The sequence below is a fragment of the Streptomyces griseus genome (genome assembly GCF_001715295.1).
Classification (GTDB): Bacteria; Actinomycetota; Actinomycetes; order Streptomycetales; family Streptomycetaceae; genus Streptomyces; species Streptomyces griseus_G.
The window spans coordinates 1183787-1240851 of sequence record NZ_MDKB01000001.1; the positions used below are offsets into that span (position 1 = coordinate 1183787).

Annotated in this window: 47 protein-coding genes and 1 pseudogene (1 of these 48 cut by a window edge); 30 read left to right on the forward strand and 18 right to left on the reverse strand. The window is 74.0% G+C overall.

The genetic code is table 11. The features are described from left to right. Positions 1-1600, reverse strand: a 1600-nt coding sequence (locus tag BA175_RS31600) for a condensation domain-containing protein (protein ID WP_254667805.1), incomplete at its 3' end; no start/stop codon positions are given. 221 nt (positions 1601-1821) lie between these two features. Then, a complete protein-coding gene (locus BA175_RS04655; protein ID WP_069169913.1) occupies positions 1822-3153 on the reverse strand; it encodes a helix-turn-helix domain-containing protein in 1332 nt (443 codons plus the stop codon). Between the two features lie 507 nt (positions 3154-3660). Here BA175_RS04655 and BA175_RS04660 point away from each other — a divergent pair. Further along, positions 3661-3852, forward strand: coding sequence for a hypothetical protein (locus tag BA175_RS04660; RefSeq protein WP_069169914.1), 192 nt, complete (start codon positions 3661-3663; stop codon positions 3850-3852). A 326-nt stretch (positions 3853-4178) separates the two neighbouring features. Here BA175_RS04660 and BA175_RS04665 read toward each other — a convergent pair whose 3' ends face one another. Further along, a complete protein-coding gene (locus BA175_RS04665; RefSeq protein WP_069169915.1) occupies positions 4179-7262 on the reverse strand; it encodes an AfsR/SARP family transcriptional regulator in 3084 nt (1027 codons plus the stop codon). A gap of 247 nt (positions 7263-7509) precedes the next feature. Here BA175_RS04665 and BA175_RS04670 point away from each other — a divergent pair, with 247 nt between their 5' ends. From BA175_RS04670 to BA175_RS04685, 3 genes are all read left to right on the forward strand, one after another. Continuing rightward, complete coding sequence (locus tag BA175_RS04670; RefSeq protein WP_069169916.1) at positions 7510-7962, forward strand: nuclear transport factor 2 family protein; 453 nt, start codon at positions 7510-7512, stop codon at positions 7960-7962. A gap of 435 nt (positions 7963-8397) precedes the next feature. After that, positions 8398-9384 carry a LysR family transcriptional regulator gene (locus BA175_RS04680; RefSeq protein ID WP_069169918.1) on the forward strand — a complete coding sequence of 329 codons (987 nt, stop codon included), beginning with the start codon at positions 8398-8400 and terminating at the stop codon, positions 9382-9384. Between the two features lie 100 nt (positions 9385-9484). Further along, positions 9485-10027 (forward strand): DapH/DapD/GlmU-related protein, encoded by a 543-nt coding sequence (locus BA175_RS04685; RefSeq protein ID WP_069169919.1) that lies wholly within the window; start codon positions 9485-9487, stop codon positions 10025-10027. Positions 10028-10275: 248 nt separating this feature from the next. Here the strand turns inward: BA175_RS04685 and BA175_RS04690 are convergent, their stop codons facing one another. The 5 genes and pseudogenes from BA175_RS04690 to BA175_RS04710 form a co-directional block, all read right to left on the reverse strand. Further along, positions 10276-10770 (reverse strand): FBP domain-containing protein, encoded by a 495-nt coding sequence (locus BA175_RS04690; protein ID WP_069169920.1) that lies wholly within the window; start codon positions 10768-10770, stop codon positions 10276-10278. 120 nt (positions 10771-10890) lie between these two features. Then, positions 10891-11064: pseudogene (locus BA175_RS04695) on the reverse strand (NUDIX domain-containing protein); the annotation flags it as partial. 54 nt (positions 11065-11118) lie between these two features. Continuing rightward, positions 11119-12021 (reverse strand): hypothetical protein, encoded by a 903-nt coding sequence (locus tag BA175_RS04700; protein ID WP_069169921.1) that lies wholly within the window; start codon positions 12019-12021, stop codon positions 11119-11121. Continuing rightward, positions 12018-13031 carry an SPFH domain-containing protein gene (locus BA175_RS04705; RefSeq protein WP_069169922.1) on the reverse strand — a complete coding sequence of 338 codons (1014 nt, stop codon included), beginning with the start codon at positions 13029-13031 and terminating at the stop codon, positions 12018-12020. The genes BA175_RS04700 and BA175_RS04705 overlap by 4 nt, the downstream gene beginning before the upstream one ends. A gap of 204 nt (positions 13032-13235) precedes the next feature. After that, positions 13236-13865, reverse strand: coding sequence for a TetR/AcrR family transcriptional regulator (locus BA175_RS04710; RefSeq protein WP_069169923.1), 630 nt, complete (start codon positions 13863-13865; stop codon positions 13236-13238). Between the two features lie 165 nt (positions 13866-14030). Here BA175_RS04710 and BA175_RS04715 point away from each other — a divergent pair, with 165 nt between their 5' ends. Both BA175_RS04715 and BA175_RS04720 read left to right on the forward strand, forming a co-directional pair. Beyond that, positions 14031-14867, forward strand: coding sequence for a phosphatase PAP2 family protein (locus BA175_RS04715; RefSeq protein WP_069169924.1), 837 nt, complete (start codon positions 14031-14033; stop codon positions 14865-14867). Further along, the gene (locus BA175_RS04720; protein ID WP_254667806.1) at positions 14864-15853 is read left to right on the forward strand and encodes a hypothetical protein; all 990 of its coding nucleotides are present in this window, start codon (positions 14864-14866) and stop codon (positions 15851-15853) included. The genes BA175_RS04715 and BA175_RS04720 overlap by 4 nt, the downstream gene beginning before the upstream one ends. An 80-nt stretch (positions 15854-15933) precedes the next feature. On the opposite strand, the gene BA175_RS04725 is transcribed toward BA175_RS04720, so the two are convergent. Continuing rightward, positions 15934-16512 carry a PadR family transcriptional regulator gene (locus BA175_RS04725; protein WP_069169925.1) on the reverse strand — a complete coding sequence of 193 codons (579 nt, stop codon included), beginning with the start codon at positions 16510-16512 and terminating at the stop codon, positions 15934-15936. A 45-nt stretch (positions 16513-16557) separates the two neighbouring features. Beyond that, a complete protein-coding gene (locus BA175_RS04730) occupies positions 16558-18573 on the reverse strand; it encodes an NADPH-dependent 2,4-dienoyl-CoA reductase (protein WP_069169926.1) in 2016 nt (671 codons plus the stop codon). 214 nt (positions 18574-18787) lie between these two features. On the opposite strand from BA175_RS04730, the gene BA175_RS04735 reads away from it, so the two are divergent. Together BA175_RS04735 and BA175_RS04740 are read left to right on the forward strand one after the other, a co-directional pair. After that, positions 18788-19321, forward strand: a complete 534-nt coding sequence (locus BA175_RS04735) for a DoxX family protein (RefSeq protein WP_069169927.1) — start codon at positions 18788-18790, stop codon at positions 19319-19321. 73 nt (positions 19322-19394) lie between these two features. Beyond that, positions 19395-20237, forward strand: a complete 843-nt coding sequence (locus BA175_RS04740) for a DUF1206 domain-containing protein (RefSeq protein WP_079159373.1) — start codon at positions 19395-19397, stop codon at positions 20235-20237. Positions 20238-20418: 181 nt separating this feature from the next. Here the strand turns inward: BA175_RS04740 and BA175_RS04745 are convergent, their stop codons facing one another. Both BA175_RS04745 and BA175_RS04750 read right to left on the reverse strand, forming a co-directional pair. Then, positions 20419-21795: a cryptochrome/photolyase family protein gene (locus BA175_RS04745; protein WP_069169929.1), complete on the reverse strand. Its 1377-nt coding sequence runs from the start codon at positions 21793-21795 to the stop codon at positions 20419-20421. Further along, positions 21792-23303: an SDR family oxidoreductase gene (locus tag BA175_RS04750; protein ID WP_069169930.1), complete on the reverse strand. Its 1512-nt coding sequence runs from the start codon at positions 23301-23303 to the stop codon at positions 21792-21794. The genes BA175_RS04745 and BA175_RS04750 overlap by 4 nt, the downstream gene beginning before the upstream one ends. 206 nt (positions 23304-23509) lie before the next feature. On the opposite strand from BA175_RS04750, the gene BA175_RS04755 reads away from it, so the two are divergent. The 4 genes from BA175_RS04755 to BA175_RS04770 are packed head-to-tail and all read left to right on the forward strand — an operon-like array spanning position 23510 to position 28414. After that, the gene (locus BA175_RS04755) at positions 23510-24898 is read left to right on the forward strand and encodes a polyprenyl synthetase family protein (protein WP_069169931.1); all 1389 of its coding nucleotides are present in this window, start codon (positions 23510-23512) and stop codon (positions 24896-24898) included. Next, positions 24892-26415, forward strand: a complete 1524-nt coding sequence (locus BA175_RS04760) for a phytoene desaturase (RefSeq protein WP_069169932.1) — start codon at positions 24892-24894, stop codon at positions 26413-26415. The genes BA175_RS04755 and BA175_RS04760 overlap by 7 nt, the downstream gene beginning before the upstream one ends. Beyond that, a complete protein-coding gene (locus BA175_RS04765; RefSeq protein WP_069169933.1) occupies positions 26412-27407 on the forward strand; it encodes a phytoene/squalene synthase family protein in 996 nt (331 codons plus the stop codon). The genes BA175_RS04760 and BA175_RS04765 overlap by 4 nt, the downstream gene beginning before the upstream one ends. Next, positions 27407-28414, forward strand: a complete 1008-nt coding sequence (locus tag BA175_RS04770) for a DUF5914 domain-containing protein (protein ID WP_069169934.1) — start codon at positions 27407-27409, stop codon at positions 28412-28414. The genes BA175_RS04765 and BA175_RS04770 overlap by 1 nt, the downstream gene beginning before the upstream one ends. A 99-nt stretch (positions 28415-28513) precedes the next feature. Here the strand turns inward: BA175_RS04770 and BA175_RS04775 are convergent, their stop codons facing one another. From BA175_RS04775 to BA175_RS04785, 3 genes are read right to left on the reverse strand one after another with little or no spacing between them, the layout of a single operon-like run. Then, a complete protein-coding gene (locus BA175_RS04775) occupies positions 28514-30058 on the reverse strand; it encodes an NAD(P)/FAD-dependent oxidoreductase (protein WP_069169935.1) in 1545 nt (514 codons plus the stop codon). Continuing rightward, a complete protein-coding gene (locus BA175_RS04780) occupies positions 30058-30783 on the reverse strand; it encodes a class I SAM-dependent methyltransferase (RefSeq protein WP_069169936.1) in 726 nt (241 codons plus the stop codon). Before BA175_RS04780 ends, BA175_RS04775 begins: the two co-directional genes overlap by 1 nt. Next, positions 30780-32018 carry a lycopene cyclase family protein gene (locus BA175_RS04785; RefSeq protein WP_069169937.1) on the reverse strand — a complete coding sequence of 413 codons (1239 nt, stop codon included), beginning with the start codon at positions 32016-32018 and terminating at the stop codon, positions 30780-30782. The genes BA175_RS04780 and BA175_RS04785 overlap by 4 nt, the downstream gene beginning before the upstream one ends. A gap of 195 nt (positions 32019-32213) precedes the next feature. Here BA175_RS04785 and BA175_RS04790 point away from each other — a divergent pair, with 195 nt between their 5' ends. From BA175_RS04790 to BA175_RS04865, 16 genes are all read left to right on the forward strand, one after another. Beyond that, positions 32214-32714, forward strand: coding sequence for a MarR family winged helix-turn-helix transcriptional regulator (locus BA175_RS04790; RefSeq protein ID WP_069169938.1), 501 nt, complete (start codon positions 32214-32216; stop codon positions 32712-32714). A 143-nt stretch (positions 32715-32857) separates the two neighbouring features. Continuing rightward, positions 32858-34990 (forward strand): MMPL family transporter, encoded by a 2133-nt coding sequence (locus BA175_RS04795; RefSeq protein ID WP_069169939.1) that lies wholly within the window; start codon positions 32858-32860, stop codon positions 34988-34990. Positions 34991-35308: 318 nt separating this feature from the next. Then, positions 35309-36124 (forward strand): SigB/SigF/SigG family RNA polymerase sigma factor, encoded by an 816-nt coding sequence (locus BA175_RS04800; protein WP_069169940.1) that lies wholly within the window; start codon positions 35309-35311, stop codon positions 36122-36124. A gap of 299 nt (positions 36125-36423) precedes the next feature. After that, on the forward strand, positions 36424-37419 hold the full coding sequence (locus tag BA175_RS04805; protein WP_069169941.1) for a UDP-glucuronic acid decarboxylase family protein: 996 nt from the start codon (positions 36424-36426) through the stop codon (positions 37417-37419). Between the two features lie 11 nt (positions 37420-37430). Then, on the forward strand, positions 37431-39065 hold the full coding sequence (locus BA175_RS04810; RefSeq protein ID WP_069169942.1) for a carbamoyltransferase family protein: 1635 nt from the start codon (positions 37431-37433) through the stop codon (positions 39063-39065). Continuing rightward, complete coding sequence (locus BA175_RS04815; RefSeq protein ID WP_069169943.1) at positions 39062-40054, forward strand: glycosyltransferase family 2 protein; 993 nt, start codon at positions 39062-39064, stop codon at positions 40052-40054. Before BA175_RS04810 ends, BA175_RS04815 begins: the two co-directional genes overlap by 4 nt. Next, on the forward strand, positions 40051-40605 hold the full coding sequence (locus BA175_RS04820; RefSeq protein ID WP_069169944.1) for a D-glycero-alpha-D-manno-heptose-1,7-bisphosphate 7-phosphatase: 555 nt from the start codon (positions 40051-40053) through the stop codon (positions 40603-40605). Before BA175_RS04815 ends, BA175_RS04820 begins: the two co-directional genes overlap by 4 nt. Continuing rightward, entirely contained in the window at positions 40602-41609 is a 1008-nt protein-coding gene (locus BA175_RS04825) for a glycosyltransferase family 9 protein (protein WP_069169945.1), read from the forward strand. Before BA175_RS04820 ends, BA175_RS04825 begins: the two co-directional genes overlap by 4 nt. Beyond that, entirely contained in the window at positions 41606-42568 is a 963-nt protein-coding gene (locus BA175_RS04830) for a glycosyltransferase (RefSeq protein WP_069169946.1), read from the forward strand. Before BA175_RS04825 ends, BA175_RS04830 begins: the two co-directional genes overlap by 4 nt. After that, positions 42565-43803: a glycosyltransferase gene (locus BA175_RS04835; protein ID WP_069169947.1), complete on the forward strand. Its 1239-nt coding sequence runs from the start codon at positions 42565-42567 to the stop codon at positions 43801-43803. Before BA175_RS04830 ends, BA175_RS04835 begins: the two co-directional genes overlap by 4 nt. Further along, entirely contained in the window at positions 43800-44432 is a 633-nt protein-coding gene (locus tag BA175_RS04840) for a D-sedoheptulose-7-phosphate isomerase (protein WP_069169948.1), read from the forward strand. Before BA175_RS04835 ends, BA175_RS04840 begins: the two co-directional genes overlap by 4 nt. Further along, complete coding sequence (gene rfaE2, locus BA175_RS04845; protein WP_069169949.1) at positions 44429-45916, forward strand: D-glycero-beta-D-manno-heptose 1-phosphate adenylyltransferase; 1488 nt, start codon at positions 44429-44431, stop codon at positions 45914-45916. The genes BA175_RS04840 and rfaE2 overlap by 4 nt, the downstream gene beginning before the upstream one ends. A 5-nt stretch (positions 45917-45921) precedes the next feature. Continuing rightward, on the forward strand, positions 45922-46950 hold the full coding sequence (locus tag BA175_RS04850; RefSeq protein ID WP_069169950.1) for a glycosyltransferase family 9 protein: 1029 nt from the start codon (positions 45922-45924) through the stop codon (positions 46948-46950). Between the two features lie 49 nt (positions 46951-46999). Further along, on the forward strand, positions 47000-47872 hold the full coding sequence (locus BA175_RS04855; RefSeq protein WP_069170326.1) for a glycosyltransferase family 2 protein: 873 nt from the start codon (positions 47000-47002) through the stop codon (positions 47870-47872). After that, on the forward strand, positions 47869-48765 hold the full coding sequence (locus BA175_RS04860; protein WP_069169951.1) for a glycosyltransferase family 2 protein: 897 nt from the start codon (positions 47869-47871) through the stop codon (positions 48763-48765). Before BA175_RS04855 ends, BA175_RS04860 begins: the two co-directional genes overlap by 4 nt. A 159-nt stretch (positions 48766-48924) precedes the next feature. Further along, positions 48925-51201 carry a catalase gene (locus BA175_RS04865; protein ID WP_069169952.1) on the forward strand — a complete coding sequence of 759 codons (2277 nt, stop codon included), beginning with the start codon at positions 48925-48927 and terminating at the stop codon, positions 51199-51201. A 266-nt stretch (positions 51202-51467) separates the two neighbouring features. On the opposite strand, the gene BA175_RS04870 is transcribed toward BA175_RS04865, so the two are convergent. Then, entirely contained in the window at positions 51468-52346 is an 879-nt protein-coding gene (locus BA175_RS04870; protein ID WP_069169953.1) for an SDR family oxidoreductase, read from the reverse strand. Positions 52347-52623: 277 nt separating this feature from the next. On the opposite strand from BA175_RS04870, the gene BA175_RS04875 reads away from it, so the two are divergent. Further along, positions 52624-53808, forward strand: a complete 1185-nt coding sequence (locus BA175_RS04875; RefSeq protein ID WP_069169954.1) for an alcohol dehydrogenase catalytic domain-containing protein — start codon at positions 52624-52626, stop codon at positions 53806-53808. A gap of 566 nt (positions 53809-54374) precedes the next feature. Here BA175_RS04875 and BA175_RS04880 read toward each other — a convergent pair. Both BA175_RS04880 and BA175_RS04885 read right to left on the reverse strand, forming a co-directional pair. Next, positions 54375-55682: an MFS transporter gene (locus BA175_RS04880; protein ID WP_069169955.1), complete on the reverse strand. Its 1308-nt coding sequence runs from the start codon at positions 55680-55682 to the stop codon at positions 54375-54377. 349 nt (positions 55683-56031) lie between these two features. Further along, a complete protein-coding gene (locus tag BA175_RS04885) occupies positions 56032-56601 on the reverse strand; it encodes a type 1 glutamine amidotransferase domain-containing protein (RefSeq protein ID WP_069169956.1) in 570 nt (189 codons plus the stop codon). 257 nt (positions 56602-56858) lie between these two features. Between BA175_RS04885 and BA175_RS04890 the strand changes: the two genes are divergently transcribed. Next, positions 56859-57065, forward strand: the 5' portion of a protein-coding gene (locus tag BA175_RS04890; protein WP_069169957.1) for an SDR family oxidoreductase. The gene runs 837 nt beyond the window's last position; only the first 207 of its 1044 coding nucleotides appear in the window; its start codon is at positions 56859-56861; its stop codon lies beyond the right edge, outside the window.

A 57065-nucleotide genomic window follows, 5' to 3' on the forward strand; every position in this document is an offset into this window, starting at 1 on the left:
CGGCCAGGTCGCCCCGGCCAAGCCCCTGTGCGCGCAGGTGGTGGGCCCAGCGGTTGGCGGACGCGTTCAGCTCCGCGTAGGTGATCCGCCGGTCACCGTCGATCAGCGCGACCGCGTCCGGGAAGCGGGCCACCTGCTTCTCGAACCGCTCCACCAGCGAGACGTCCTCCCGGTCGGTCACGGCCCCGGCCCACGGTCCGAGCAGCAGCTCCCGCTCGGCTCCCGAGAGCACCTCCAGCTCCGCGATCCTGCGGCCGGCCGGCTCTCCCCGCCCCTCGGCCGGCGCGAGGGCGGCCGTGAGGAAGGCGGCGAAGCGGTCCTGGTGGGCGGCGACGGCGTCGGAGTCGACCCCGTCCACCGGGGTGTCGAAGTCGATGCGCAGGCCGTCCGCCGTCCCCAGGTCGTACACCGCGACGCTGAGGTCGTCCACGGGGCCGTTGCTCACGTTGTGGTTGATCGTGGGGTGGCCGCACACCGTCATGTCGGCGTTGAAGCCCATGATGTTGAGGATCGGCCCGGTCAGCCTGCGGGCGCCGGTGAGGGCGCCGGCCTCCCGCCGCAGGTCCTCGTAACGGGTCAGCTGGTGGCGCAGACCGTGCTTGACCTCGGCGGACACCGTCCGCACCAGCGTGTGGAGGGTGTCCTCGGGGCCCACGCGCAGCCGCAGCGGTACGACGTTCGACGTCATGCCGGGTGTACTGCGGGAGGCCTTCGTGGTCCGGCCCGTCACCGGCAGCCGGAGCATCAGCTCGTCCTGCGCCGTGACGCGGTGCAGGTACCCCGCGAACAGGGCGACGACCAGGACGGGCCAGGAGACCCGCTCGGCGCGCGCCACGGCGCGCAGCCGGGCCGCGTCCGCCGCCGGCACCAGGACCGTGCGACGGGCGAAGGGCAGGACGCCCCGGGACGGGACCGCCCGGGCGGCGCCACGGACCAGGCTGTGCCGTGTCTCCGGCGCTCCCGCCAAGTGTTCCCGCCAGGCCGCCCGTTCGGTGACGGCCTCCTCGGAGCTCCGCCAGGCGGCGTCCTCGGCATGCAGGTCGGACAGCCGACCGAACGGCGCATCGCCCCACAGTTCGCCGGCGACCGCCTTCTCGTACAGCTCGACCAGCCGCTTCAGCAGCATCGACACGCTCACGCCGTCGACCAGCAGGTGGTGGAAGGCGTAGAAGTAGAAGTACCGGTCCTCGGCCAGCTTGATCAGCGCGCAGCGGACCGGGGACTCGCGGGTCAGGTCGAAAGGGCTCCCGACCGCAGCGTCCATCAGACCCCAGGCCGCACGCTCCGGATTCTCCTCGGCGCTCACGTCGGTGAACGGGAGGGTACGGGCGCCCGGTTCGGCGTCGATCAGCTGCCACACGGTCTCGCCGTCGTCCTCGAAGCAGCGGGTGCGCATGACGTCCGCTTCCTCCACGAGGCGGCGCCAGGCGGCCCGCATCAGCGCCGGGTCCACCGGGCCGAGGATGTCCCGGCACTCTGCGACGTTGTACCTCAGGCCGGTGGGGTCCAGGGTGTGAGCCGTCCAGATGTCGCGCTGGGCCTCCGAGAGCGGCAGCCGGAAGGCAGCCGGAGCGGGTGCGACGGTCGCGTCGGACGGCATGGGGTCTCCTGTGTGGGTCGCGGCGGGGAGGGGCGGGTCCTGCGAGCGCGGAGCGAGGGAGTACGGGCGGTGCCGGGCCGGCGGACCGGGAGGGAGGAGCCGGCCACGGCCGGCCCCGCCCTGTCGTCCGTGCCGGGCCGGCAGGGCCATACAACCGCCGGAGCCGGGTGCGGAGCGGCAGTTGTCCCGGCGGTAGCACCAGCAGTTCGCAGGGGCGGCAGTCAGACGGCAGCCGCGGCGCCGACCGACGCGCGCACCACGCACAGGACGCGGAACCCCGGTCGTCCGCTGTCCCCGCTTGACCGGACGACGCCGCTGACCAGCAGCTCACGGACCAGCCGCCCGCACTCCGGCAGCGTGTACCCGGTCAGCCGCACGACGTCCTGGAGCAGGAACTCCCCGTCGTCCACGCGGCACAGGTCGCCGACCAGCGTCCGGTACGCGACGGGCAGCGCGGCGAGGGTGCGGCCGACCCGCTCCTGAAGACGGGAGCCGTGCGGGTCTCCGGCGAGGTGGTCGAGCAGCGGGGCCGGGTCGGAGTCGACGATGTTGCGCAGGGTGGAGAGGTCGCAGACGGTGAGCCAGGAGGCGGCGGCGCCCAGGGCGGCCGGGTGGCCGTCGAGGCGGTGGCATATCCAGGCGACATCGGCGAGCGCCTGCTCGTCGGGCACGATGTCCGGGCGGACCCGGCGGAGCTGACTGAGGAAGAACCGGACGGCCGCCCCGTCCGTGCCCCCGGCAGTGGGGGCGGGCGCCTCCAACGGAGAGAGGAGGAAGAGGCGTTCACCGGGTACGTTCCACGGCCGCTCCCCGGTGATCAGCAGTCGCAGGCCTGGGAACTCACGCAGCAGCCGGCTCAGCCGTCCGAAGTCGAGGCCGCCGGTGTCGACGCCGTCGAGGACGAGCACGGTGCCGTGTCCGCCGATGGCCCCCACGACCTCCCCGAGCCCGGGCAGCAGGTCCACGGCCTCACCGTCGCCGCGCAGGAAACGCGCGCACCCGTCGGCCAGCCGGGGCAGCGGGTCGTCGTCGGCCCGGAGACAGTCGGCGGTGGCCTCGGCACCGGAGTGCCACAGTACGGGCAGCCCGGCGTCGTGCAGCCGGGCTGCCGCCTCCAGGGCGAGCCTGGTCTTGCCGACGCCACTCAGTCCGACGACGGTGATCAGCCGCTCCGTACCCGACCTCAGCTCCTCGACGACCACGCCCGTCTCCGCCTCCCGGCCCACCAGCGGGTACAGCGGGACGGGCGGCGCCGCCCGTTCCAGGGACGGGCGGCGGATGTCATCGCCCGCCCGCGGCCCGCGTCCGGCCGCCTCCAGCGCCGTACGCGAACGGGGGCCGAGTCTCAGCGCGTCGGCGATCAGGCGCAGGGTGTCCGTTCTCGGCCGCTGGGCCTTTCCCTTCTCCAGGTCCCGGATGGCACGCACGCTGATGGTGGAGAGGTCCGCCAGCTCCCGCTGGGTCAGACCGATACGGAGACGGTGGCCACGTATCAGGGAGCCGAGGGGGACGGAGGTCGCCGGGGTGTCCTGCGGGGGGAGGCTGAGCGTCATGAAAGGACTCCTGCTCGTCGGGGGGAGGCGACCCCGGAAGCGGCTGCGGGCCGGGGTGCTGTGAGGGACGGCTGTCGTGCCTTAGGGCTGTCCCGCACTTCCCGGCGGGCTTACGAGACAGCGACGGCACCTCGCCGCGCTGTCGGAACGTCCCGTACATCCGGTACGTGGACGCCCTCTGCCGTGCGATGCACCCGTCTGCCCGCCGCCCGCTGATCCACCGGGAGTGGTGGGACAGCGCCCTGCTTCTGCCGGGATCCTCCAGACGGGGGCTATCCGGGGGGCATCGCGCGACCAACGCGGTCCAGGGGCGGCCGGCCCGTTCCGCGATAGCGACGGGGCGCGCACGGGAAGCGGATACGCCGTGCCGGGGCGGACGCGCACTGCGGGTGATAGGGGTGCGGACCCGTGATAGCGGGGGGATAAGGCCGGGACCGGTGCGGTGAATCCGGTCGTTCCTAACGTGATGTCCACAAGGAAACGGAACACCGACGAGAGGCCAGTCCGATGACGAAGAACACCACCGCCCGCAACGCCCTCCGCGCCGCCTTCGCCACCGCCGCGGTCGTGATCGTGACCGGGATCGGTGTCCAGACGGGCTGGGCCGACGACGCGTCGGGGACCCCCACCCAGCCGGCCACCACCAGCACCCCCACCCCCGGTGCCACCGGCCCCACGGACAACAACCCCTGGGACTGACCGCCCGGGCACTGAGCCCCCGGCCCCCGGCCCGAGTGCAACCTGTGTCCGCTGACGTCAGGTCCTGTGGCTGCCGACCTCAGTCTCTGCTTCCACGACCTCGGCTCCTGCGTCTGCTGACTTCAGCCTCCGCGTCCGATGACCCCGGACTCCGCATCCGCCGACCTCGGCTCCTGTGTCTGCTGACCTCGGCCTCCACGTCTGCCGACCTCGGCTCCCGCGTCCGTCGATCTCAGACTCCCGCGCCCGCCGACTTCCGCCCCCGGCACCGCTCGTTTCGGCCCGCCCCGAGCCGGGTGGCCCCAGCCACTGTGCGGCCGCCGGTCTCAGCCGGCGCCGAGAAGCCGCCGCGTCTCCGCCAGCTCACGCTTCATGCCCCGGTTCCTGAACACGTCCAGCGCAGGGGCGAGCAGTTCCCTGGCACGCTCCGGTTCACCGTCCAGCAGCCGCGCCAGATCCAGGCGGGCCAGAGCACCACCGCCGAAGTCCATGATCTGCTCGCGGGCCGTGACGGCCCGGTCGAAGAAGTACCTGGCCCGGTCGGGCCGCCCCATCAGCGCGAAGGCGCTGCCCAGATCGCGCAGCAGATGCCCCTCGCCGATCACATCCCCGGAGTCCCGGCACAGTTCCAGAACCTCCGTGAACGTCAGCACCGCGAGATCGAGTTCACCCCGCTCCAACAGCAGCTGCCCCACCCTGCGCAGGGTCCGCGCCCTGCCTCCCGGATAGCCGACCCCGTCGTAGATCTCCAGAGCCTCGTCCAACTGAGTCTGCGCCGCGGCCTTGTCCCCCCGGCGCATCCGTATGTGGGCGCTCTGGGTGAGCACGATCGCCCGGCCCACCACGTCACCGGCCCGGTCGAAGTCCGCAAGGGCCCGTTCGTACAGTTCGAGGGCGGTGTCGTCCTCGCCGTTCGTCCGCGCGATGAGCGCCATGTCGCGGCGGCACAGCGCCTCGCCCTGCGGCTCGTCCAGGGCCTGGAAGACGTCGAGCGCCGAACTCAGTGCCTGACGTGCCATGTCGAACTCGTTGCGGCTCATGTACAAGGAACCGAGCGAGGCGCGGACCGCGGCGGTGCCCCGCAGATTGCCGGCCTTGCGCACGGCGGCCAGCGCCCGCACATGGGTCTGCTCCCACAGGTCGTAAAGGCCCCGCACCTCGAACAGGGTGACCAGGGTCGTCGCCAGGTCCCAGCTGACGTCGTGCAGGCCCTCGTCGGCGGCGTGCTCCACCATCCCGCACAGGGCGGCCTGCTCCCCGTCGAACCAGGCCAGCGGATCGGCGAGCAGGTCCTCGGTGCAGGAAGCGGGCGGCGCCCAGCGCGGGGCATCGCCGTGCAGGACGGTGAAGTCGCCGCCGTAGACCTTGCGATGGGCCTCCTGCGCGAGATGCATCCAGCCGCCCGCCATGCGCGAGAGCGCGGCCCGCCGGGTCTCGGGGGCGTCGTGCTCGGCCAGTTGCTCGCGGGCGTAGACCCGGATGATCTCGTGGAACTGGTACCGGTAGCCGCCGGTGCGCTCCACACCGACGACGTCCAGCATCTGCATGTCCACCAGTGGTTCCATCAGGTCCGACGGCACGGGGCGGTCGTCGTCCAGCAGGGCGCCGGCCAGCCAGCTGGGCAGCGTCGGTGTCCGGGACATGCTCAGCATGCGCAGCAGCCGGCGGTCCTCCGGCGTCAGACCGTTGTACGTGAGCGACAGGCTCGCCCGCATCGTCATCTCGCCGTGCGCCAGTTCGTCCAGACGGTGCCGCTCGTTGGCCAGCCTGTGCACCATCGAGGCCAGGGTCCAGTGCGGGCGGGCGGCGAGCCGGGCGGCCGCGATCCGCAGAGCCAGCGGCAGCCGTCCCACCGTACGGACCAGAGCCTCGGCGGACGCCGCCTCACCCTCGACCCTCTCCCGCCCGATGATGCCGGACAGCAGTCTCAGTGCCCGCTCCTCGTCCAGGACGTCCAGCTCGACGCGGTACGCGCCGGGCAGCGCGGTCAGCCGCGCCCGGCTGGTGACCAGCACGGCACAGTCACGGCTGCCGGGGAGCAGTGGTTGCACCTGGCCTTCCGTGGCGGCGTCGTCCAGGACCACCAGAAGGCGGCGCGAGGCCAGCCGGGTCCGGTACATCTCCGCCCGCTCGTCCAGCGAGTCCGGGATCAGCTGACCAGGGATGCCCAGTGCCCGCAGGAAGCGGCCCAGCACCTCCAGGGCGGTGGCCGGTGTGCCGGTGCCGCGCAGGTCGCAGTAGAGCTGACCGTCGGGGAACCCCGTCTCGGCGAGCCGGTGCGCGACGTTCACGGCGAGCGTGGACTTGCCGGTGCCCGGCTTGCCGGTGATCACGGCGAGCCCCACCACCTTGCGGCCCCGGCCACCGGCCAACGCCTGCTCCAGGGAGGCCAGCTGGGCCTCGTCCGCGACGAAGTCGGACGTCGAGGCGGGGAGTTGCTGCGGCCGGACGTCGTGCGACTGCTGCTCGGCCCGGTCGCGGGAGGCGTCCTGGAGGGTGGTGGGGGAGAGTGGTCTCCGGGAGGGCTCGCGGTCACCCCGGTCCGCGGTCCGTTCGGCACCGGCCTGCGTTCCGGACCCGCCGGACGGCCCCCGGCTTCCCGCGCGTCGGGTCGTGGGGGCCGAGGCGGCGCCGGGGTGGGCTCCCGCCTCTCCGTCCCGGGGCTGCGGCGCCCGGGACGGAGGGGGCAGTTCACCGGCGAGGATCGCCGCCTCGAGCTGCTGCAGCTCCCTGCCCGGTGCCAGCCCGAGTTCCTGGTCGAGGATCCTGCGCCCGGCGCGGAACGCCTCCAGTGCCTCCGCCTGGCGCCCCGACCAGTACAGGGCACACATCAGCTGCCCGCGCAGACGCTCACGCAACGGATTCTCATGGGTGAGTAGTTGAAGCTCTCCCACGAGCCGGTCGTGCCGTCCCAGCTCCAGTTCGATCTGCAACCGCAGCTCGACGGCGCTCAGCCGTTCCTCGTCCAGCTTGTGGGCCTTGTTGGTGAGCGGGCCGCTCACCAGCCCGGTCAGTGACGCGCCCTGTCCCAGGGCCACCGCCGACTTCAGCAGCGTCACCGCCTTCTCCGGCTCGCCCTCGTCGCGCTGCCGCCGCGCCATCGCGACCAGGCCGGTGAACAGCAGCGAGTCGACGTCCCCGGTGTCGACCTGGAGCACGTAACCCGGCGGACGGGTCGAGATCGAGACGGTACTGTCCGCGCCGGCCAGGAGCTTCCGCAGCCGGGAGACACAGATCTGCACCTGGGTGCGCGCGGTCTCCGGAGGGTTGTCCTCCCAGATCAGGTCCACCAGATAGTTCGTGCCGACGACCCGGTTCGCCTCCAGCAGCAACGCGGCCAGGATCACCTCCTGCCGTCCCGGCGGCACCCGCAGCGGCCCGTCCTTGCCCCGGACCTGGAGCGGACCCATTAACTGGAAAGGGGGTCGCGACGTGCCGGGGGCATGCTGGACCGTATGCGTCGTGCCCTCGGCCACCGGGCCTCCGACCTCGTAAGCGACTTGATACGTCGGGATCAACATTCCCAAAGGTTCCACAACCCTCACGGTCTGTCCATCCTGCCGTGGCCTGAACCCGGCTCCCGGCGGATAGCGGCGTGATAGGCGGGGGTTGGCGCACTGCGCAAGAGTGCAGGGCGAAGCAGAAAGGAGGCGTCCCATGCACGCCGACGCCTGGACGAACACGGGCCCCGACGCGGCGAGCGACCTGGTCACCGCCGCCGGCGCCGACCACGTCCGCCTCGTCTACGACTACCTCGACGCCGGTGACCTCGACGCGTGCGCCTCGCTGTTGCACGACCACGTCGAACTGGAACTGCCCGGCGTCCCCACCGTCCGCGGCCGTACCGCGGTCCTGCGCGCCCACCGCGACCACACCGGGTCCCACACCCGCCACGAGATCGACCGCGTCGTCGCCCGCGACCGGAGCATCGTCGCCGCCGGCCGCCGCATCACCTCCGGCACCGAGGTCACCACCCTGCGCTTCGTGGACTTCTTCCGCATCGCAGGCGACGGCATGGTGGAGTCCTGTACGCGCTACTACCACACGGAGCCGGAAGGGTGCGGGACGAGGCCGTGGACAGGGGCCGGGGCCCCGCCGCCCACGCGTTGAGAGGGGCTGTGCCTCCGGAGGGGCCCGGCGTCCTGGCCGCGCCCGCTTCCGCGACGCCCGCCCCGGCGACCCGGACGGAAGCGACGCCGGCCGGGCCACGCCGGATCGACGCCATACCCGGCCGCGCGGTCGACCGCGAGGAGAGCCCGCCCGACATCGATACGGTCCTCGACCGTGTGTCGCCCCCGTGATGTACCGCATCCGCTTCCGTCCGGAGGGGCTCGACACCGCGTACGCGTCATCCGGTGGCAGGGCTCGCCAGGTCGGCCGACCGCTGACCGCCGCCCCACCTGCGGACCCCCGCCCCGAGCCGGCCACCCCCACGCCGTCCCCGGGCACCGTCCGGTCGCCACCCGAGGTGCGGGCGGGCTCGGACAAGGACAACCGTCGCCCGGCGAGCCACAACGATCGGTTGGGCGTCCCTACAGTGAACCCATGGACACCGAGGCGCTGCGATCGTTCGTCCGGGCGGCCGAGCTCGGGCAGTTCCACCGCGCGGCCGATGAGCTGGGCGTGACCCAGCAGGCGGTCTCCAAGCGGATCGCCGCCCTGGAGCGCGAGCTGGACGTGCGTCTGTTCTCACGGAATGCCCGGGGGGTCGAGCTGACGCTCGACGGGCAGGCGTTCCTCCCTCACGCGCGGAGCGTCGTCGCGGGCGTCGAGCGTGCCGTCGCGGCGGTCGGACCGGGCTCACGGGCCCTTCGGATCGACGTTCTCGGCCTGCGCAGCGCCCAGGCCGTCGTGCTGCACGACTACTGGCGGTCGCATCCCGACGTCGATCTCGACGTGGTGACCCTCAAGGTCACCGACCCGCGCGTGGCGGTCGCCGCCGTCGAGGCGGGCGACGTCGACGCCTCGTTCCGTACCGTCACCGACCCGGCCGTACTACCCCCCGACGTCCGGATGATCCACGCGTTCGACTCCCCGCTGGAACTGCTCGTCGGCCCGGGACACCCGCTCGCCGCAGCAGGGGAACTGACGCCGGCACAGCTGCGGAGGCACCGGATCTGGGTGCCGGGCATCGCACCCGGGAGCGAGTGGGCGGAGTTCTACGATCAGCTCGCCACCGACTTCGACCTGCGCCTCGACGCGGCAGGCCCGCACTTCGGGGACGAGGTGCTCCTGGACACCCTCGCGGACTCCGCGGACGTGGCCACCCTCGTCGGTTCCCGCGACCGGTACATCTGGCCGGCCGGCCACGACCTGCGCCGTATCCCGGTCGTGGGTCCGGCCCTCGCCTATCCCCTCTCGCTCGTCCTCCCGAAGACGCACCCGCACCCGGGACTCCGTGGAGTCCTCGCCCACGTCCGAAGTCTGCCGCGGCTCTCCGGGCCGGTCTGGCTCCCCACCTGGGCGACGTCACCCCGGCCCGACGGCAGCGACCTTCCGCACATCCGTGTCTCCTCGCCCCGGCGAAGGTGACCACGGCGCCGGTCGCCCGGGCCGCCGCTCGTCGCCGGCGACCGGCCGGTCCTGTCCGGTCACCCGTACGCAGCCACCGGTACACAGAAAGGGGCGTGGCATGTCCGACGACCGCCTCATGCCCATCCACGGCGCCGAGTTCCGGGCGATGGCCGAGAGGGTCCTCCGCGTCACGGAACTCACCTCACGCCTGAACGTCTTGCCCTTCGAGGACGAGGCGGGAAAGGCGGAACTGTTCGAGAAGATCCTCGGCAGCCCCCTGCCGGCGAACGTCACGATCTATCCGCCCTTCTTCACGGACCACGGCCTCCACCTCGACCTCGCCGAGCGTGTGTTCATCAACCAGAACTGCACGTTCCTCGACTACGCCGGCATCCGGCTCGGCGAGCGGGTGATGGTCGGGCCCAAGGTCACGTTCCTCACCAGTGGCCACCCGGTCGATCCCGGCGAGCGGCGGCTGTACCTCACCGGCGGGCCCATCGACGTGGCGGAGAACGTGTGGATCGGTGCCGGGGCCACGATCCTGCCCGGCGTCAGCATCGGCCGCGACGCCGTGATCGCCGCAGGCGCGGTCGTGGCGGACGACGTCCCGCCCGCAAGCCTGGTGACCGGCACCAAAGCCGCCGTGCGCCGGCAGTGGTGACGACCGGGGCGGGTATGCCGGGACGAGGTGCACGGCCCACCCGCTCCTCGCGCCCCGGCAGGCGGACGGTGAGCCTCCGGCCTGCCGTGCCGGTCACCCGGACCGGCACCGGGCCACCCGGCGGCGCCCGGCCGCCCGCCGAGTTCGTGGCCGAGGCGGTACGGCACCCGGACGCTCCCGAGCCCTCGCGCAGGAGCAGCAGCCGCGAGGGCCGGTTGCGCAGACGGCACCGGAGGGCGGTGACCGCCTCAGGGCGCGAGGGTGTCCAGGAAGGCGGAGAGCTTGCTCCTCGTCCGCTCGATCTGCTGCGCGACGGTCAGTGACTCCTCCAGGCGCCGGCCGGACGCCGGGAGCTTCTTGCCCCGCACGTACAGCGAGCAGTCGAGGTCGGTGCAGAGGTAGATGCCGACCGAATTGCCGTCCCGTCCGGCCTGCCCCCGCTTACGGGCCGTCATCAGGGAGACACCGTTGCCGGGGTGCGTGGTCAGGCAGACCGAGCACATGCTGCGATGCAGGAAGCCGCGCTGCTGGGACGGGAAGCGGAGCGTCACGCCGGTCAGCTCCCCGTGGAGCTCGGTGACGAGATAACTCCGGTCGGGCGCGGAGAGATCGCGCCAGCCCAGGAAGTCCAGGTCGTCCCACGGCTGCTCGTCGAGGTCGCGGGGCAGCGGCAGACGTTTCGCCTCGCCCTTCGAGCAATTGACGAACGACGCACGGATGTCCTGCTCACTTACTGCTCTCATACCGACGAGGCTAGGCGTGCCTACGACCTATAGGCAAATGATTAACCGCTGTAGGTCGGTGCCGGTGATCACAGACCCGTGCCTCCGGGCGGCCCGATCGGCAGGTGGTGAGCCGGGGGACGACTCGTGCGTCGGGTCGATCTTGCCGCCGGGAAGCTCCCAGGTGCCGTCCCGGTGCCTGCCGAGGAGGATCCTGCCCTCCCCGTCCCGCACGATCACACCCACCCCGAAGGCGGCCTGGGCGAGCGGTGGACGGGTGTTGCGGGTCGCGGGGGAGGAGGATCCGTCGTTCATGGTCTGTTCTGCTCCCGGCTGTTCGGGGGACGGGCGTACGGAATCCCGTCATCCTCACACGACCAGGTTCAGCGAGGTGGGGGAGATTCCGAGACGGACGCTCTGGCCCCACGTCAGCTCCAGCGCGTCCGCCTCCATGCCGTCGCCGAAGACCACCATCCGGTCCGACTCGACGGTGAGCGCGAGCCCCTCCCCGCGGCCCAGCTCCCCGGCGACCAGCGAGGTGCCGGTCGCCGGAGAGGGCCACGCCTCGCGTACGAACCAGAGCAGCCGGGGATCGGCCGGGCCCGGCAGTCGCAGTGTGCTGCCCCGCTCGGCCCACAGGGAGCGCATCCAGCCCGTGGCGCCCGTACCGGTGCCGACCAGGACGCCCGAGGACGCCTGGGACTCCTCACCGGCCGCGGAGGGGCCGTCCGGGGAGATGCGGTAGCGCGCGGTCCCGTGGCCGGGCGGACCGAGACAGATCTCGTTCAGGGCGAGCAGCCGCTGCGTGTCGTCGGCGACGGCCTCGACCATGGTGAGCGCCTCCGTCCGGTCGCCGGACGCGACGGCGGCCCGGCAGAGCGCCGCCGTGTCGGCGGGCCGGTGGCGTACGAGGACACCGGGGTTGCGGCCTGGATCGGCGTTGATGCCGATCACGGGTCGGCCGTCCAGGTACTTGGCGCAATTGGCGACCAGGCCGTCCTGACCGACCGCGAGCACCACGTCCTGCGGGGCGAACAGGAAGCGGTCGAGATCCGCCCGCTCCACCCGTGTGCGGCGCCAGGTCAGCGGTATGCCGGCGGCCACCTCGTCGAGGGCACGCCGGGTGCGCGCGTGGCGCTCGGCCACCTCCTCGACGGACCGGCCACGGGTGGAGAGGAAGAACGCGGCCTGCCCATGGGTCCCGTGGCGCGCCAGGAGCTCCTCGTACTCGGTCCTGCGGTGCACCAGCACCGCCCGGGGTGCCAGGCTCACCCCTCCGCCCCGGGCTCGGTCCGTCCGAGTCTGGCCAGCAGGCCCGTCAGGACGTCGGGGGAGAGGGTGAGGCTGTCGATGCGGGGAAGGTTCTCGGCCAGCCGGGTGACCGCCAGGGCGTGCAGCGTTCCGGGGGCCGCCTCCGAGTGGGCCCGCAGCCAGGCCGCCTGGGCCTCGGCGCGGGCCGCCCCGACCTCCCGGGCCGCCTGGGCCTCGGCGCGGGCCAGGCTCACCGTGCGGCCCGCCTCGGTTTCCGTACGGACCAGGTCGGCTGCCGCCTTCTCCTCCGCCTCGCGCCGGGCGTTGGTCCCTCGCTGGTCGACCAACTGCTCCTCTCGACGGGCGAGTTCGATGCGGCTGGCGAGTTCGTTCTCGGCGATGGCCCGCTCGCGCTCGACCGCCACGGCCCGGCGCTCGTAGACGGCGCGGTCGGCGTCCTGCTGGATCTGCTCCCTTGCCGGGGTGCGCAGCGCGCGCTCGACCTCCGCCTCCGGGCGGATGGCGACCACGCGTACGGTCACCACGTCGATCCCCGTCGCCGGCAGCCGCGGCTCCGTCGCGAGCCCGGAGGCCACCCGTTCCCGTACGGTGGCGACCCCGTCGACCAGTGCGGTGGAGAGCGGCGTCCGGGCCAGTACGTCCAGGGTGTGCTGCTGTGCGGTGTCGGTGAGCAGGGTGGCGATCTGCTCCAGCGGGGCGGCCCGCCAGACGCCGGTGTCCGGATCGATCGAGAAGTCGAGCCGGGCGGCGGCCTCGGCCGGGTCGCTGATCCGGTAGGTGACCGTGGCCTGCACCGTGACGTCCTGGAAGTCGGCCGTACGGCCGTGGAAGGCCATGGCCAGCTCGCGGTCGTCGACCGGGACCTCGGAGAGCGCCGCGGTCAGTGACCGGAACCAGAAGCTGAGCCCCGGGCCGTCGTGGACAAGCCTGCCGCGCCTGTGGTGGCGGATGTGGGCGGTGGGCGCGGAGCGCAGGTGCCGCCTGCCGAGGCGCCGGGTGATGTCGGCCATATCGGACCCCCTCTTTCTCGTCATCAAGACGATAATCGGGAGGGTGGATATCGTCAAGAGGACGAGAAGGGGCCGGGTGAGGTCCGGAAAGCGGCCGGCCGGTGGCTTCGTGGAAGCCACCGGCCGGAGGTGCGCGCCGACCCCGTCCCCACGGTGCGGCGCGAGCGGGCCGCCGTCATCCGCTCGGACGACGGCCCACGTGCGTCAGGACCCGGACGGGGGTGCCGGGGCCTCGAGTGCGGGCAGGACGGCGGACTCGATGAAGTGGGTGAGGAACCCCTCCTCGCCGTACCGTCCCTCCAGGAGTGGCCGGGCGCGCATGACCCCCAGCAGCTGGGCGGCGACGAACGGCACCGCGGGGTTTCCTTCCGCGACCTCGCCGCGCTCCACGGCGCGCCGCACCATCGCGTCGATGGCGTCGATCGAGGGCGCGATCAGAGCCTCGCGGAGCGCGCACAGAAGCCCGGGATTCTGCAGCGCGGCATGGCTCAGCGCGTGCATCAGTGCGGTGTCGCGGTTCGAGGCCGCGTCGATGACCCGCGCGGCCTCGTGGAGGTCGCCGCTCAGGGTGCCGGTGTCGATGTGTGCCAGCAGGGGCGTACGGGTGCCGTGCAGGGCGGCGACGACCAGTTCGGGCTTGGAGCCCCACTGCCGGTAGAGGGTCGACTTGCCGCATCGGGTGCGCGCCGCGACCCCCTCCATGGTCAGGGACTCGTAACCGCCCTCGCGGAGAAGCTCCAGTACGGCCGTGTAGAGCTCCTGTGCCCGCTCCGGTGTGATCTTCGACCGGCGTGGCGACGGTGCTGACTCCTGTGCGGAACCGGGCGACTGCATGTGCTTCCCTCTCTGCGCCGTTGCGACGGGGACCTCCGATACGTCAGTGTACCGATACGCGCGTGTACCGATACGCCTGCGTATCGGTACACTGGCGTATCGATAGGGCGCGGCCCAGCCGCGCCGTTACCGAAACAACGCTTCGTCAGCAAAGGGGCACGGGTGATGGACATCCGCAGCGAGCCTGCGGACCGGGAGCCGGACATCTCTGCCCGACCGCCCCTGCTCCGCGAGCTCCTCCTGGTCGCAGGACTCTTCCTCGTCTACAAACTCGGCCGTCAGGCCGCGAACGGACGCGTCGAGGAAGCGTTCCGCAACGCCGGCCAGGTCTGGGACCTCGAACGCGCCCTCCGCCTCCCCGGGGAAGGGGGCGTGCAGAGCCTGCTCCTGCACAGTCACACGCTGGTGCAGGCGGCCAACACCTACTACGCGAGCGTGCACTTCCCCGCCACGCTGCTCTTCCTGGCCTGGCTCTACGTGCGGCGCCCCCGCCACTACGTGTGGTCGCGCCGCATACTCGCCGTCCTCACCGGAGCCGCGCTCGCCCTGCACCTGCTCTTCCCCCTCGCACCCCCGCGGATGCTGCACGCCACGGGCCTCGTCGACACCGGGCAGGTGTACGGCCCCACGGTCTACGCAGCCACTCCGGCCACCGACTCGACGGCCAACCAGTTCGCCGCGATGCCCTCACTGCACTTCGGGTGGGCTCTGGCCGTCGCCGTCGGGCTGATCGTCGCCACCCGCTCCCGGTGGCGCGTGCTGTGGCTGCTGCACCCGCTGCTCACCCTGCTCGTCATCGTGGGTACGGCCAACCACTACTGGCTCGACGCCCTCGTGGTCTCCGCACTGCTCTCGGTCGCCTACGCCGCGCTCCGGCTGCCCCGCCCCGCGGACGCCCCGGTCCGACTGCCCTGGCCGACCCGGCCGGCGGCACTGCCGGCCGGGTCGGCCCACAGGACCCTTGGGGCCCGCGGCTACGCACAGACCGGAGCGCGCGGATGAACGCCACAGCCGTAGCCGTCCTGCTCTCCCTCGTCTCCGCCGGCGCCTACGCCGCGGCGGCGGTGGCGCAGGCGCGGCTCGCCGGCCGGCCCGAAGCGTCCACCGGGGTCCTGCACATGCTGCGCCGGGGGGCCTGGTGGTCGGCCGTCGGCCTCAACGCGGGCGGAGCACTCCTGCACGTCGCCGCGCTGAAGTACGGGCCGCTCACCCTCGTCCAGCCCCTCGGCGCGCTCACCCTCGTCGCGGCCGTCCCTCTCGGGGCCCGCGCCGCCGGGCGCCGGGTCAGCTGCACGGAGTGGCGCGGCACCCTGCTCACCCTGGTCGGCCTCGGCGCCCTGCTGCTCGCCGCGGGCGGCTCCGCGCCGCACGACACGCTCACCCTGACCGAGGCCCTCGCGGTCGGCGCGGTGACCATGGCGCTCGTCGCCGGCCTCGGCCGCCCAGGTGCCCGCCCGGGACTCCGGCACGCCGCCGCGTCCGGCATCACCTCCGGCGTGGCCTCGGCGCTCACCCAGACACTGACGGTCGCGGCCACCGACCACGCCGGTTCCCTGCTCAGCTGGCGGCTGGTGACCGTGGCGCTGCTCGTCTCCCTCTTCGCCATGGGCGGCCTGCTGCTCTCCCAGACGGCGTACCGCGGCGGCCTCGGGGCCCCGCTCGCCGTCGTCACCCTCGCCAACCCGGTCGCCGCCGCTGTCATCGGTCTCGCCCTGCTCGGCGAACGCCTCCAGGGCGGGACCGTCGGCCTCGCTCCCGCGCTCGTCGGCGCGGCGGCCGCCGGCCGGGGCGTCCTGCTGCTCAGCCGGGCGCAGGGCCGGACCGCGCCCGCCCAGGTCCCCACGCGGGCCGTCGCGAGTGCTCCGCCCCGGGTCGTCATCGCCGCCCCGCCCCGCACCGGGGCGGGGCGCACCGGCCCGTCCACGTCCGCGCCCGGCCCTCGGCCGACGCGGTCCGAGCAGGTCGGAACACCCGTCGGCGGCCCCTGAGGCACGGCGGCGCTACAGACACACGGCGACCCGCACGGCCCCGCGAACCGGTGACGCGCGACCCGGCCCCGGGACAGCTCTCAGGGAACGGCCCCCGTGCCGTCCCGGCCGCCGCCCGTTCCCGCCCCCGTCCCGTCGAGTTCGCCGATGGCCCGGGTCAGCCACCCCGTCCAGAACGTCTCCAGGTCGATGCCCCCGCGCAGGACCAGATGCCGCAGCCGGTCCTCGTCGGCCGTGCGCTCCGGCGGGAAGTCGCGCCGCTCGATCTCCTCGTACTCCGCCAACTGCTCCCGGTGCAGCGCCAGGTGCCTGCGGAGCTCCCCCACGAGACCGGGCGCCCCGACGACCGCAGCCGCCCGCATCCTCAGCAGCAGCGGGTCGCGCACGGGACGCGGGTCCTCGGCGAGCGCCACCCAGGCGGCCAGCTCGTCGCGCCCGGCGGGCAGCACCTCGTACTCCTTCTTCCGCCCCCGGGCCGGCTGCGACGACGGCAGGGCCCTGATCCGGCCCGCCTGCTCCAGCTTGCCCAGCTCGCGGTAGATCTGCTGGTGCGTCGAGGGCCAGAAGTAACCGATCGACCGGTCGAACCTACGGGTCAGCTCCAGCCCCGACGACGGCTTCTCGAGCAGGGCGGTGAGGATCGCGTGCGGGAGTGACATGGAGTGCATCCTAGGGACGGCCGGCCCGGGACCGGCCCGCGGTCGTCAGAGCTCCGCGGCGAGCTCCGTGCCCTGGCGGATCGCGCGCTTGGCGTCCAGCTCGGCGGCCACGTCCGCCCCGCCGATCAGATGCACCGGCCGGCCCGCCGCGCGCAGCTCCTCGTACAGCTCGCGGCGCGGTTCCTGGCCCGCGCACAGGACGACGGTGTCGACCGGCAGCAGGTGCTGCTCGCCGTCGACGGTCAGGTGGAGGCCCTCGTCGTCGATCAGGTCGTAGGACGCGCCCGCGATCATGGTGACCCCGCGGTGGCGCAGTTCGGTGCGGTGGATCCAGCCGGTGGTCTTGCCGAGCCCGGCCCCGACCTTGGCCGCCTTCCGCTGGATCAGGTGCACCGAGCGCGGCGGCTTCGGGCGCTCCGGGGCGCGCAGGCCGCCCCGGTCCGCGTAGGAGGTGTCCACGCCCCAGTGGCGGAAGAACACCTCCGGGTCCAGGCTCGCCGCGTCGCCGCCGTCCGTGAGGAACTCCGCGACGTCGAAGCCGATGCCGCCCGCCCCCACGATCGCGACCCGCTCGCCGACCGGGGCGCCGTCACGCAGGACGTCCAGGTAGCTGACAACACTGGGGTGCCCGACGCCGGGTATCGCGGGGGAGCGGGGCTCGACGCCGGTGGCCAGCACGATCTCGTCGAAGCCGTCCAGTGCGGCGGCCGTGGCACGGGTGGACAGCCGGACGTCCACGCGCTCCTCGGCGAGCCGGGTGCGGAAGTAGCGCAGCGTCTCGTCGAACTCCTCCTTGCCGGGGACCCTGCGCGCCACGTTCAGCTGGCCGCCGATCTCGCCGGCCGCGTCGAAGAGCGTCACCGCGTGCCCCCGTTCGGCGGCCGTGACCGCGCACGCCAGCCCGGCGGGGCCGGCGCCCACCACGGCGACCCGCTTGCGGGTACGGGTCGGCGAGAGGACCAGCTCGGTCTCGTGGCAGGCGCGCGGATTGACCAGGCAAGAGGTGATCCGCAGGCTGAAGATGTGGTCCAGGCAGGCCTGGTTGCAGCCGATGCAGGTGTTGATCGCGTCCGCGCGGCCCGCGGCCGCCTTGGCGACGAAGTCCGGGTCGGCGAGGAAGGGCCGCGCCATCGACACCATGTCCGCGCGACCGGAGGCGAGGATCTCCTCGGCCAGCTCCGGGGTGTTGATGCGGTTGCTCGTCACCAGGGGCACGGAGACGGCGCCGCGCACCTTCTCGGTCACCCAGGTGAACGCGCCGCGCGGGACGGAGGTCGCGATGGTCGGGATGCGGGCCTCGTGCCAGCCGATTCCGGTGTTGATGATCGTCGCACCGGCCGCCTCGATCTCCCGTGCCAGCCGTACGACCTCTTCCAGGGTGGAACCGCCCGGCACGAGGTCGAGCATGGAGAGCCGGTAGATCAGGATGAAGTCGGGGCCGACCCGCTCCCGGACCCGGCGCACGATCTCGACGGGGAACCGGATGCGGTTCTCGTAGGAGCCGCCCCAGCCGTCCTCGCGGTGGTTGGTCGCGGAGACGATGAACTCGTTGATCAGGTAGCCCTCGGAGCCCATGATCTCGACGCCGTCGTAACCGGCACGGCGTGCCAGTTCCGCCGCACGGACGAAGTGCTCGATCGTCTCCTCGACCTCGTCACCGGTCAGGGCGTGCGGGGTGAACCCGCTGATCGGCGCCTTCAGCGCGCTGGGCGCCACCAGGCCCGGGTGATGGGCGTAGCGGCCGAAGTGCAGGATCTGCATCGCGATCCGGCCGCCTGCCGCGTGCACGGCGGCGGTGACCTCGGCGTGCTGCTCGGCCTCGGCCTCGGTGGTCATCTTGGCGCCGCCGGGGAAGGAGCAGCCCTGTTCGCAGGGCGCGATGCCCCCGGTGACCATGAGTCCCACCCCGCCGCGCGCACGGGCCGCGTAGAAGGCGGCCATGCGCTCGAAACCGCGCTCGACCTCCTCCAGGCCGATGTGCATCGATCCCATCAGCACCCGGTTGGGAAGGGTGGTGAAGCCGAGATCGAGCGGGCTCAGCAGCGTGGGGTACGGGCTCATGGGGGTCTCCTCGCGCGGTGTCGTCGTGCCAGTTGTAAACCACCGCCGCGTCATTGTGCAACAAGTTGCACAATGACGTCGGTCGCACGCGGGTAGTCGCTGCACGGGCGGGCCACGCATGGCCTAGCACCATGGCACGCCGCCGTCCCGGGCCGACGAGAGTGGGTGCGTACGGCTGCGCACCGCTGCCCGCCCCCGCCGACAGGAGACTCCCATGACGGCCCTCAACAGACGTGACCTCGGACTTCTCGTACTCAGGGTCGGCACGGGAGCCGTCCTCGCCGCCCACGGCACCCAGAAACTCGCCGGCTGGTTCGGGGGCGGCGGTATCCAGGGCACCACCGCCGCGATGGAGGCCATGGGCTTCCACCCGCCCCGGCACAGTGCCGTCGCGGCCGGGGTCGGCGAAACGGGCGGCGGGATCCTGCTGGCTCTCGGCCTCGCCACGCCGGCGGCGGGGGCGGCCGCCGCCGGCACGATGGCCGGTGCGGTGGCCGTGCACGCCCCGGCGGGATTCTTCGCGATGGGCGGCGGCTACGAGTACCCGGCGTTCCTCGGCTTCACCGCCGCCGCGATCGGCCTGGCGGGCGCCGGGCGCTACTCCGTCGACCACGTCACGGGCCACCTCTTCGACAAGCCGTGGACCGTGGCCCTCGCGTTCACGGGCAGTGCTCTCGCCGCCGCCGCGGTCGTGGGCCGGCGCGCCAAGGGCCGGACCGTGCAGGAGGGCGAGGACGAGGAGGCCTGAGCCCCGGGCAACGTTCCGGATCGGTCAGGACCGAAGAGCGCATTGATCGCCCGTTCAGGGGAATCCGGCGTTCATGAATACGAACGCGCTTACGGCGAACGGCCGGAACCGGGCAAGAGGGGCGGCGAACAGCAGAACCATGGAGGTGGGTGCCCGTGCGGGGTTCGTCGCACGCGGGGTGATCTACCTCCTGGTCGGCGTGCTGGCCCTGCGAATCGCCTTCTCCGACGGCGGCGGGGAGCAGGCCGACCGAGGAGGAGCCATCGCGGAGATAGCCGCCAAGCCCTTCGGGAGCGTCCTGCTGTGGGCGCTCGGTGCGGCCCTGGCCGCGATGGCACTGTGGCGCCTCTCCGAGGCGTGCTTCGGCCAGGCCGGCCCCGACGGCCGCAAGCCGAGCAAGCGGGCGGCGGCGGCCGGCCGCGCCGTCTTCTACGCCTTCGTGGCGTACTCCGTGCTCTCCTACGCCGCCGGTGACCAGGGCAGCGGCAGCGGGTCGAGCGACCGGCAGACCGACGACGTCACCGCCCGGGTCCTGGGCTGGACCGGAGGCCAGTGGCTCGTCGGTCTCGCGGGTGCCGTCGTCGTCGGCGCCGGGCTCTGGATGGCCTACCGGGCGGTCACACGCGCCTACCACAAGCACCTGAAGCTGTCGGAGATGACCAGGAAGGCCCGCCGCGCGGTCGACGTGGTCGGCGTGTTCGGCGGCACCGCCCGCGGTGTCCTCTTCGCGACGGCGGGCGGCTTCGCCGTCGCCGCGGCCGTCCGGCACGAACCGGGTAAGGCCAAGGGCATGGACGACACCCTGCGGTCGTTCACCGAGACCCCCGCCGGACCCTGGCTGCTGGCCCTCATCGCCCTCGGACTGGCCGCCTTCGGCGCCTTCTCCTGGGCCCAGGCCCGCTGGCGCAAGATCTGAACGACGACCCGCCCTCCCCACGGCCCCCGCCGGCGGGCCGCCGAAGTCTCCCTCCGCGGAGGACCGGCCGGCGGACCACCGATCAGCCGACGTCCACGGCGGACCGGTGGGGAGCCACCGACGGACCCGCCCGGCGGCGGCCCACCGGCCGGCTCACCCACCCCGCACGCCCCCGGTCCGCTCAGACGAGCCCGCGTGCGTCCCGGAACCGGGCCAGACCCTCCGCCAGCCCGACCACCGGTTCCGGGTAACCCTCCCCGAGCCCCGCCGTACGCACCTTCCACGGCTCGTGCACCGCGCCCCCCTCGATCCCCGCGAGCTCCGGGACCCAACGGCGCACGTACGCACCCTCCGGGTCGTAGCGCCTGGCCTGGAGAAGGGGATTGAGCACCCGGTTGGGCCGGCTGTCGGTGCCGGTGCCCGCCATCCACTGCCAGTTGAGCTGGTTGTTGGCCAGGTCGCCGTCCACCAGCAGATCCAGGAAGTGGCGGGCTCCCACGCGCCAGTCCACGTACAACGTCTTCACGAGGAAACTCGCCGTCAGCAACCGGCCCCGGTTGTGCATCCACCCCTCGTGACGCAGCTGGCGCAGTGCCGCGTCGACCAGCGGATAACCGGTGCGGCCCTCCTTCCACGCCTCGATGTCCTCCTGCGCCGACCGCTCGGTGCGCCAGCGGTCCCCCTGCGGGCGGTAGTCGCTGTGGGCGGCCTGCGGCCGCGCGGCCAGGACCTGGTGGTGGAAGTCCCGCCAGCACACCTGGCGTACGAAGGCCTCCGCACCCGGACCGCCCAACGCCCGGGCCCGGTGGACCACCTCCGTGGCGGAGAGCGTGCCGAAATGCAGATGCGGCGACAGCCGTGAGGTGGCGTCGCCCGCCAGGTCGTCCTGACCGGCCTCGTACGCGCCGAGGCCCTGACGGCACCAGGCGGCGAGACGCGCCCGGCCCGCCCGCTCCCCGCCCTCGGCGAGCCCCGCCGACACGCCCGCGACGTCCGCCCGGGCGGGCAGCACCGCCGAAGCGGCCCCCTCCGGGACGCGTACGGAACGGGGGGCGTCGAAAGGGGCCCGCAGCGGGACCCCGGTCCAGCGCCGGAAGTACGGGGTGAAGACCGCGAAGTGGTCCCTGCCCACCCCGGAGGGGGTCACCTCTCCCGGCGGGACGGCGGTGATCACCGCGTCGTGCACGTACAGCCGGCATCCCCGTGCACCGAGGGCCTCGCGCAGCCGTTCCTCGCGGAGCCGGGCGTATCCGCTGACACCGGCCGACAGGTGCACGGCATCCGCGCCGGCCGCGTCGACGACCCGGCAGACCTCGCCCACCACGTCCCCCTGCCTGACGACGAGCCGGCCGCCGCGGTCGCGCAGCCCGGCGTCGAGATCCCGCAGGCAGTCGGCGAGGAACGCCCGCCGGTTCGGGACGGCGAACCCGGCACCCTCGACGGCGTCGTCCAGGACGAACAGCGGGACCACCTCGTCGGCCGACGCCAGGGCCGCGTGCAGGGGCGGATGGTCGTGCAGCCGCAGGTCGGAGGTGAACAGGACGACCGCCGTGCTCACGGCTTCCGCCCGTCCGGCTCGCGGGCCGCCGCCCGGGCGATGTTGCGTGCCATCCCGCCGAAGACGATCGCGTGGAACGGCGACACGCTCCACCAGTAGGCGTGCCCGAGCAGACCGGAGGGATGGAACACCGCGCGCTGCCGGTAGTGCGACCGGCCGCCCGGCCCCTCCAGGGCGTACATCTCCAGCCAGGCGAGGCCGGGCAGCCGCATCTCGGCGCGCAGCCGGAGCAGACGGCCCGGCTCGATCTCCTCGACCCGCCAGAAGTCCAGCGAGTCCCCGACGCGGAGCCGCTCGGCGTCCCGTCGGCCCCTGCGCAGGCCGACTCCGCCGACCAGCCGGTCCAGCCACCCCCTGACCGCCCAGGCCAGGGGGAAGGAGTACCAGCCGTTGTCACCGCCGATTCCCTCGACGACCCGCCACAGCGCCTCGGGCGGGGCGTCCACGTCCAGCTCGCGGACATCCGTGTACAGGCTCCCGCCCGCCCAGTCCGGGTCGGTGGGCAGCGGATCGCTGGGAATGCCCGGTGTGGCGGCCGAGGTCCACCGCGTGGTCACCCCGGCCTCGCGGATCCGCTGCAGGGCCAGTGAGAGGGCGGTGCCGAAGGGGACGGGCTGCCCGGGGCCGTCCGGGACGTAGCGCCCGATGTCGTGCTCGTGGCACACGACCTCGTACCGCAGGGACTCCGCCAGCGGGCGGGCGATGGAGCGGGGGACGGGAGTGACCAGCCCGATCCAGTGACTGGACAGCCGTGGAGTCAGCACCGGCACCGGCAGGATCAGCCGCTGCGGCAGTCCCGAGACCCGCGCGTACGCCTGCATCATGTCCCGGTACGTCATGACGTCCGGACCGCCGATGTCGAAGGCACGGTTCACGTCCTCGGGCATGCGCGCACTGCCCACCAGGTAGCGCAGCACGTCCCGGACCGCGATCGGCTGGATCCGCGTCGACACCCAGCTCGGGGTCACCATGACCGGCAGCCGCTCGGTGAGATACCGCAGCATCTCGAACGAGGCGGAACCGGACCCGATGATGACGGCCGCACGGAGCACGGTCGTCGGCACGCCCGAATCGAGGAGGATCCGGCCGACCTCGGCGCGCGAGCGCAGATGCGGTGACAACTCCTCCTCCGGCATACCGGCGGGGGTCAGTCCGCCCAGGTACACGATCCGGCGGACCCCCGCGGCACGCGCCTGCTCGCCGAAGATCCGGGCGGCCTTACGGTCCGTCTCCTCGAACCCGCGGCCCGCGCTCATCGCGTGCACCAGGTAGTAGGCGACGTCGATGTCCCGCATCGCCTCGCCGACGGACTCCGCGTCGGTCACGTCCCCCCGGACGATCTCGGCCGCGCCCGCCCACGGGTAGTCCCGCAGTTTGCCGGGGCTGCGCGCCAGGCAGCGCACCTGGTGACCGGCCTTCAGGAGCTCGGGGACCAGGCGGCCTCCGATGTACCCCGTCGCCCCGGTCACCAGGCACCGCAGACCCGCTGTTTCGCCGTCGTTTTCCATGGCCCTCCGCTCCGCCCCCGAGGGGGAGCCCTCAGTTTTTCGTCCTCCCCGCCCTCCGCGGGGCATTCCGCCCGGCGTGTCGCGGGCGTCCGCCGGGGTACGCGAAGGCTTCACACGATTGCGGGCCCGGTAACACCGGGACGGAGCCCCCTGTTGTGGTCCCCTCGGAACACGTCCACCCACCGCTGCTACCCGAGGGACATGCGATGCGTCGTCACCCGACGGAGGACCCCCCCTTCGCCGACGCCCGGCCGGGCCCGGAGAGCCGGGCCGTCGCCGTGCCCGGAGGCGCCGAAGAGCAGGCCGGCCGCGCCGGGGACGGGCCGCGCCCGGCGCCCCCGGCCGAGCACCTGGCGGCCGTGGACGCGGACGTCGCCGCGGCGGTCCTGCGCACGGCCCGCACGGTTCTCGGGGAGCGGGTGAGCAGATCCGTCGCCGTCGACCCGGTCTTCGCCCGTGACGTCGCCGAACGGGTGGCGCAGTTCACGCTGGACGGCGGCAAGCGCCTGCGGCCCACGTTCCTCTGGTGGGGCATGCGGGCCTGCGGCGGCCGGGCGGTGACGGCCGCGCTGCGACTCGGGGTCGCCCTCGAACTCATCCAGACCTGTGCGCTGGTCCACGACGACGTCATGGACGGCTCGGCGCTGCGCCGGGGCAGGCCGGCCGTGCACGTCGGCCTCGCCGCCCAGGCCCGTACGGCGGGCGACCCGGCGCGGGCGGAGGCGTTCGGCAGATCCGCGGCGGTGCTCGTCGGTGACCTCGCCCTGGCATGGGCGGACGACACCGTCGCCGACACCCCCATGGCCCCGGAGATCCGCGGACGCGTGCGGGACGTCTGGCAGGCGATGCGCACCGAGATGGTGGCCGGCCAGTACCTGGACCTGCACGGCCAGATCACCCGCTCGCGCTCAGCGGAGCAGGCGCTGCGCGCCGCCTGTCTCAAGAGCGCGCTGTACACCGTGGAGCGCCCGCTGGCCCTGGGCGCGGCCCTGGCGGGCGCGGAACGGGACACCGTTCGCGCCCTCTGCGCGGCCGGCCGCTGCGCGGGCATCGCCTTCCAGTTGCGTGACGACCTGACCGGGGTGTTCGGCGACCCGGCCGGCAGCGGCAAACCGTCGGGCGGTGACATCCGCGAGGGCAAGGCGACCTACCTGCTGGCCGTGGCCCGGGCACGCGCCGGGGAGACCGGGGACCAGGAGGCCGTACGTCTCCTCGACGGGGTCGTGGGGGACGCCGGCCTGGCCGAGGACGCACTGGCACGGGTGCGGGAGGCCCTGACGGCGACCGGCGCCCGCGCGGCCGTCGAGGACGAGGCCCGCCGCCTCGCGGAGCAGGCCGTGCGGCACCTGGACGGGGCGGCGGTCGAACCGGACGCGGGCCGTGCACTCGCCGCCCTGTTCGAGAACGTCGCCGCGGAACACCGCGAGGGCCGGCCCGCGCCGCCCGGCCCGGTTCCGGCAGCCGCTGGACGGGTGGCCGGTGCGGTGCCGGAAGCCGCCGGACCGTCCGGCACGGCCTTCGCCCCCGCCCGCCCGTCGTCCGGGCGCCGCGGGGATCCCGTCGTCCCGGCCGAAGGAGGGGAGCGCCGGTGCTGACCGTGAAGGGGAGGACCGACCACGTGGTGGTGATCGGCGCGGGCCTCGCGGGCCTCGCCGCGACGCTCCACCTGCTCGGGGCCGGCCGCCGTGTGACGGTCGTCGAGCGGGACGACCTACCCGGCGGCCGGGCCGGGCGCCTGGACCTGGCCGGTTACCGCGTCGACACCGGGCCCACCGTCCTGACCATGCCCACCCTGGTCGAGGACGCCTTCGCCGCCGTCGGCCACCACCTCCGCGACCGGCTGGACCTGGTACCCCTCCACCCCGCCTACGGCGCACGGTTCGCCGACGGGACGCACCTGGACGTCCACACCGAGGCCGGCGCGATGGAAACAGCGGTCGAGGAGTTCGCCGGGCCCCGCGAAGCGGCCGGCTACCGCAGGCTGCGGGCCTGGCTGGAGCGCCTCTACCACGTACAGATGCGCCGGTTCATCGACACCAACTTCGACTCGCCCCTCCAGCTCCTCCACCCCGACCTCGCCCGCCTCGCCGCGCTCGGCGGCTTCGGCCGGCTGGACGCGCGGATCGGGCACTTCGTCAAGGACGAGAGACTGCGCCGGGTCTTCTCCTTCCAGGCCCTGTACGCCGGAGTACCCCCGGCCCGGGCGCTGGCCGCCTACGCCGTCATCGCGTACATGGACACCGTGGCCGGCGTGTACTTCCCCCGCGGCGGCATGCACGCCCTGCCCCGGGCCATGGCGGCGTCGGCGGCCGAAGCCGGGGCGCGCTTCCTCCACGGACAGGCCGTCACCCGGCTGGAGCGCTCCGGAGACCGGGTCACCGCGGTCGTCACCGACCACGACCGCATCCCCTGCGACGCCGTCGTCCTCACCCCCGACCTGCCCGTCGCCTACCGGCTCCTGGGCCGCACGCCCCGCCGCCCTCTCGCCCTGCGCCACTCCCCGTCCGCGGTCGTCCTGCACGCCGGCACGGACCGCACCTGGGCCGGACTCGGCCACCACACGCTCTCCTTCGGTACCGCGTGGAAGCGCACCTTCCACGAACTGACCCGCGCCGGCACGCTCATGACCGACCCCTCCCTGCTCATCACCCGCCCCACGGCCACCGACCCCGGCCTCGCACCCCCGGGCCGGCACCTCCACTACATCCTGGCGCCGTGTCCCAACACCGACATCGGGCCCGGCGCGCGGGCCTGGGGCGAAATGGCGCCCCGTTACCGGGACAGCCTGCTCACCGTCCTCGAACAGCGTGGGCTGACCGGTATCGGCTCCGCCATCGAGGAGGAGTGCCTGGTCACCCCCGTCGACTGGACGGCCCGGGGGCACGCGGCCGGAACCCCCTTCTCCGCCGCCCACACGTTCCCTCAGACCGGCCCCTTCCGCCCCCGCAACCTCGTACGCGGCGTCAGCAACGCCGTGCTCGCCGGCTGCGGCACCACCCCGGGCGTCGGCGTGCCGACCGTCCTGATCTCGGGGAAGCTGGCGGCGGCGAGGATCACCGGACTCCGTCAGCACACCACGCCCCGCGCCGCACAGAAAGGCCACTCCGCATGACCGCCCGCGAACTCGACGCGGCAGGCATCCGCGAACCGTCCCTGCGCGCCGCGTACAGCGCCTGCCGCCGGCTCAACGCCCGCCATGGCAGGACGTACTTCCTCGCCACCCGGCTGCTCCCCGCCGACCGCCGGCCGGCCGTGCACGCCCTCTACGGCTTCGCCCGGTGGGCCGACGACATCGTGGACGACCTCGGCAGCGGCGCCACCCCCCACGAGCGGGCACTCGCCCTGACCCGCCTCGAGGAGCAACTGGAGGCCGGGCTGCGCGGAGACCCCACCCGGGAGCCGGTGATCCGGTCGCTCGCCCACACGGCCGCCACCCACGGCATCGAACACCGCCATTTCACCGACTTCATGGCCTCCATGCGCAGCGACCTCACGGTGACCGGATACGCCACCTACGAGGACCTGGCGCGCTACACACACGGATCCGCCGCAGTCATCGGCCTCCAGATGCTCCCGGTGCTGGGCACGGTGGGCCCCCGCGCCGAGGCCGCGCCGTACGCGGCGGCGCTCGGCGTCGCCTTCCAGCTCACCAACTTCCTCCGGGACGTGGGCGAGGACCTGGACCGCGGCCGCCTGTACCTCCCCGAGGACCTGCTTGCCGCGCACGGGGTCGAACGGCAGCGTCTCGAACGGAGCAGGGCGACCGGGACCCGTGACCGGCGCGTCGACGACCTGCTGAGGGCCGCCGCCGCGCACAACCGCGCCGTCTACCGGCAGGCCCTGCCCGGGCTCGCCCTGCTCGCCCCCGTGTCGCGGCCCTGCATCCGCACCGCGTTCGTCCTCTACAGCGGCATCCTCGACGCGATCGAGGCAGACGGCTACGCGGTCCTCCACCGCCGGGCGGTCGTCCCACGCCGGCGCCGGGCCGCCGTCGCCCTCGACGGACTCGTACGTGCCCTGGCCACCAGGGCGGTCACCCCCGGGCCCGGCGGGCGGAGGCGCTCCGGCCCGCCGGTGCGGCGGATGCAGGGGGAGGCGGCGTGATGCCGGAGAGCCGGAGCGGGCGCCGCCGCCTCCCCCTGCGGCTGCGCCCCGCGCCCGTCCCCTGGGAGAAGCAGCGCCCCACCTGGCAGGACGCCCGGCCCGCAGTGATCGCCGGGGCCCTCGCACGCGCCCGGGCCCGGCCCTCCGGGAACTGGTACGTCATCGGCGCCTCCCGGGCGGTCACCCCGGAGCGCCCGTTCGGGCGCACCGTCGCGGGCGTCGAAGTGGTGGCCTGGCGCGACGCCGCGGGCAGGCTGCTCGCCGGCCCGGGCGTCTGCCCCCATCTCGGCGCCCCGCTGCGCGACAGCAGGGTCCACTGCGGCACCCTCGTCTGCCACTGGCACGGAATGGCGCTGAACGGTACGCCGTTCGCCGGCTGGGATCCCCTGCCCGCCCACGACGACGGCGTACTGGCCTGGGTGCGGCTGGACTCCGTCGGCGGCGAGGCACCCCTGGACCGTCCGGTGGTCCCGCCGAGGCCGGACGCGGCCGGTGCGGTCGACGCCGTGTACGGGGCGACCGGCGTCTGCGAACCCGAGGACGTCGTGGCCAACCGGCTGGACCCCTGGCACGGCGCCTGGTTCCACCCGTACTCCTTCGTCGACCTCACCGTGCTCGACCCGGACGGCGGCGACGTCACGGACGAGGGCTTCGCCGTGGACGTCTCCTTCAAGCTGGCCGGACGGGTCGTGGTCCCGGTCCGGGCCGTCTTCACCGCACCGGAGCCCCGCACGGTCGTCATGCGGATCGTCGAGGGGGAGGGACTGGGGTCGGTGGTCGAGACCCACGCCACCCCGCTGGGGAACGACGGCACCGGCCGGCCGCGGACCCTGGTCACGGAGGCCGTCGTGGCCGCGTCCGACCGCCGCGGTTTCACCGTGGCCCGTGCGGCGGCGCCTCTGCTGCGCCCGCTGATGCGCGCCTGCGCGGGACGGCTGTGGCGGGACGACCTGGCCTACGCCGAGCGGCGCTTCGAGCTCCGCAGCACGGGGCGCTTCCCGGGCTGAGCGGGCGCCGGCGGGGCGCGCGGCGACCGGGCGGCCCGCCGGCGCTACGACCGGTGGCGCCGGCCAGGTGCGCGGCCCGCGGGGAGGCGTCCGGCCCGGTCAGTCCGTGCCCAGCCGGGCCAGCGCCCGCAGTGCGGCCGACCGTCCCGCCCGGGGGACCGTCCAGAGCGTCTGCCCCCGCACCCCCCAGCCCTCCAGCAGGGCGTTGGCGGCGAGGAACCCACTCGTCGCCGCCCGCTCCATCAGGGCCACCGGAAGCCCCGTACGGACCAGATCGCCGGCCACCACCACCCGGGGGTCGGGCGTCCGCACGCCGGGCCGGTCGGGATAGCCGCCCACCGGGAACAGCGGGCAGTCGGCCCGCCATTCGTGCCGCACGTCCACCAGGCGCGCATCCCCGGTCTCCGGGTAGACCCGCCGCAACTGGGCGACCACCTCCGCCTGCACGGCCGCGCGGTCCGCACCCGGGTCCACGGCGTACGCGTGGAGTTCGACGACCGAACCGCCGCCGCGCCGCGACCACCGCGCCGCCTCGCCCTCCCACCGTTCCAGCACGCTCACGTTGTCCAGCGGGCCGTACCCGCTGGTGCCCAGGAAGCCCGGCCGGTCCCGCGCCACCGGTCGGTCCAGCCAGAGACGGGACACCAGGAACGGCGGGGCCGTCCGCAGCCGCGCGATCCGCGCCCGCCAGCCCGCGTCGCCGAGCCCGGGAGAGGCGGCGACGACCTCGGTCAGCCCGCCGGTGTCCAGGGCGAGGACGACGGCGTCATGGCGCCGGGTCCGGCCGCCCGCGGTGACATCGAGTCCCGCGCCCGACACCGGGGCCACCCGCTCCACGGCGGTGCCGGTGCGCACCCGCACGCCGTGGCCTTCCAGATACCGCCCCAACGGCTCCCACAGCGCCTGCGGGAACGGCTCGTCCGGTACGTCGAACAGCAGGCCCTCGCTCGACCCGAGGAAGTAGATATGGAACATCAGGACGAGTTCGGCGGCGGACAGTTCCCGCGGATCGGCGAAGAAGCTCCGCGAGAACACCTCGAAGGCCAGATGATGCGCGGCCTCCGGGAAACGGATGCGGGTCAGGAAGTCGCGGGCGCTCGTCCGGTCGAGCCGGGCGTAGACCTCGGGGACCCGCACGTCCAGCAGGGGCAGCGCGGCCCGCGGGTTCATCCGGAACAGGTCCCCCCAGCCGAAGGCGGGGCTGAGCGCGACGAAACCCAGCGCGCTCAGGGGCGGCGTACGCGGTACCCGGGCGAAGCTGTCGTACAGGCCGGAGCCGTGCCGCAGCGGATAGTCCGGCAGCGGTGTCAGCGTGGTGAGCCCCGGGTCCACCCGGCGCACCAGTCCGCGCAGGTTGTAGTACTGCCGGAAGAAGGCGTGGAAGCCCCGGCTCATGGTGGCTCCCGAGCCGTCGGCGAGCCGTACCGGCCATCCCGCGAGCCGCCCTCCCAGACCCGTTCCGCTCTCGTACAGCGTCACGCGCGCCCCGCGCTCGGCCAGGGCGGTGGCGGCCGACAGCCCGGCGATGCCGCCGCCGATCACGGCGACGCCGGGCGCGGCGCCCAGGAAGCGCGCCGCACCGCCCGGCGGCAGCAGGACCGCCGCCCGCCGGTCCCTGCCCCGTCGCGGCACCCCGCCCCTCATCAGAAGCCCGTGCCCGCGCCGGGCGCGCGGCCGACGAACGTATGGCAGATGCCCGTCTGCCAGCCGGGCAGCGGGAGCGCGCGGACCCCCGTGAAGCCCGCCCGGCGCAGCCGGCCGGCGAACGCCGGAGCCGTGTCGAACTCCAGGACGCTGCGCCACAGATGGCGGTAGAGAGGCCCGTCCCCGGCGAGCCGCCCGGCCGGCATCACGAGGGTCCGGCAGACCGCCGTCCACAGGGCGCGGTGCGTCCTGCCGCCGGCGAGCGTGTACTCGTGCACGCCGATGCGGCCGCCCGGTGCGAGGAGGCGGCGTACGCGGGCGAGGACACCGTCGGGGTCGCCGACGTTCCTGAAGAGGTAGGCGGCGAACACCGCGTCGAAGGTGCCCCGCACGGCCTCGCCGACCAGCCGCTCCGCCGGGGCGTGGACGAAGGAGACGTTCCGGGGCCAGCTCTTGGCCGCCGCCCGCTCCAGCATCCCCGGGGATGCGTCCACCGCGACGATGTCCGCGTGCGGGGCCGCTGCCAGCAGCGCGGCGGTCGAGGCACCGGTCCCGCAGCCGAGGTCCAGCAGGCGCCTGCCGCGTCCGTCGTCCGCGAGACCCAGCCGGCGTGCCGACCGGCGTACGTGGGAGTGGTAGCCCGGATCGGCCGCGACGAGCCGGTCGTAGGAGACGGCGGCACGGTCGAAGGCGGCGGACAACTCGGCGTCGCGCAGGAGCGTCATCGGTCGGTCTCTTCCTGTTCGGGCGTGCGGGGGAAGTGCGGGAACGGCACGGCGGGGCCGTGTCCTCGCGCGAGGAGGGGAAGTTCGGCGACGGTACGGAGCATGGGGAGTACGGGCGTCCGCACCCCGACGAGGAGGTCCTCGTACAGACGGCCGGTGCCGTCCAGGAAGCGCAGCAGCCGCTCCGCGGGGACCCTGCGGAAGAGACCCGGGAAGAACTCGGCCCCGTGCACCCTGCCGCTGTCCAGCGCTCGCAGCATCACCGCGTCCATGGCACGCGGCCACGCCCGGTACGGAGGCGGCACCCGTGGCGGGCGGCCGTCGCGCAGCCGCGCGGCGACGGTCCGGCTCTGGCGCTGCACGGCGGCGAAGGTGTAGCCCGTGGACGGCCGCGTCGCCCCGCCCGCCGTGCCGATGCGGAAGACCGACCGGCCCGCGCGGTGCGGGAAGCGGCCGTCCGTCATGGGGATGACCCCGCGTTCGACGGCGGACACAGAGAAGGCTCCGAGCCCGAGCACCTCGCCTGTGTAGTGCCGCAGGGCACGCTCGTACCCCTCGGCGCTCAGCATGCTGCGGGAGAATTCCGTGTACTCCACCAGCGCCTCGCGCGGCCCGAGCGGCAGGACGTAGCCGAACGACAGTCCGTGCGATGGCTGAGGGGTCCGGAAGTCCATCAGATCGGCCACGGCGGGGTCGAACATCGGCCGTTCCGTACGCACGAACCAGCCCGTGAAGTGCTGGAGCAGCGTGGTGCGGGCCGGCGGGAGCCGCCCCGGAGGCCGCGAGTCGAAGATCCACCTGGCCCGCAGGACGAGCCTGCCGCCCCCGGAGTCGTGCGCGACCACCTCACCGCCGCCCGGTGCGTCCCGCGCACTCTCCACCGTCGCCTCGACCCTGCGGACGTTCGCCGCGGTGCCGAGCCGGGCGTCCACCAGTGCCTCGAAGGCGTCCGACCGCAGCATCTTGTAGCGGAGGCGCCCCGGTTCGGCCACGGTGGCCGTTCCCGCCGCGTCCCGTACCCGCAGCCGTTCCCACGAGGCGGACAGGACGGAGTCGTACTCCCCGCCCGGCGGTTCCCAGTAGCACCAGGTGCGCGGTGGTGGCCGCAGCGCGCCCGGGGGCGGGTCGACCAGGACCACGGACGGCGATCCGGAGCCCGGCCCGGCGCACAGCCGGTGGGTGAGGCTCAGTCCGGCCGCACCGGCACCCACGACGACGATGTCCGCGTGCGGCACGGTGCCCCCCTTCTGTCCTGCGGACGGTGGCTCGGCGAGCGGGCCGTCGGGCCCGGGTGGTCCACGATGCCGATACTTCCCGAGCCGGGTGCCTCTCGGGTGCTCACGACGCGCGGACGGAGTGAATTCGCACCGCCGGTCCGGTCGCGGCCGGCCGGGCCCGTGCGCCGGGGCGGGCGCGGGGACCGCTCTACTATGGGTGCCGTGGACAGTGCTGACGCTCGCGGGGGAACCCACACCGACCGATCCGCCGGAGCGGAGCTCCAGGCGCTCGCCGTCCAGCTGCGCCGGGTCAACGGCGAGGTCAACCGGCTGGTCCACGCCTTCGCCCACGCCCAGGGGCTGCACGCGACCGACGTACAAGCCCTCGCGGCCATCCTCGACGCCGACACCCCGCTGACCCCCGGCCGGCTGCGCGAGCACCTCGGGCTCACGTCCGGTGCCGTCACCGCATGTCTGGACCGCCTGGAGCGCTCCGGCCACGTCCGCCGTGCGCGCGAGAGCGCCGACCGGCGCGTGGTGCACCTGTACTACGAGCCCACGGCCAAGGCGGCCGCGCGCTCGTTCTTCATGCCGCTGGCCGGCGCGGCCTCCCGGGCCCGGGAGGCCGCGGGTCCCGGTGAGGTCGAGGCGGCGCTCCGCTTCCTGGGCCGCCTCAACGGCGAACTGTCCCGGATACAGGCTCCTCCCCGCTGAACCCTCCACAGGGCCGTCGCTGGACACCACCCCGCACGGGCGCGCTAATCTATTTCAATCATTGAGATTCTTCGCTGTTGAAGGACTTCGTAGCCGAAGGACTCCTTCGACGGCGGAGGACCATCGGTCGATCTGGGAGCACAATGTCCACCGCACCGCGGTCGGTTCGCCGGCTGATCCCCGTACTTCTCCTCGTCGTCTGGCTCGCGCTCGGGGGCGCGTTCGGCTCCTACGCGGGCAAGCTCGGCGAGGTGGCCACCAACGACCAGGCCGCGTTCCTGCCGCAGAGCGCCGAGTCCACCCGGGTCATCGAGGAACAGAAGGCGTTCGTCCGGCAGGAGAGCGTGCCGGCCATCGTCGTGTGGACCGCCCGGCAGGACGGCGGGAAGCTCGGAGCCGAGCAGCGGCAGGCGGCCACGGCCGCGCTCGCCTCGCTGGAGGGCGAGCCGGGTGTGACCGGCCGGGTGAGCCCCGCTCTGCCGTCGAAGGACGGTCAGGCCCTCGAAGGCGTCGTCCAGTTGCGGCCCGACCTCGGGGAGGCGCTGCCCGACACGCTGGCGGCCGTCCGGGCGGCGGCCGACGGGGTACCGGGGACGACGGCCCAGGTGGCCGGGCCCGCGGCCAGCCAGGCGGACCTCTCCGACGCCTTCAGCGGGATCGACGGCCTGCTGGTCGGCGTGGCGCTGGTGACCGTGCTGGTCATCCTGCTCCTGGTCTACCGCAGCGTGCTGCTGCCGCTGATCATCATCATCGGAGCGGTCTTCGCGCTCGGCGTGGCCTGCGCGATCGTGTACGTACTCGCCGAACACGACGTCGTACGGGTGGACGGACAGGTCCAGGGCATCCTGTCCATCCTCGTCATCGGCGCCGCCACCGACTACGCGCTGCTGCTCACGGCGCGGTTCCGCGAAGAGCTGGTCCGCCACCCGGACCGCTGGACCGCCATGGGCGCGGCGCTCCGTGAGTCGGCGGGACCGATCGTCGCGAGCGCCGCCACCGTCGCCCTCGGCCTGCTCGCGCTCCTGCTCAGCGACCTCACCAACAACCGCGCCCTCGGCCCGGTGGGAGCCATCGGCATCGTCTGCTCCGTCCTGAGTGCTCTGACGTTCCTGCCCGCCGTGCTCGTGCTGCTCGGCCGGACCGCGTACTGGCCGGCCAGGCCGAAGCCGGAGGAGGCCGGCTCCGGATCCGCTTCCGGTCTCGGTTCCGCCGGCGTCTGGTCACGGATCGCCGCCGTGGTCGACCGCGCGCCCCGGAAGGTCTGGGCCGTCACCCTGGTCGTGCTCGTGGCCTGCGCCGCCTTCGCGCCGACGCTCAGCTCGAAGGGCGTGCCCCTCGAGGAGATCTTCGTCAACGACGCACCGTCGGTCGCCGCGCAGAAGACGCTGAGCAAGCACTTCCCCGGCGGCTCGGGCACCCCGGCGGTCGTGATCGCGGACGCCACCAGGACCGGCCAGGTGACCGAGGCCGTCCGCAGGACGCCCGGCGTCGCGGACGCCTTCCCGGTGACCGCTTCGGGCCGCCCCGGCCAGGGCGAACCCCTCGTCGTCGACGGCCGGGTCCGCATCGACGCCACCCTGGCGGACGCGTCCGACAGCGACGCCGCCAAGAAGACCGTCACGCGGCTGCGGGAAGCGGTCCACGCCGTGCCCGGCGCCCAGGCCCTGGTCGGCGGCTACACCGCGCAGCAGTACGACACCCAGACCACCGCCGAACACGACCGGAACATCATCGTGCCGGTGGTGCTCGTCATCATCCTGGTGATCCTCGTCGGCCTGCTCCGGTCCCTGCTGATGCCCGTGCTGCTCGTCGCGACCGTGGCACTCAACTTCCTCGCGACACTCGGCATCTCGTCACTGGTCTTCCAGCACGTCTTCGGCTTCAGCGGTACCGACTCCTCCGTCCCGCTGTACGGCTTCGTCTTCCTGGTGGCGCTCGGCGTCGACTACAACATCTTCCTGATGTCCCGGGTCCGGGAGGAGTCCCTCATCCACGGGCCACGCCAGGGTGTGCTCCGCGGACTGACGACGACCGGCGGCGTCATCACGTCCGCCGGTGTCGTCCTTGCGGCGACCTTCGCCGCCCTGGGCGTCATCCCCCTCGCCTTCCTGGTGCAGATCGCCTTCATCGTCGCCTTCGGTGTCCTGCTGGACACCCTGGTCGTGCGCTCACTCCTGGTGCCCGCCCTCGTCAGGGACATCGGCCGCACGGCCTGGTGGCCCGGGGTCCTGAGCCGGACCCCCGACGAGGCCGGGAAGGCGGACAGCACGCCGTGAGAGGCCGACCGTGCCTCCGTCCGTGCCCCATCCGGGGCCCACGGACGGAGGCACGGTCCCCGGAGGCCTGCCCGGTGGGCGTGCGAGGGCCCCGGCCGCTCGCGACCCGCGCGCCCGGGCCTCGCGCGCCGGTCTCCGCCGGCCCCTTCGCCCTTCGCCCGCAGCCGTGACCCTCCCGCTGTGCACCCCATCGGCCGAGCGCGCCCGCCGCGCCCGGGGAGTCAGCGGCCCGCCCGGCGGGCGGACACGGCCATCCTTTGTTTTCATCGCACTGGTGGCGGGACACGTCCGTGTACGTCGAGGAGGCGAGTGGCTCACATGTGTGCCGACGACCGGCGTGCCGACCCCGCCACGGCTACGGCCTTCCAGCGCCTTGCCGTACTTCCCCCCGGACCCGAGCGGGACCGGCTGCGGGACGACCTCATCCGGGCCTGGCTCCCCATGGCGCACCGCCTGGCCGGCCGCTTCCGCAACCGGGGCGAGTCCCTGGAGGACCTGCGGCAGGTCGCGGCGGTCGGACTGGTCAACGCGGTCGACCGCTACGACCCCGGCCTGGGCAACGCCTTCGCCAGCTACGCCGTCCCCACGATCACGGGCGAGATCAAGCGGCACTTCAGGGACCGGACCTGGTCGGTGCACGTGCCCCGCCGCGTCCAGGACCTGCGCAACGTCGTACGCGCCGCCCACGCCGAGCTGTCCGCCGGCGGCGGCACCGTGACGGACCGCAGGATCGCCGCCTACACCGGTCTGAGCGATGAGGAGGTCCGCCAGGGCAGCGAGGCCCTCCACAGCTTCAGCACGCTCTCCACCGACGCGGACATCCCCGGCACCGAGGGAGGTGTGTCCCTCGGCGAGAGCCTGGGCAGGATCGACACCGCGTTCGATCTGGTGATCGACCGCGAATCGGTGAAACCGGGCCTCCGGCTGCTCTCGGAGCGTGAACGCCACGTGCTCTACCTGCGCTTCTTCGTCGGCATAACGCAGAGCGCCATCGCCGCCGAACTGGGCATCTCCCAGATGCACGTCTCGCGCCTGATCAGCAAGTCCTGTCGCAGCCTCCGCGACGGGGTCCTGAGGGAACGCGGGGCCACGGAGGGCGCGCGGCGCCCCCTGCCCACCCGCGGGCCCCGCTGACCCGGCTCCGGGGCGAGGACTCCATTCGGGTACGAAACGCTCACCCCCTACCGCGTCCACCTGCGGCGATGCCCGCGTCGAGCGTAGGCGAACCGGATGTGAGGTGTGAAGCCAACTGTCCTGGTTACCCGGCTGTCCGTGCCGTCGGGACCACGGCGGCCACGCGCCGAGCGGCACCCCGGGACGGGCGCAGCCCTTCGCGGACCGGCTTCGGCACACGAGCCGGTCACCCGGACCGGGCACGTCCCGCCGACCCCTCCGGGGGCGGACGCCCCTCGCAGCGGACGAAAGGCCGTCCTATGACATCCACGACGACACCGCCCCCGTGGCGCCGCGCCGTTGTCACCGGGGGTGCGGGATTTCTCGGCTCCCACCTGTGCGAGCGGCTGCTGGATTCGGGAGTCGAAGTCGACTGCGCGGACAACCTGCTCTCCGGATCCAGCCGCAACATCACCCATCTGGCCGGACGGCCCGGATTCCGCTTCGTGCAGTGCGACGTGTCGTCGGACGCCCTGGCCGCCGAGCTGCCCGGACCCTACGACCTGGTCCTGCACTTCGCGTGCCCGGCCTCACCCGTGCACTACCTGCGCCACCCCCTGGAGACCATGGACGCCGGGAGCCTCGGCACCCGCAACTCCCTGGCGATCGCGCACCGGGACGGCGCGCGCTTCCTGCTCGCCTCGACCTCGGAGGTCTACGGCGACCCGCTCGTCCATCCCCAGCGTGAGGACTACTGGGGCAACGTCAACCCGGTCGGTCCCCGCAGCGTGTACGACGAGTCCAAACGGTTCGCCGAGGCCCTGGTCACCGCGTACGTCGGCGTCAAGGGAGTGGACGCCGGCATCGTACGGATGTTCAACACGTACGGTCCCCGGATGCGGGCCGACGACGGCCGGGCGGTTCCGACGTTCATCTCCCAGGCGCTGGCCGGGGAGCCGGTGACCGTGGCCGGCGACGGAAGTCAGACACGGTCCCTCTGCTACGTGGACGACACGGTCGACGGCGTTCTGCTGGTGGCCGCCAGTCACGCGGTCCGGCCGGTCAACATCGGCGGCGGCGAGGAGGTCACGGTCGCCGACATCGCCCGCCGGGTGATCGCCATGACCGGTTCCTCCTCCGCGCTCACCTTCGTCGAGCGCCCCGTCGACGATCCGGAACGCCGCAGGCCCGACACCACGCTGGCCCGCGAACTCCTCGGCTGGGAACCCCGGGTGAGCAGCGAGGAAGGCATCAAACGCACCATCGCCTACTTCTCGACCCTGCCCGAACCCGCCGCGACGGCCCAGCGGCTCTGACGGAGGCTTCCATGCGCGTCCTCGGTATCAACGCACTCTTCCACGACCCCGCCGCCGCCCTCGTCGTGGACGGCAGGATCCTCGCGGCGGCGGAGGAGGAACGCTTCAGCCGGCGTAAGCACGGCAAGCGCCCCCTCCCGTTCTCCGCCTGGGAACTGCCCGAGCTGAGCGCCCGCTGGTGCCTGGAACAGGCCGGGCTGACCCCGGCCGATCTCGACGCGGTCGCCTACTCCTACGACGCGCACCTCTCCCGCCCCGCCGAGCAGCTCGGCCTCCATGACCCGTGGGACCACCTGCGCCAGGAGTACGCCCGGCGCGCCCCGGAGTTCCTCGCCGAGGCACTCCCCGGACTCGATCCCGCGAAGGTCCGCTTCGTGGCCCACCACGTGGCGCACGCGGCGTCCGCGGGCCAGGCGTCCCCCCACCCCGACTGCGCGGTCCTCGTCCTCGACGGCCGGGGCGAGTGCGGATCCCACCTCGCGGGCCGCTACGTCAACCGCGAGCTGACCGTGCTGGCCTCCCAGGAGCTGCCGGACTCCGTCGGGCTGTTCTACGAGGACCTCACCCAGCACCTCGGATTCCTGCGCAGCAGCGACGAGTTCAAGGTGATGGCGCTCGCCTCCTACGGCAAGCCCCGCTTCAAGGACCGGCTGCGGGAGTACGTGCACGCCGACGGGGAGGGCGGTTTCCGGGCCCGGCCGGTCCCCTGGGCCTCCCTCGTACCGGGCAGGAAGCCCGGCGCCCCCTGGACCCAGGAGCACGCCGATGTGGCCGCGAGCGCCCAGGAGTGCCTGGAGGACGTGCTGCTCGATCTGGCCCGGTGGCTGCACGGCCGGACCGGCGAGGACGTGCTCACACTCGCCGGGGGAGTGGCGCTCAACTGTGTGGCCAACACCCGGCTGTACCGGGAGAGCCCGTTCGGGCAGATCTGGGTCCAGCCGGCGGCAGGCGACGCCGGCACCGCCCTCGGCGCAGCCCTGCACGTCGCCAACGAGAAGGAGCCCGTGGCCCCGATGCCCACCGCGGCGCTCGGGCGCGGCTGGAGCGACGAGGAACTGCGCGGCTGGCTGGAACGGGCGGCCGTGCCGTACGAGGAGCCCGACGACATCGCCGGGACCGTCGCGGAGGAGCTCAGCCGCGACGGAGTCGTCGCCTGGTTCCAGGGCCGGTCCGAATTCGGCCCGCGCGCGCTCGGCCACCGCTCGCTGCTCGCCCACCCCGGCCGGGCCGAGAACCTCGAGCGGCTCAACGCGGTCAAGGGACGCGAGGAGTTCCGCCCGGTCGCGCCCATGGTGCTGGCCGACCGCGCGGCGGAACTCTTCGACGGTCCGGTGCCGAGCCCGTACATGCTCTTCGTCCACGAGGTCGCCGAGCAGTGGCGCGCCCGCATCCCGGCCGTCGTCCACGTCGACGGCACCGCCCGGATCCAGACGGTGGACGCCGCCTCCGAACCCCTCGTGGCCCGGATGCTCGACGCTTTCGAACGGCGTACCGGACTGCCCGTCGTCGTGAACACCAGTCTCAACACGGCGGGCCGGCCGATGGTCGACGACCCCCGGGACGCCCTGGAGTGCTTCGGCTCGGCGCCCGTCGACCTCCTGGCCCTCGGGCCGTTCGCCGTCCGCCGGGCGAAGGCGTACGCATGAGCGCCCCGGAGTACGCGGTGGTCGTCCCCACCGTCGGCCGCCCCTGCCTCGCCGACTGTCTGCGCGCCCTGGACTCGGCCGCCGGACCGCGACCGGCCGAGGTCGTCGTGGTCGACGACCGCCCCGCACCGGACGGCGCCCTCCCCGTCGAGGCGGCCGGCGGACTCCACGACCGCGTCCGCACCGTGTCCACCGGCGGCCGCGGTCCCGCCGCCGCGCGCAACGCCGGACTGCGGTCCGTCACGGCCCCCTGGGTGGTCTTCCTCGACGACGACGTGCAGGTGCTCCCCGACTGGGCGGACCGGCTCGCCGGTGACCTCGCGGCGGCGGACGCCCGCACCGGGGGCGTCCAGGGACGGCTCACCGTGCCCCTGCCCGTGGACCGCAGGCCCACCGACTGGGAGCGGGGCACGGCCGGCCTGGAACAGGCGGCCTGGGCCACGGCCGACATGGCCTACCGCGCGACCGCCCTGAAGGAGGTGGGCGGCTTCGACGAACGGTTCCGCCGCGCCTTCCGGGAGGACGCAGACCTCGCGCTGCGCGTGCTGGACGCGGGCTGGGCCCTGCGCCGCGGGGACCGGGTCACCCGCCATCCCGTCCGCCCGGCGGACCGCTGGGTCTCCCTCCGGGCGCAGCGCGGCAACGCCGACGACGTCCTGATGAACCGCCTGCACGGCACCGACTGGTGGATACGGGCCCGCGCCCCCCGGGGCCGGCTCCCCGCCCACCTGGCCGTCACCGGACTGGCCCTGGCGTCCGCCCTCTGCGCGGCGGCCGGCCGCCGCCGCGCGTCCGCCGTCGCCGGAGCGCTGTGGGCCCTGGGTACGGCCGAGTTCGCCGCGGCCCGCATCACCCCCGGTCCCCGTACCCGGGACGAGGTCCTCACCATGGCCGTCACCAGCGCCGCCATCCCGCCGCTCGCGGCCGGGCACTGGCTGAAGGGACTCGTCAGGCACCGGAGCGTCCGGTCACGGGGAGGTGCCCGGTGAGCCCGACCGCACCACCGTACGGCCGGGTGTCCGCCGTCCTCTTCGACCGCGACGGCACCCTCGTCCAGGACGTCCCCTACAACGGCGACCCCGACCTGGTCCGGCTCCTGCCCGGGGCGCGCGAGGCGGTGGACCTCCTGCGCGCCGAAGGCATCGCCACGGGCGTGGTCAGCAACCAGTCCGGCATCGGCCGCGGACTGCTCCGCGAGCACGACGTGCTGCGGGTCAACGAACGGGCCGACGCCCTGCTGGGCACCCTCGGCACGTGGGTGTTCTGCCCGCACACCCCCGACGCGGGCTGCGCGTGCCGCAAGCCGCGGCCCGGACTCGTCGTGGAGGCCGCCCGCAGGCTGGGCGTGCCACCGGCGGAGTGCGTGGTGATCGGCGACATCCGGGCCGACGTCCTCGCGGCCCGGGCCGCAGGAGCGCGCGGCATCCTCGTCCCCAACGACGTCACCCTGCCCGCCGAGGTGGCGGCCGAACGGTGGACCGCGCCGGACCTCCTGACCGCCGTGCGGACGGTCCTGGACCGTCAGGAGGCCCGCGCATGAGGGCTCTGGTCACCCGGCTCGACAGCTTCGGCGACGTACTCCTCGCCGGGCCCGCCGTCCGCGCGGTCGCCGCGCACGCCGCCCACGTCACCCTGCTGTGCGGCCCGCGGGGCGAGCCCGCCGCGCGGCTGCTGCCCGGGGTCGACGACGTACTCGTCTGGGAGGCCCCCTGGGAAGGCGTGCGGCCGCCGACGGTCGAGGAGGCCGGTATCGAGGCGGTGACCCGGCGGCTGCGGGACGGCGCGTACGACACCGCGCTGATCCTCACCTCCTTCCACCAGAGCCCGCTGCCCACCGCGCTGCTGCTCAGAATGGCCGGAGTGGGCCGGATCGGGGCGGACAGCGTCGACCACCCCGGCACTCTGCTCGACGTCCGCCACCGGCGGCTCCCCGCACGGCACGAGGCGGAGGCCGCGCTGGACACCGCCGTCGCCATGGGGTTCGCACCACCCCGGGGCGACGACGGGAGGCTCCGCGTGCTGCCCTCACCCGACACGGCCGCCCTCACCGGGAACGGCCCCTACGTCGTCGTCCACCCGGGAGCCAGTGCCCCGGCCCGCGCCTGGAGCCCCGGACGCTGCGCCGAGACCGTGCAGCTGCTCGCCGACGCGGGGCACCGCGTGGTGGTCACCGGCGGACCTGACGAGACGGCGCTGACCCGGCGGGTGAGCGGATCGGCCGGGCTCGACCTGGGCGGCCGGACCGAACCCCGCACCCTGGCCGGCGTCCTGCGCGGCGCCGACGCGCTCGTCAGCGGCAACACCGGACCCGCCCACCTGGCCGCAGCGGTGGGCACACCCGTCGTCTCGCTCTTCGCCCCGGTCGTGCCGGCGGAACGCTGGGGTCCCTTCGGGGTGCCTGCCGTCCTGCTGGGCGACCAGTCCGCGAAGTGTGCCGACAGCCGCGCCCGGCACTGCCCCGTCCCCGGCCATCCGTGCCTCGACGAGGTCACGCCCGGGCGCGTGGTGCGGGCCGTCCGCGAACTCATCGAGGTGACCGCATGAACATCCTGATCTGGCACGTCCACGGGTCCTGGACCACCACGTTCGTCCAGGGACCACACACCTGCCTCGTCCCCGTCACGCCGGACCGCGGACCCGACGGCCTGGGACGGGCCCGTACCTGGCGGTGGCCGGACCGGGTGCGCGAGGTGAGCCCCGAGGACCTGCGGCGGAGCGACATCGACCTCATGGTCCTCCAGCGGCCCCACGAGGTGGAACTCGCCCACGCCTGGACGGGCCGGCGGCCGGGCGCCGACGTCCCGGCCGTGTACGTGGAGCACAACAGCCCGCACGGCACGGCGGTGGACACCCGGCACCCGCTGGCCGGGCGGGACGACATCCCCGTCGTCCACGTCACGCACTTCAACCGGCTGATGTGGGACACCGGGCGGGCCCCGGCCACGGTGATCGAGCACGGCATCGTCGACCCGGGCGCCCTGTGGACCGGTGAGGAGCCGAGGGCCGCCGTGGTGGTCAACGAGCCGGTACGCCGCGGGCGCACCACCGGGACGGACCTGCTGCCGGCCTTCTCGCGCGCCGCGCCCCTGGACGTCTTCGGCATGCGCACCGACGGGCTCGCCGGGCACCTCGGGCTGCCTTCCGACCGCTGCCGGACGTGGGACCTGCCGCAGAGCGACCTCCATCCGGCCATGGCCCGCCGCAGGCTCTACCTCCACCCGGTGCGCTGGACGTCACTCGGCCTGTCACTCCTGGAGGCGATGTTCCTCGGCATGCCGGTCGTGGCCCTGGACACCACGGAAGTCCGGGAAGCGGTGCCGGACGGTGCCGGAGTCGTCTCCAATCGGCCCGACGTCCTGGACGAGGCCATCCGCGCCTTCCTGGCCGACCACGGCCACGCCAGGCGCGTCGGGGAGGGGGCGAGGGCCGCCGCGGTCGCCCGGTACGGGGTGCAGCGCTTCCTGGACGACTGGGACCACCTGATGAAAGAGGTCACGCGATGAGGAACGCCACTCCAGCCCCCGCCCGTATCGCCCTGGTCTCCGAGCACGCCAGCCCCCTGGCCGAGCTCGGCGGGCCGGACGCGGGCGGGCAGAACGTCTATGTGGCCCAACTCGCCCAGCACCTCGCGCGGCGCGGTCACGCGGTCACCGTCTACACCCGGCGCGACGACCCCGGCCTGCCCGGAGAGGTCACCACGGCGGGCGGCTACCGGGTGGTCCATGTGCCCGCCGGCCCGCCCGCACCGGTGCCCAAGGACGAACTGCTCGCCCACATGCCGGAGTTCGGAGCCTTCCTCGCACGGCTCTGGCGGTCCGGGCCGCCGGACGTGGTGCACGCGCACTTCTGGATGTCGGGTACGGCGGCCCTGGCGGGCGTCCGGGGCCTGGGCATCCCGGTCGTGCAGACCTACCACGCCCTCGGCACGGTCAAGAGGCGCCACCAGGGGCCCGACGACACCAGTCCGCCCCAGCGCCCGGCGGTGGAGGCGGCGATCGGGCACGAGTGCAGGCGGGTCCTGGCCACCTGCGCCGACGAGGTCGCCGAGCTGGCCGCCATGGGCGTGCCGCGCGAGCGGATCTCGGTCGTCCCGTGCGGTGTCGATCCCGCGCAGTTCTCGCCCGTCGAGGACGCCCGCCGTCCCGCGGCCGGCCCCAGACGCCTGCTGGCCGTCGGCCGTCTCGTACGCCGCAAGGGGTTCGACCGCGCGGTCCGCGCGCTCGCCGAGGTGCCCGACGCCGAGCTCGTCATCGCCGGCGGGCCCGAGGCCGCGCTGCTGTTCGCCGAACCGGAGGCCGAACGCCTGCGCAAGGTGGCCGAGGAGTACGGCGTCCAGGACCGCGTCACCCTGCTGGGCGCGGTGGCCCACACCCACATGCCCCGCCTGATGTCCGGCGCGGACCTGGTGCTCTCGCTGCCCGACTACGAACCGTTCGGCATCGTGCCCATCGAAGCCATGGCCTGCCGCACCCCGGTGCTCGCCACCGCCGTCGGCGGTCACCTCGACACCGTGGACGACGGCGTCACCGGTGCCCTGGTCCGGCCCGACGACGACAGCCGCGCGCTCGCCGGCGTCATCAGAGGCCTGATCGACGACCCGGAACGACTGGCACGCCTCGGCGCGGCCGGCCGGGAACGGGTCCTCGCCCGCTACACCTGGGACCGGGTCACCGACGGTGTCGCCCGCGTCTACAGCGCCGTACGAGCCGCCCCCTCACTCTCGGGAGCAGTCCGATGAACGTCACCCCCGACGGCCGACACTGCGACGACCTGATGGCCGCACTCGCCGCGTTCCGTGCGTCGTGCCCCGTCGTCCACCGCTGGGGCACCGAACTCGCCCGGCGCCTCGGCGGCGGCGCGCGGCTCCTCGTCGCCGGCAACGGCGGCAGCGCCGCCCAGGCCCAGCACCTGACGGCCGAACTGGTGGGGCGTTACCGCGAGGACCGGCCCCCCTTCTCCGCGCTCGCCCTGCACGCCGACACCTCCTCCACGACGGCCATCGCCAACGACTACGGCGTCCAGGAGGTGTTCGCCCGTCAGACCTGCGCGCACGGCCGGGCCGGCGACATCCTGATGCTGCTCTCGACCAGCGGCGCGAGCGCCAACCTGCTGGCAGCGGCGGCCGAGGCCCACCGCATCGGCATGACGGTCTGGGCTCTCACCGGGCCCGCCCCCAACCCGCTCGAAGCCGCAGGAGACGAGGCCCTCTGCGTGGACGCCCCTGTCTCCGCGACGGTCCAGGAACTTCATCTGGTGGCGGTGCACATGATCTGCGAGGCGTTCGACCAGGCCGTGGAACAGGCGGCCGGTGAGGCGGCCCGCGGGCCCGCCCCGTCCCCCGCACCCGTCGGGAAGGGCATCGCATGAACGGCCCCACGCCCCTGCTCGTCGTCGGGGACGCCCTGCTCGACCACGACCTGTCCGGCCACGCCGACCGGCTGGCCCCCGACGCGCCCGTGCCCGTGGTGAACGGCGCCCGCCGCACCACCCGGCCCGGTGGCGCGGCGCTCGCCGCCTGCCTCGGGGCGGCGGACGGCCGCGCGGTCACCCTCGTCACGGCGCTGGGCGACGACGAGGCGAGCCGGACGCTCCGGCGGCTGCTGACGGGCCGCGTCCGGCTGATCGAGCTGCCGCTCACCGGCGAACTCCCCTGCAAGACCCGGGTCATGGCCCGGGGGGTGCCCCTGCTCAGGCTGGACGACGGCGACGGCCGCGCCGCCGCGGCGACCGCACAGGCGTACGCCGCCGTCGAGGAGGCCAGGGCCGTCCTCGTCGCCGACTACGGGCGCGGTGCGGCGGACGTCCTGCGCGACGCCCTCACCCGGGCCGCCGCCCGGGTGCCCGTCGTATGGGACCCCCACCCGCGTGGCGGTCCGCCGGTCAAGGGGGTCCGGCTCGCCACCCCCTCGGCGGCGGAGGCCCGCGGTTTCGTCACGCCGGACGAGGTCCGGGGCCGCCCCGTCCGGCACGGGAAGGCGGAGGCGGTGCTGCAGGGCCCGCAGGCCGAGCTGCACCGCTCCGCCGCGGACGCCCGCCGGCTCATCGGCGCCTGGGGTGTCACCTCCGTCGCGGTGACCCTGGGGGAGCGCGGCGCGCTGCTGTCCCACGGGGAGGAACCCCTGCTGGTCCCCGCCCCCTGGACGGCGGACGGCGACGCGTGCGGCGCCGGCGACAGGTTCGCGGTGAGCGCGGCCGGACTGCTCGCCGACGACGCGCTGCCGGAGACCGCCGTCCAGGGGGCGGTGCGCGCCGCCACCCGGTACGTCTCCGACGGCGGCGCTCGGGCCCTGGTCTTCGGACGTTCCGGCACCGCACCGCGGGACGCGGCCGGGCCGGATCCTGCGGAGGAGCCGTCCGCTCCCGACGCGGCGGGCCTGGCCACCCGGGTACGCGAGGAGGGCGGCACGGTCGTCGCGGCGGGCGGCTGCTTCGACCTGCTGCACGCGGGCCACGTGGCCCTGCTGCAGGCGGCCCGGCGCACCGGCGACTGCCTCATCGTCTGCGTCAACTCCGACGCCTCGGTGCGGCGGCGCAAGGGCGGAACCCGGCCCCTCGTCCCCGTCGCCGACCGCGTCCGCGTGCTGCTGGCCCTCCAGTGCGTCGACGCCGTCGCCGTGTTCGAGGAGGACACCCCCGAACGGCTGCTGGGCGAACTGCGCCCCCACATCTGGGCCAAGGGCGGCGACTACGCCCTGACCGAACTCCCCGAGGCCAGGCTGGTGCGCAGCTGGGGCGGGCAGGTCGTGCTCCTGCCCTACCTCGACGGGCGCTCGACCACCGAACTCGCCGAACGGGCGGCCCTCGGCCCGGCCACCCGGCCCGCCGCACGGCCCCGCAGCGCCCGGAGCTGACCGTCATGCCCTCTGCGCCCGCCCCCACCCCCTCCCGTCCCCGCGTCCTCGTGCTGCGCGCCCTGGGCCTGGGCGATCTGCTCGCCGGGGTTCCGGCCCTGCGCGCGGTACGCCGTGCCTTCCCGGGCCACGAGACGGTCCTCGCGATCCCGCCGGAACTGCGTGACGCCGCGCTCGCCACCGGCGCCGTGGACACCGTCCTGCCCGCCTCGGCGCCCGGCCGCGGCGTGCCCGTGCTCACGGGGTGGACCGGCGGACCGCCGGACCTGGCGATCGATCTGCACGGCAACGGCCCCGAGAGCCACGACGCCCTGGCCGCGCTGCGGCCGCGCCGGCTGCTCTCGTACGTCCGTCCGGACCCTGCCGTCCCCGACCCGCCCCGTTGGCGCAGGGACGAGCACGAGCGGGAGCGCTGGTGCCGCTTCCTGCGGGCGTACGGCATCGACGCCGAGGCGGACGACGTACGGCTGCCGCCGCCCACCCGCCCCTCGCCCGCACCCGGCGCCGTCGTCGTGCACCCCGGGGCCGACGCGCCCGCCCGGTGCTGGCCCGCCGGCCGGTACGCCGCGGTGGTCCGGCGGCTGCGGACGGCCGGTCACCCGGTCGTGGTGACGGGGGGACCGGGGGAGGAGGCGCTGACCGCCATGGTGGCCGCCGGAGCGGGCCTCGGCCCGGAGCACGTGCTGACCGGCGGACTGCCGTTCGGTGACCTGTCCGCGCTCGTCGCGGGGGCCGCCTGCCTGCTCAGCGGGGACACCGGTCCCGCCCACCTCGCCGCCGCCCACGGGACACCCTCGGTGACCCTCTTCGGGCCGGTGCCCCCCCACCTCTGGGGGCCGCCGCCGCACCCGGCCCACGCGGTCCTGTGGCACCCGGGGCCGCCCGGCGACCCGCACGGCACGGCCACCGACCCCGGACTCCTGCGCATCGGAACCGACGAGGTGTTCGCCGCGGTGCTGGAACGGATCCGTCGGCCGGGGCCGGACGCCCGCCCCGGCCGGGACGAGCGGGCGGAGGCGTCCGGACGTGTCTGAGGACAACGGAGCGCACGGCCGCCCGGCCGGAGCCCGCACCACCGTGGCCATGATCACCCGGGACCGTGCGCCCAGCGCCCTGCACACCCTGGACCGGCTGGCCGAACTGCCCGAGCGCCCGCCGGTGATCGTCGTGGACAACGGCACCGACCCGGCGGCCACCGAGGCACTGCGAGCCCACCCCGTGGGTGCCGAGGTGCTCACGCCCGGGCACAACACCGGGGCCCTCGGCCGCAACCTGGCGGTGCGTCACGCACGCACGCCCTACGTCGCCTTCAGCGACGACGACTCCTGGTGGGGCCCCGGAGCCCTCGGGCGCGCGGCCGCCCTGTTCGACGACCACCCCCGCCTCGGGCTGCTCGCGGCCCGCAGCCTGGTCGGACCGGAGCAGGACGAGGACCCGGTCAACGCGTTGCTGGCCGGGTCCCCGCTGCCCGTGGACCCCGACCTGCCGGGCCGTCCCGTCCTGGGCTTCCTCGGCTGCGCGTGCGTCGTCCGCCGGCGCGCACACCTGGAGACCGGCGGCTACCACCCCCTGCTCTTCTTCGGCGCGGAGGAGACGCTGCTGGCCTACGACCTGGCGGCGGCCGGCTGGGGAGTGGCGTACGACTCCGCCGTCGTCGCCCACCACCACCCCGACCCGGGCGCTCGGCCCGGACGCTCCGCCCTCCTGCGCCGCAACGCGCTGCTCACCGACTGGCTGCGCAGACCCGCCCACGTGGCCGTACGCCACACCGCGCGCCTGGCCGCCGCGGCGGTCCGGGGTGACCCGGGAGCGGCGACGGCCCTGCGCGGAGCCGCCGTCAGGCTGCCCGGCGCCCTGCGGCAACGCCGCCGGCTGCCCGCCGGGGTCGAACACGCGGTACGGCTCCTCGAACGGCAGACGCACGCGGAACACGAACGGGAGGGCACGGCCCGATGAGAGACACCCGTACGACCGTCGTGGTGATCACGCGCGACCGCCGTCCCGAACTCCTGCGTACCCTGGGCCTGCTGCGCGCCCTCCCGGAGCAGCCCCGGGTGATCGTCACGGACAACGACTCCGCCGACGGCACGGCCGAGGCCGTCGCGCAACTGTTCCCGGAGGTCACCCTGCTGAGGCCGGGCGGCAACCTGGGAGCCGTCGGGCGCAACCTGGCCGTGCGTCACGTGGACACCCCCTACGTGGCGTTCTGCGACGACGACACCTGGTGGGAGCCCGGGTCCCTGCGCCATGCCGCCGACCTGCTCGACACGCGCCCGGGTTTGGCCGCCGTGACCGCCCGTATCGTCGTCGAGCCGTCGGGACGGGAGGACCCCGTCGTCGCCGAACTACGGGACTCCCCGCTGACCGGGCCCGACTGGCTCCCGGGCCCCGCCCTCGGGTCCTTCCTCGCCGCCGCGACCGTGATCCGGACCGACGCCTTCCGTGCCGCCGGCGGGTTCCACCCCGGGCTGTGGCTGGGCGGGGAGGAGGAACTGCTCGCCACGGACCTGCTCCGGCAGGGCTGGTGGCTCAGCTACGTGCCCACCCTGCTGATCCACCACGCGGCCTCCTCGGTCCGGGACAGCACGCAACGGCGGACCGTGGGGCTGAGGAACACGCTCTGGTACACGTGGCTGCGCCGCCCGTGGAGGTCGGCGGTCCGGCGCACCGCCTACCTGCTGCGCACGGTGCCCCGGGACCGGGCGTCCGTGCGGGCGTTCACCCGTGCGGCGGCGGGCCTGCCCTGGGTGCTCAGGCAGCGCCGGCCCGTACCGCGCGAACTCGAGGACCGGCTGATGCTCCTCGAGCGGGCCCAGCGCAGATCGGACGCGCGGAGGTATGTCGGGTGACGCTCCCTTCCCCTTCCGCCGTGATTCGCGTGATTTGCCGTGCGGAATGTGGGTACTGGGAGGCCTTCGGACCGACCGTGCCGCCGTACCCCTTGCCCCGTGCTCCTGACGGGGCGTCACGGCCGACAGGGACGGACGACCCCCCACCTTTGGAGCGTCATGACCGAGAAGAACCCCCTGAAAGCCGCCGCCGAGAAGGCGGCTGACGCGCTGGGAGCGAGCACCGGCCCGGAGGAGGGCATCCCCGGGAAGCCGGGCGCGCAGTCGCCCCCCGTCGACGAGCCGACCCGGCCGCGCGACCCGCTGCCGCCCAAGCCGGACCAGAGCGGACCGGAACCGGTGAGCCCCACCGGGCAGCGCACCGCCGCCACCCAGGCGGACATGGCGCAGGGCGGCCGCTACCTGACCACCGCGCAGGGCGCCCGGCTCTACGACACCGATCACTCGCTGAAGGCGGGCGCCAGGGGACCGGTCCTCATCCAGGACCACCACCTGCGCGAGAAGATCACCCACTTCGACCACGAGCGCATCCCCGAGCGCGTCGTCCACGCCCGGGGCGCCGCGGCGCACGGCGTCTTCCAGGGCTACGGAACGGCCGCGAGCGTGTGCAAGGCGGCGTTCCTCGCCAAGGGCGCCGAGACCCCCGTGTTCACACGTTTCTCGACCGTCCTGGGGTCGCGCGGCTCCGCCGACACCGTGCGCGACACCCGCGGCTTCGCGACGAAGTTCTACACCGACGAAGGTGTGTTCGACCTCGTCGGGAACAACATGCCGGTGTTCTTCATCCAGGACGCCATCAAGTTCCCCGACGTCATCCACGCCGGGAAGCCGCACCCGGACCGGGAGATCCCCCAGGCGCAGAGCGCCCACGACACCTTCTGGGACTTCGTCACCCTGCACACCGAGGCCACCCACCACACGCTGTGGAACATGTCCGACCGGGGCATCCCCCGCTCCTTCAGGACCATGGAGGGCTTCGGCGTCCACACCTTCCGCCTGGTCGACGCGGACGGTGGGACCACGCTGGCGAAGTTCCACTGGAAGCCCAAGCTCGGCGTGCACTCCCTCGTCTGGGAGGAGGCGCAGATCATCAACGGCGTCGACCCCGACTTCCACCGCCGGGACCTCGCCGACGCCATCGAGGCCGGCGCGTTCCCGCAGTGGGAACTGGGCATCCAGACGTTCCCGGACACCCCGGACCAGATGTTCGAAGGCATCGATCTGCTGGACCCGACGAAGATCGTGCCCGAGGAGATCGCCCCGGTCCAGCCGATCGGGCTGCTGACCCTGAACGCCAACCCGTCGAACTTCTTCGCCGAGACCGAACAGGTCGCCTTCCACGTGGGCCACCTCGTACCGGGCATCGACGTCACCGACGACCCGCTGCTCGCCGGGCGCCTCTTCTCCTACCTCGACACCCAGATCACCCGGCTGGGCGGCCCCAACTTCGGCCAGCTCCCCATCAACCGCACCCACGCGCCCGTCAACGACATGCTGCGCGACGGGATGCACCAGACCGCGGTGCACCGCGGAGTGGCGCCCTACCGGCCCAACTCGCTCGACGGGGGCTGCCCCTTCCTCGCGGGGGCCGACACCGGCGCGTTCGTCGAGACGCCGGTCACCGTGCCCGCGGCGAGCAAGGTCCGTGAGGCGCCGGAGTCCTTCGCCGACCACTTCACCCAGCCGAGGCTGTTCTGGCTCAGCATGAGCGCGGTGGAGCGTGAGCACATCATCGCCGCCTACACGTTCGAGCTCGGTAAGTGTTACGAGCAGGCGGTCAAGGAGCGGGGACTCAGGGTGCTCGCCAACATCGACCCGGAGCTCTGCGAGCAGGTCGCCACCGGGCTGGGCCTCCCGGTCCCCGAGCCCACGGTGCCGCTCACGTCGCCGGACCCGAGCCCGGCGTTGTCCCAGGTCGGCCGGGTATGGCCGCGCGACGGCAGGATCATCGGGATCGTCGCGGGCGAGAACGGCGACCTGGCCGGCGTGCGTACCGTACGCGCGGCGGTCCTGGACGCCGGGATGGTGCCCCTGGTCATCGCCCCGGCAGGCGGGGTGCTCGACGCGGACGGCGACCCCGTCACCGTCCAGCGCACCTTCGCCACGGCCCGCTCCGTGGAGTTCGACGCGGTTCTGCTCGCCGGAGCGCCCGGCCGGGGCAAGGACGCGTACGGCGCACGGGACGCGAAGGCCGCGACGGCGGGCGCCGGGTCCTCGGCGACCGACCCCCGGGTGCTCCTGCTGCTGCAGGAGGCGTTCCGGCACGGCAAGGCGGTGGGCGGCTGGGGCAGCGTCACGGCCGTCCTGGAGGCCGCCGGTGCGCCGGCCGGCGCACCGGGCGTGGTGACCGGCGACAGCGCGACCGCCGTACTGGACCGGACCGTCGAACTGCTCGGCGCGCACCGGGTCTGGGACCGCTTCCCGCCCGCCGTGTAGTTCTGCCCGCTGCGTCGACACGCGCTGCGTCGAGACCGACGCCTGCGGGGGAGTCCCGGCCCGTCGTGCGCCACGGCGGACCGGCGTACCTCGGCCGGAACGCACCGCACGGGTCGCACCGCATGGGTGACCGCGTGAACCGCGTCGTCGGAATCCTGCTCGGGCTTCCGGCGACGCGGTCCCCGTGAGGAGGGGACCCGGCCCGTGAGGCGGGACCCCTCCCCACGGGCCGGGTCCGCGACTCGGGCGTCACCACCCGGCAGCGGTCACCCGGGCCCGTGGGCTTCGGACCGCTCCGCCGCTCTGCCGCCCGCGCCCAGCAGCCCCGTGGCCGAGAACTCCGAGCGCATCAGCTCCTGCCGTGCCAACCGGGTGACCAGACCGGGCAACGCCCCGCGGACGGCCTGTACACCGCGCAGCCACGCCGGAACGTAGACCGTGGGCGCACGCCGCTCGACCGCGCGCACCAGGCGACCCGCCACCTGCCCGACCGGATAGATCTTCCGGGCCGGCGGCGGCATGTGCGCGCGCAGCTCACGCAGCACGGCCTGCCTGTCGCCGCCGCGGATCATGTCGGTGTCGGTCCAGTTCAGATAGGCCGTCCCCACAGCCACCCCGCGCGGCGAGAGCTCGGCCCGCAGCGAGTGCGCGAAGAACTCCGCACCCGCCTTCGACGCGCAGTAGGCGCTCATCAGCGGCGCCGAGCCGATGGCCGCCAGCGAGGCGACCTGGAGGTAGTAACCGCGGGTGTCCAGCAGCTGAGGCAGGAACACCCGCGCGGTGACGGCACTGCCGATGAGGTTGACCTCGATCACGCGCCGCCAGGTGGCCGGGTCGGAGTCGACGAAGGGCCCGCCCTCCGCCACACCCGCGTTGGCGACCACCACGGACACGGGACCCAGCCGGCCGCGTACCTCCTCGGCGACCGCCGCCATCGCGGCGTCGTCCGTGACGTCGACACACCAGTGCCGCGAAGCCGTGGGGAGCGTGGCCGCGACCGCGGCGAGCCGCTTCTCCTCCAGCCCGAGCAGGGCCACGCGCGCGCCCCGGGCGGCCAGTTCCTCGGCGACGGCCGCCCCCACACCCCGGGCTGCGCCTGTCACCACGGCCGTACGGCCGCGCAGTACGTGTTCTCCAGCGGTCACGTGAACTCCTCGATGCCGGGGGTGCTGCGGGACTCCGCGAACCGGGCCCGGGGGCGCGGACCGCGGATCAGCCGGTCACGGTGACTCCGCACCGGGACGCGTGGCCCTCTTCCCGCCGAGGGCTGCCGAGCGCCCTCCGGGTACCCGGCAGCCCCGCCGCCTAACGGACCGGTCGGCCGCCGCGCCCCGGGACGTTTCGGGCGGGACACCGGGGGAACCCGGGAACCCGTCCGCGAGCGGCGCGGATCCCGGAACGACGTGGAAGGGGAGTTGCACCGTGCGCGCACTGACCTATCAGGGAAAGCGGGACGTCCGGGTCGAGACCGTGCCCGATCCCCGGATCCAGGATCCCGACGACATCGTCGTCAGGATCACCTCCACCGGCATCTGCGGCTCCGACCTGCACCTCTACGAGGTCCTGGGGCCCTTCATCGACCCGGGGGACATCCTCGGCCACGAGCCGATGGGGATCGTCGAGGAGGTCGGTCCCGAGGTGACCGCCGTGGCCCCCGGGGACCGGGTCGTCATCCCGTTCAACGTCTCGTGCGGCCACTGCTTCATGTGCGATCAGGGACTGCAATCCCAGTGCGAGACCACACAGGTGCGCGAGCGGGGCACCGGTGCCTCCCTCTTCGGCTACACCAAGCTGTACGGGCAGGTGCCCGGCGGCCAGGCCGAGTTCCTGCGCGTCCCCTTCGGGAACCGGCTGCCGGTCAAGGTCCCGCACGGCCCGGCGGACGACCGGTTCGTGTACCTGTCGGACGTCCTGCCGACCGCCTGGCAGGCCGTGGAGTACGCGGCGATCCCGCCCGGCGGCACCGTGACCGTGCTGGGCCTCGGCCCGATCGGCGCCATGGCGGCCCGCATCGCGCGGCACCGCGGCGCGAGCCTCGTCGTCGGCGTGGACCTGGTCCCTGAACGGCTGACCCGCGCCGCGGAGTACGGGGCGAAATGCCTCGACCTGCGCAGGTACGGTAAACACCTGGGCGACGCCGTACGCGACCTCACCGACGGCCGGGGCACGGACGCCGTGATCGACGCGGTCGGCATGGAGGCGCACGGTGCGCCCGTGGCCAAGGCGGCCCACTGGGCCGTCGGGCTGCTTCCCGACGCCATCGGCGAACGTCTCATGGGCACCATGGGCGTCGACCGGCTCGCCGCCCTGTACGCGGCCATCGACATCGTGCGGCGCGGCGGCACGGTCTCCCTCTCCGGGGTGTACGGCGGAGCCGCCGACCCACTGCCGATGCTCACCATGTTCGACAAGCAGATCCAGCTCCGGATGGGCCAGGCGAACGTCTGGCGCTGGGTGGAGGACATCCTCCCCCTGCTCACCGACGAGGACCCGCTCGGTGTCGACACCTTCGCCACCCACCGGCTGCCGCTGGAGGAGGGCCCCCAGGCCTACAAGACCTTCCAGGACAAGGCCGACGGCATGATCAAGACTCTGCTGATTCCCTGAGCTCAGGGCCCGGCCCGTCGGCCGCCCGACGGGCCGGGGCGCTTCCCGGGCGTCGTCGTCCAGCACGTCCACCGGCCGGACCGCCGGCAACGGAGCGCCGCTCCGCCGCCCCCGACGCGGTGAGCCGTGGCGGGGGCACCGGCACTCCCAGGCCGTCTCCGCCTCGTCGAACGACACCGGGCACCCCGGACGCGTACAGCGGACCTACAGCCCTCCGGGTCCCGGTGGTCGGAGCAGCGGCGGCCCTTCGGCCGCACCACCGCGCCGCTGCCCGGGGCGATCTCTTCCACCGGGTCCACGGGGGCGCTACGCCGCCGGCCGCCCGCGCACTGCCCGGCTCCGTCGCGCTGCCGGCTCAGCAGCGCGGGCGCCTCGCGCAGCGTGTCCTTCGTACGGCGGGGGGACGCACGGCCCGGCCCACGCGAGGGTGCCTCCGGTGATCAAGGCCGTGAGAACGTGGAGCGCGCCTCCTGGTCGGACGGGAGCCGTGGAACGCGTGCGGCCGTGCCCGGCAGCCGGCCCTGAGGAACACCCGCCCGGGCGAACGCGTCGCGCCCCGCTCCCGCTCACGAGGCCGTGACCAGGAGGTCGGCGGAGGGGGCGTCCGCAGCCGTCAGCGGGACCGGTTCCATGACGCGTCGTGCGGCCCGGCGGTGACGCAGGGCGCCGCACCCGACGGCAGCGGCTATCAGCAGCCCGCCGGAGACCAGGGCGCCCCGGGCGCCCGCGTACTCCAGCAGCAGGCCCAGGAGCGGAGGGCCGGCCAGCCCCCATGATGTGCTCGCCGTGCGCCATACCCCGAGCACCCGCCCCCGCATCTCGGGTGCGGGATCGGTCTGCAGCAGCGTGGCACCCGCCGTGTCGGAGACGGACTCGACCACCGCCATGGGGACGACGAGCAGGATCAGCACCGACAGCCCGGGTGAGAGACCGGCCGCCACCTGCAGCAGCCCGCCGCAGGCCGCCAGCGTGGCCACCAGGCGGACGGACGGTTTCCGCAGCCGGCCGGCGACCACCGCCCCGGCGATGCCGCCGACCGCCAGGACGGTGGAGACCGTCCCGAAATCGCTTTCGCTCGCGTGCAGCGGCCCGACGACCAGCACGGCCAGGGTCAGCTGGTAGTTCCGGCCGAACACGGAACTCAGGCCGGTGACGGCCGCGAGAGCGACGAGCCGAGGCCGCTGGAGGAAGTACGCCAGCCCGGCCCGCGCGCCCGACTCGTCCCCGACCCGGAAGCGCGCCCTGCGTCGTCCGCCGGGGGAGCCGCCCGTACGGGCGGCCTCCGCGCCCGCCGGAACCGCTGCGGCCCGGCCCTCGCGCTGCCCTCCGCGCACCGGACGGAGGAACGGGATGACGGCCGCGACGAAGAGGAAGGAGAGCCCGTTCGCCACGTACGCCGACGCCGTGCCCAGCGTTCCGACGGCGACGGCCGCCACCGCCGTACCGGCGAGCCGGCCCGAGCTGTGCACCACCGACCCGAGGGCGATGGCCGACGGCACGTCCCGGGCGGGAACCAGGTCGTTGCCGAGGAGCGCGGTCGCGGGGCCGTCGATCGTGTTCACGATGCCCGTGACGGCCGCCAGAAGCAGTAGCACCGGCATGCTGAGGAGATCACCGGCCATGAGCGCGGCCGTGGTGAAGGCGACCGCACCGAGCACCACCTGGCTGACCGCCGCCGTGAGCTTGCGGGGCCACCGGTCGACCGCCGCCCCACCGAGGACGCCGAGCAGCAGGCCGGGGCCGGCCTGTACGGCGAGCGACAGCCCGGTGGCCGCCGCGGAACCCGTGATCTGCAGCACCAGGAGGTTCTGCACGGTGAGCTGCATCCAGGCGCCGGTGTTCGACACGAGGTTGGCCACGGACCACCAGCGCATACCGGGGCTTCGCAGGCACCGCCAGGGATTCCGGTCGGCGGAGCGGCCGACAGCGGCCGCCGACGTCCGGAAGCGGACGGCAGTGAGGAAGGAAGGGGCAGGCACGGCGCGAACTCTCCGACGAGGGCGGGGGGAGAGACACGCGTCGGGCTGTGAGAGCGGTGCAGTGGGTGTCTCGGTACCGGGCGGAGGCCGTGCGGGTACTCGGCCGTCCGCCTTCCGGCACCGCACATCTTCCCCAACGCCTTCCCGCCGCGGGAAACGCGCGGAGCGGCGGGGCGCCCGTCCCCGCCGCTCCTGCCCTCAACTCCCTCGGAACGAGGGCGTATACACCTTCAGGTGGTGTTCCTCACACGGTGGCACGCTCGAGTGCCGCGTCCGTCTCGCGCAGGAAGTCGTCCAGGTCGCCCGGGTTCCGGGAGGTGATCAGCTTCCACCCGCCGGAGCCGTCCGTGACGACGGGCTCGTCGACCCAGTGACCCCCCGCGTTGGTGATGTCGGTGCTCAGCGAGGAGTAGGAGGTCAGCTTCTTGCCCCGGACGACATCGGCCTCGACCAGTGCCCACGGTCCGTGGCAGATGGCCGCGACGGGGCGTCCCGAACTCGTGAACGACCGCACGATCTCCACCGCCCTGTCCTGGCCGCGCAGGGTGTCGGCGTTCAAGGTCCCGCCCGGGATGAGCAGGAGGTCGTAGGCGTCCACGTCCGCTTGGTTGAGTGTGAGGTCCGGCGTGACCTTCTTCCCGGGGTCCTTGTCACCGACGAGGGTATCGATGTCGTCCGCCGACACCGCCGCCACGTCCACGGCGGCCCCCCAGCCGCGAAGGTGCTCCACGGGCACCGTCAGCTCGTCCTGCTCGACACCGTAGTTCGTCACGATCGCCAGTACCTTCCGCACACCCACTTCGTTGTCATCCATGACAGGCCCCTTTCCGGAAACGGTTCGGCCGTACACATCCGGCCGTATACGTCCTGACCTCGTGGGGTTCCCGCAAATCGGGCAGGTATGCGGCCCTCCGCCGCACAACCGGCGACCCCGGGACGAACCCGGGCGCAGGTTTCCTCCCCCGCGCGCTGGATACCCGAGCCACACCACGTCGCGGCCGACGGCTCCCGCGGCGGGGGAGAACCCGTCCGGGCCGGCGGCCGGACCTTCACGGTGGAAGCGAGCTCAGCATGACCATCAATCCGTCTTCCGGTGCCCGCGTCGTGGTGACCGGGGCGACCGGCAACGTGGGCACCAGCGTCGTCCGTGCCCTGGCGGCCGACCCCCGGGTCGGTTCCGTCCTCGGCCTGGCCCGCAGACGGCCGCGGATCGGCGTCGACGGAGTGGAGTGGGGCACGGTCGACCTTTCCCGCCCGGACAGCTCCGGCACCCTCGCC

What these genes read in the sequence shown, in the direction of transcription:
- BA175_RS04655 (WP_069169913.1), bottom strand. Translation starts at nt 3,153, where the DNA reads ATGACGCTCAGCCTCCCCCCGCAGGACACCCCGGCGACCTCCGTCCCC.
- BA175_RS04775 (WP_069169935.1), bottom strand. Translation starts at nt 30,058, where the DNA reads ATGAGGGGCGGGGTGCCGCGACGGGGCAGGGACCGGCGGGCGGCGGTC.
- BA175_RS04680 (WP_069169918.1), top strand. Translation starts at nt 8,398, where the DNA reads ATGGACACCGAGGCGCTGCGATCGTTCGTCCGGGCGGCCGAGCTCGGG.
- BA175_RS04690 (WP_069169920.1), bottom strand. Translation starts at nt 10,770, where the DNA reads ATGAGAGCAGTAAGTGAGCAGGACATCCGTGCGTCGTTCGTCAATTGC.
- BA175_RS04665 (WP_069169915.1), bottom strand. Translation starts at nt 7,262, where the DNA reads ATGGGTCCGCTCCAGGTCCGGGGCAAGGACGGGCCGCTGCGGGTGCCG.
- BA175_RS04800 (WP_069169940.1), top strand. Translation starts at nt 35,309, where the DNA reads ATGTGTGCCGACGACCGGCGTGCCGACCCCGCCACGGCTACGGCCTTC.
- BA175_RS04850 (WP_069169950.1), top strand. Translation starts at nt 45,922, where the DNA reads ATGCCCTCTGCGCCCGCCCCCACCCCCTCCCGTCCCCGCGTCCTCGTG.
- BA175_RS04730 (WP_069169926.1), bottom strand. Translation starts at nt 18,573, where the DNA reads ATGAGCCCGTACCCCACGCTGCTGAGCCCGCTCGATCTCGGCTTCACC.
- BA175_RS04720 (WP_254667806.1), top strand. Translation starts at nt 14,864, where the DNA reads ATGAACGCCACAGCCGTAGCCGTCCTGCTCTCCCTCGTCTCCGCCGGC.
- BA175_RS04815 (WP_069169943.1), top strand. Translation starts at nt 39,062, where the DNA reads ATGAGCGCCCCGGAGTACGCGGTGGTCGTCCCCACCGTCGGCCGCCCC.
- BA175_RS04725 (WP_069169925.1), bottom strand. Translation starts at nt 16,512, where the DNA reads ATGTCACTCCCGCACGCGATCCTCACCGCCCTGCTCGAGAAGCCGTCG.
- BA175_RS04840 (WP_069169948.1), top strand. Translation starts at nt 43,800, where the DNA reads ATGAACGTCACCCCCGACGGCCGACACTGCGACGACCTGATGGCCGCA.
- BA175_RS04780 (WP_069169936.1), bottom strand. Translation starts at nt 30,783, where the DNA reads ATGACGCTCCTGCGCGACGCCGAGTTGTCCGCCGCCTTCGACCGTGCC.
- rfaE2 (WP_069169949.1), top strand. Translation starts at nt 44,429, where the DNA reads ATGAACGGCCCCACGCCCCTGCTCGTCGTCGGGGACGCCCTGCTCGAC.
- BA175_RS04885 (WP_069169956.1), bottom strand. Translation starts at nt 56,601, where the DNA reads ATGGATGACAACGAAGTGGGTGTGCGGAAGGTACTGGCGATCGTGACG.
- BA175_RS04855 (WP_069170326.1), top strand. Translation starts at nt 47,000, where the DNA reads ATGATCACCCGGGACCGTGCGCCCAGCGCCCTGCACACCCTGGACCGG.
- BA175_RS04860 (WP_069169951.1), top strand. Translation starts at nt 47,869, where the DNA reads ATGAGAGACACCCGTACGACCGTCGTGGTGATCACGCGCGACCGCCGT.
- BA175_RS04880 (WP_069169955.1), bottom strand. Translation starts at nt 55,682, where the DNA reads ATGCGCTGGTGGTCCGTGGCCAACCTCGTGTCGAACACCGGCGCCTGG.
- BA175_RS04755 (WP_069169931.1), top strand. Translation starts at nt 23,510, where the DNA reads ATGCGTCGTCACCCGACGGAGGACCCCCCCTTCGCCGACGCCCGGCCG.
- BA175_RS04805 (WP_069169941.1), top strand. Translation starts at nt 36,424, where the DNA reads ATGACATCCACGACGACACCGCCCCCGTGGCGCCGCGCCGTTGTCACC.
- BA175_RS04715 (WP_069169924.1), top strand. Translation starts at nt 14,031, where the DNA reads ATGGACATCCGCAGCGAGCCTGCGGACCGGGAGCCGGACATCTCTGCC.
- BA175_RS04705 (WP_069169922.1), bottom strand. Translation starts at nt 13,031, where the DNA reads ATGGCCGACATCACCCGGCGCCTCGGCAGGCGGCACCTGCGCTCCGCG.
- BA175_RS04835 (WP_069169947.1), top strand. Translation starts at nt 42,565, where the DNA reads ATGAGGAACGCCACTCCAGCCCCCGCCCGTATCGCCCTGGTCTCCGAG.
- BA175_RS04865 (WP_069169952.1), top strand. Translation starts at nt 48,925, where the DNA reads ATGACCGAGAAGAACCCCCTGAAAGCCGCCGCCGAGAAGGCGGCTGAC.
- BA175_RS04670 (WP_069169916.1), top strand. Translation starts at nt 7,510, where the DNA reads ATGCACGCCGACGCCTGGACGAACACGGGCCCCGACGCGGCGAGCGAC.
- BA175_RS04685 (WP_069169919.1), top strand. Translation starts at nt 9,485, where the DNA reads ATGTCCGACGACCGCCTCATGCCCATCCACGGCGCCGAGTTCCGGGCG.
- BA175_RS04790 (WP_069169938.1), top strand. Translation starts at nt 32,214, where the DNA reads ATGGGTGCCGTGGACAGTGCTGACGCTCGCGGGGGAACCCACACCGAC.
- BA175_RS04710 (WP_069169923.1), bottom strand. Translation starts at nt 13,865, where the DNA reads ATGCAGTCGCCCGGTTCCGCACAGGAGTCAGCACCGTCGCCACGCCGG.
- BA175_RS04830 (WP_069169946.1), top strand. Translation starts at nt 41,606, where the DNA reads ATGAACATCCTGATCTGGCACGTCCACGGGTCCTGGACCACCACGTTC.
- BA175_RS04750 (WP_069169930.1), bottom strand. Translation starts at nt 23,303, where the DNA reads ATGGAAAACGACGGCGAAACAGCGGGTCTGCGGTGCCTGGTGACCGGG.
- BA175_RS04660 (WP_069169914.1), top strand. Translation starts at nt 3,661, where the DNA reads ATGACGAAGAACACCACCGCCCGCAACGCCCTCCGCGCCGCCTTCGCC.
- BA175_RS04825 (WP_069169945.1), top strand. Translation starts at nt 40,602, where the DNA reads ATGAGGGCTCTGGTCACCCGGCTCGACAGCTTCGGCGACGTACTCCTC.
- BA175_RS04765 (WP_069169933.1), top strand. Translation starts at nt 26,412, where the DNA reads ATGACCGCCCGCGAACTCGACGCGGCAGGCATCCGCGAACCGTCCCTG.
- BA175_RS04795 (WP_069169939.1), top strand. Translation starts at nt 32,858, where the DNA reads ATGTCCACCGCACCGCGGTCGGTTCGCCGGCTGATCCCCGTACTTCTC.
- BA175_RS04770 (WP_069169934.1), top strand. Translation starts at nt 27,407, where the DNA reads ATGCCGGAGAGCCGGAGCGGGCGCCGCCGCCTCCCCCTGCGGCTGCGC.
- BA175_RS04740 (WP_079159373.1), top strand. Translation starts at nt 19,395, where the DNA reads ATGAATACGAACGCGCTTACGGCGAACGGCCGGAACCGGGCAAGAGGG.
- BA175_RS04735 (WP_069169927.1), top strand. Translation starts at nt 18,788, where the DNA reads ATGACGGCCCTCAACAGACGTGACCTCGGACTTCTCGTACTCAGGGTC.
- BA175_RS04810 (WP_069169942.1), top strand. Translation starts at nt 37,431, where the DNA reads ATGCGCGTCCTCGGTATCAACGCACTCTTCCACGACCCCGCCGCCGCC.